Source organism: Kitasatospora sp. NPDC051164, from assembly GCF_044455625.1.
Lineage (GTDB): Bacteria > Actinomycetota > Actinomycetes > Streptomycetales > Streptomycetaceae > Kitasatospora.
In genome coordinates this window covers 1-54227 of sequence record NZ_JBITFB010000018.1, presented here as the reverse complement: position 1 = coordinate 54227, position 54227 = coordinate 1, and the positions used below count along the sequence as shown (strand labels likewise).

The following is a 54227-nucleotide window of genomic DNA, read 5'->3' as shown; positions in this document are numbered from 1 at the left end:
CCGCGCCGACGCGCTCGCCGGCCGCGGTGCCACGGTCGCCGCCACCGCCGCCGAGGCGGTCGCGGCGAACCGCCTGGTCGTCGTCTGCCTGCTCGACGACGCGTCCGTGGACGAGGCGCTGGCCGGCGTCGACCTGGCCGGCAAGGACCTGGTCAACCTGGTCACCAGCACCCCTGGGCAGGCTCGCACCCGCGCCGCCTGGGCCGCACGGCACGGTGCCCGCTACCTGGACGGCGGGATCATGGCCGTCCCGCCGATGATCGGTGTCCCGGCGGCCGGGCCGTACGTCTTCTACAGCGGCTCGTCGGAGCTGTTCGAGGAGCACCGGGCGGCCCTCGCCGCGCCCGCCGGCACCCGGTACGTGGGCGAGGACGCCGGGTACGCGGCCCTGCACGACGTGGCGCTGCTCAGTGCGATGTACGGCATGTTCGCCGGGGTCGCGCACGCCTTCGCGCTGTTCCGCGGCGAAGCCGTCGCGCCGGGCGACCTCGCGCCGCTGCTCGGCGACTACGTCACCGCGATGACCCGGACCATCGCCGGCACCGCGGTGCAGCTGGAGAGCGGCGACTACACCAAGGGCGTGGTGTCCAGTCTGGCGATGCAGGTGGCGGGCAAGGGCACGCTGCTGCGCACCGCCGAGGAGCAGGGGGTGAGTGCCGAACTGTTGGAGCCGTACTTCCGGTTGATGGAGCGGCGGTTGGAGGTCGGCAGCGGCGAGGAGGACCTGACCGGGGTCGTCGACCTGCTGCGACGGTGAAGGTCGGCCGGTAACGTACCGGCATGGCAGACCTTGAAGAACGCGCCGACGTCGTCGCGTCCGGCTCACGGCAGACCGGGGCGGGGGTGCTGGTCCGACCGCGCCGCGGTGACGACCTCGCCGACTGCGTCCGGGTGCTGGGCGACGTCCACAGCGCCGACGGCTACCCCGCCGACTGGCCCGACCGCCCCGCCGCCTGGCTCACCCCGGACGGCCTGCTCGCCGCCTGGATCGCCGAGTCGGACGGCCGGCTCGCCGGCCACGTCGGCCTCGCCCGCAGCGCCCCGGGCGACCTCGCCCCCGCCCGGTGGAGCCACCGCACCGGGGGCCGCCCGGAGCTCACCGCCGTCATCGGCCGCCTCTACGTCGCCCCCGGGGCGCGCGGTCACCACATCGGCGCCCGCCTTCTCGCCTGCGCCGTGACGCACGCGCGGGCGCTCGGCCTGCACCCGGTCCTCGACGTCCTGGCCACCGACACCGCGGCCGTCGCTCTCTACCGCCGTCTCGGCTGGGCCCACCTCGGCAGCGCCGACCAGCAGTGGCCCTCCGGCCGTACGGTCACCGTCCACTGCTTCGCCGCCCCGAGGGGATAGCGCCGGACCCCGCTCACCCGCCCGCCCGGCCGTCGCGGTCGGGCGAGCCGGAGCGGCGCGACGGGTCAGGCGGCCGGGCGGTCGGGGGTGGGGCGGCGGCGGAGGGCGGGGGTGGTGAGGGACGGGGGCTGCCAGGCGCCGTCCGCCTGGTAGAGATCGGTGCCGGGCGGGACGATGGCGTCGATGCGGTCGAGGGTGGCGTCGTGCAGGACCAGGTCGGCGGCCTTGAGCGCGGATTCGAGCTGCTCCATGGTGCGCGGGCCGATGATCACCGAGGTGACCGCCGGGTGGGCCGCGGGGAAGGCGAGGGCCAGCTCGGGCAGGGAGCGGCCGAGCTCCTCGGCGAGGGCGGTGAAGGCCTCGACGGCTTCCAGCTTGGCGGCCGTGGTGGGCAGCGCCGGGTCGAAGCGGCCCGGGTTGATGGCGGCGCGGCCCTGGGTGAGGTCCACCGGGCGGCCCTGGCGGTAGCGGCCGGTGAGGAAGCCGCCGGCGAGCGGGCCCCAGGTCAGCGCGCCCATGCCGAGCCGCTGGACCACCGGCAGCACGTCGCGCTCGACGCCCCGGGCGAGCAGCGAGTACGGCGGTTGCTCGGTGCGCAAGCGCGGCGGGGCGCGGCGCTCGGCGATGTGGTGGGCGTCCACCAACTGCTCGGCGGGGAAGGTCGAGCAGCCGAAAGCGCGGATCTTGCCGGCCCGGACGAGGTCGCCCAGGACGGACAGGGTCTCCTCGATGTCGGTGGTGTGGTCCGGCCGGTGGATCTGGTAGAGGTCGATCCAGTCGGTGCGCAGTCGGCGCAGGCTCTCCTCGACCTCGCGGACGATCCAGCGCCGTGAGTTGCCGCCCCGGTTGCGGCCCTCGCCCATCGGGAAGTGCGCCTTGGTGGCGAGCACGATCTGGTCGCGGTCGCCGCGCGCGGCCAGCGCCTTGCCGACGATCTCCTCGGACTCGCCCGCCGAGTAGATGTCGGCGGTGTCGATGAAGTTGATGCCCCGGTCGATCGCGGTGTCGATGATCCGGGCGCAGTCGTCGTGGTCGGGGTTGCCGATGTGGCCGAACATCATGGTGCCGAGGCAGTGGGCACTCACCTCGATGCCGGTGCCGCCGAGGACGCGGTAGCGCATGGTCGTGCTCCCCTGGTGGTGGGTCGGTGGTGCGTCAGTGGTGCCTCAGAGGCTAGGAGTTGGAGTGCGCTCCAAAGCAAGGGCGTCGCGCTCTCGTCCCCGCCGGGATCCCTCCGGCGGGGGAGTCGGATCCCCGTGCGGGGGGAGGCCCGGGCCCGGTGGTGCGGGCGAGCCTGTCGGCATGACGAGGAATGACGGATGGGCGGTCGCGGCCTGGGGCGTCGGCTACGCGGGCTACGGGCTGGGGTGTGCGCTGACCGGGACGGCGCTGCTCGGTGTGCGCGGACTGGGGTGGGTGGTCGCCGGGGTCGGGGTGGCGGCGCTCGCGGCGGGGGTGGCGGTGGTGCGGCTGCGGCCGTCGGCGGGGCTCAGGCGGCTGCTGTGGCTGCTGTGCGGGCTGGCCACGGTGGCGGCCTTCAGCCTGCTGATGGACGTGGTGACGCTGCTGTTCGGGCAGGGCGTGGACAGTGTCCCGGACACGGTGCACCGCGCGCTGGCGGCGTCCGGGGCGCTGCTGCTGGCCCGCACCGCCCGTACCCGGCGGCCCGACGGTGCCGCGCGGAGGACGGCACCGGCCCCGTCGGCGGCTCCCGCGACCGTCCAACTCGCGGCCTGGGCGGGGACCCTGGCCTTCCTGCCGTACGTGGTGATGAAGCTGATCTGGGCGCTCGGCGGCACTTTCGCGGGGATCAGCGGCACCGAGATGTACGCCGGGTACGTGCGCAACGGCTCCTCCGGGCTCTGGCTGGCGCTGGAGTCCTGGGGGCTGGACGGCACGGTGCTGCTGGCGGCGATCGGGGTGTTCCTGCTGTGGGGGCTGGTGCGGCCGTGGGGGCAGGTCTTCCCGCGCTGGACGCTTCCGCTGCGCGGCCGCCGCGTCCCGCGCTGGCTGCCGCTCACCCCGGCGCTGCTGGGCGCGGCGACGCTGGCGCCGTACGGGCTGGTCGGCCTCGGCTACCTGGCGCTGTGCGGTACGGGGGTGATCGGCATCCGGCAGGGCGAACTGGCCACGCCCGAGCAGGCGCTGGAGGTGGCCTGGGTGGGGATCTGCGCCTTCGCCGGGTACGGAGTGGCGCTGGCGCTGGCTGCCCGCTCGTACTGGCGGCGGACCGGCGGCTGAGCGGGGTGCTCTTCGGCGCCGGATGTTTCCGGTTTGCTGAGGTGGCAACAAAGCTTGCCGTTGTGGGGAGGGTGGTCGCAGCCTGCCGGTGGAGGTGAGCGCCATGAGGATGGCCGTGGCGGCCGCCTTCGCGCCGGACCACGACCTCGCGCAGGAGGATCCCGGACGGGCTGTCGCGACCCTGCGGGACCGACACGGCCGCGCGTCCGGCGCCGCGGTGCCCGCGTGAGCGGGGAAGCTTTCGTCAACCACGAACGGAGAGACCGGACATGACCTCGCAGCAGCACCAGCACCAGCAGCAGCACCAGCACGGGCACGGACACCAGCACGGCCACGGCCACGGGAACGTCCCCGCCGCCGACTTCGACTGGGACGCGCTCGCCGCGCACCTGGAGCACGAGGCCGACCTGCGGGCCGCCGCGGTCACCGAGGCCGGGCGGTGGCTGTCCGGCCTGCACGGCAACGGGACGGACGGGACGGCCGGGCCGGACGGCACCGTACGGAGGGTCCTCGACGTCGGCAGCGGCCCCGGGGTGATCGCCGGACTGCTGGCGGATGTCTTCCCGGCGGCCGAGGTGGTGGCCGTCGACCAGTCGGCCGCCCTGCTGGAGCGCGCCCGGACCCGCTCCGGCGGTCGGCTGGGCACCCAGCAGGCCGATCTGCCCGCCGAGTTCGACAAGCTCGGCGAGGCCGACCTGATCTGGTCCGGCAACGCGATCCACCACCTGGGCGACCAGCAGGCCGCGCTCGCCTCGCTCGCCGGGGTGCTGCGGCCGGGCGGCCTGCTGGCCGTCGCCGAACGCGGCCTGCCCGCGCGCTACCTGCCCCGGGACTTCGGCCTCGGCCGGCCCGGATTCCAGGCCCGGCTGGACGCGGTCCACGAGGACGGCTTCAGCGCCATGCGGGCCGAACTGCCGGGCAGCACCGAGGAGATCGAGGACTGGCCGGCCATGCTGAAGCGCGCGGGGCTGACCCCGAGCGGCACCCGCACCTTCCTGGTCGACCGGCCCGCCCCGCTCGACCGCCCGACCCGCCGGTACCTGCACACCCAGCTCCGCCGCCTGCACGACCAGCTCGCCGACAGCCTCCTCCCGGAGGACCGCGGCACGCTCGAGGCCCTCCTCGACGAGGAGGCCCCCACCGGCATCCTCCGCCGCCCGGACGCCTTCTACCTCTCCGCCATGACCGTCCACACGGCCCGCAAGCCCTGAGGTCCGGGGGCCGGGCGGTGCCGCCGCCCGGTCCGGGCCCCGTGCTCAGAGGGCCTGGCCGAGGGTGCGGCCGGGTCGGCGCCCCCGGGATACCGTCGGGGCATGACAGCGAGCGAGCAGCGCTTCGTCGTGGTGACCACCACCCACGAGAGCGAGGAGCGGGCCCGGGCCCTGGCGTCCGCCGTGGTGCGGGAGCGGCTGGCGGCCTGCGCCCAGGTGTACCCGGTGCGGTCGGTGTACTGGTGGGAGGGCGAGGTGCGGGACGCCGAGGAGTGGCGGATCGACCTCAAGACCCGGGCCGAACTCGCCGACCGGCTAGGCGCGTTCGTCGCCGAGCGGCACACGTACGAGACGCCGGAGGTGATCGCCGTGCCGGTGGTGGCCGGCAGCCCCGGCTACCTGGACTGGGTGGCCGGGGAGACGGCCGGATAGCGCCGGCTCAGGGCGCGACCTCCGGGAACGCGCAGGGCCCGGAGGGTCGCCTCCGGGCCCTGGCCCGCGGTACGGTCTCAGCCCTTGGGGCCGGTTCAGCCCTCGGAGCCGCCGAAGCGCGCCGTCCAGGCCGCCAGGTCCTCGTCCGTGATCTTGGCGAACAGCACCGGCGGCACCGTGAACGCCGTCCCGGCCGGCACCAGGTCCAGCGCCCGAGCCTCCTCGGGGCCCACCCAGGCGCGGGTGGCGGCGGGCGAGTCCGCGGGCAGTGCGAAGGCCCCGCGCATGGCCACCGCCGCGGTCGGGATGAACGGCTCGGACACCACCGCGTACAGGTGGATCAGGTTCATCGCCGTGCGCAGGGTGAGCGCCGCCGCGTCCGGGTCGGTCTTCACCTGCCGCCAGGGCGCCTTCTCGTCCAGGTAGGCGTTGCCCGCGCTCCACAGCGCGCGCAGGGCCTGCGCCGCCTTGCGGAAGTTGAGCGCGTCCAGCTGGGCCTCGTACTCGGCGAGCAGCCCGGCGACCTGCTCGCCGAGGCGCTGCTCGGCCTCGCCCGCCGGGTGGCCGCCCGGGACGTCGTCGCCGAAGCGCTTGCGGCTGAAGGACAGCACCCGGTTGACGAAGTTGCCGAGGGTGTCGGCGAGGTCCTTGTTGACCACCGAGGCGAAGAGGTCCCAGGTGAAGCTGGAGTCGTCCGACTCGGGCGCGTGGGCCATCATGAAGTAGCGCCAGTAGTCGGCCGGGAGCAGCTCCAGCGCGACGTCGCTGAAGATGCCGCGCTTCTGGCTGGTGGAGAACTTCCCGCCGTAGTACGTCAGCCAGTTGAAGGCCTTGACGTAGTCGACCTTCTTCCACGGGCGGCGCGAGCCGAGGATCGTCGCCGGGAACATCACCGTGTGGAACGGGACGTTGTCCTTGCCCATGAACTCGGTGTACCGGACGGTCGCGTCGGCCTCGTACCACCAGGACTTCCAGTCCCGCAGCTGCCCGGCCGGGGCCGCGTCCGCCCATTCCTTCGTGGCGCCGATGTACTCGATCGGGGCGTCGAACCAGACGTAGAACACCTTGCCCTCGGCAGCCAGTTCGGGCCACACGTCGGCCGGCACCGGGACGCCCCACTCCAGGTCGCGGGTGATCGAGCGGTCCTGCAGGCCCTCGGTCAGCCACTTGCGGGCGATCGAGGAGGCCAGCACCGGCCACGTGTCGCCGTGGGCGCCGACCCAGTCCTCGACCTCCTCGGTCAGCTTCGACTGGAGCAGGAACAGGTGCCTGGTCTCCCGGACCTCCAGGTCGGAGCTGCCGCTGATCGCCGAGCGGGGCTCCAGCAGGTCGGTCGGGTCCAGTACGCGGGTGCAGTTCTCGCACTGGTCGCCGCGCGCCTTGTCGTAGCCGCAGTGCGGGCAGGTGCCGACGATGTAGCGGTCCGGCAGGAAGCGTCCGTCGGCGTTGGAGTACACCTGGCGGATCGAGCGCTCCTCGATGAAGCCGTTGCGCTGCAGCTCGCGGGCGATCTCCTGGGTGATCTCCCGGTTCTGCGGCGAGGAGCTGCGGCCGAAGTGGTCGAAGGAGAGCCCGAAGCCGTCGTACACCGCCTTCTGCGCGTCGTGCGCCCGGGCGCAGAACTCGGCGACCGGCAGTCCGGCCTCCTGGGCGGCCAGCTCGGCGGGGGTGCCGTGCTCGTCGGTGGCGCAGATGAACAGCACCTCGTGGCCGCGCTGGCGCAGATAGCGGGAGTAGACGTCCGCCGGGAGCATGGACCCGACCATGTTGCCCAGGTGCTTGATCCCGTTGATGTACGGAAGGGCGCTGGTGATCAGGTGCCGAGCCATCCTCGGATGCTCCGATTTCTCCCGCACGCGCACCCCCACCCGGAGTGCTGTGCCAGGCGCAGGGGTCCACTGTGGGCTGCCAAGCCTACCGCCGGCGCCGGCCCGGACGGCTGCGGTCAGGGCCGGGTGAGGTCGCCGTACCGGTCGAACTCCCCGGCCTTCACCCCGCGGACGAAGGCGGCCCACTTGCGCGGTGTGGTCCGTACGACCACCTCGGGCTGGTCCGACTCACGGATCTCCACCAGTCCGCCCGCCGCCCTGACCTCGACGCAGTCGGTGCTCTCTCCGCTGGCCGAGGCCTTGCGCCACCTGCTCATGAGAAGTCTTTCAGTAAGGTCCGGATGAAGTCCCAGGACTCCTCCGGCCCGAGCGCGATCATCGCGGTCCTCTCCTTGATCCGGCGGTAGGAGTCCAATTCCTCTGCGGAGTGCACGAACTTCGGCCCGTGAGAGAGATCGATCTGGACGGTGTCGAGCTCCGGGACCGGCCCGCGGGCGAGGTACAGGCTCTCCCCGGACCCCGTGTAGGTGGGGACGCTGAACGGGATCACCCGGATCTCCACCCCGGGCCGCTCGGAATTCTCCGCCAGGCTCTGCAACTGGTCCCGCAGTACTTCCGGACCGCCGAACTGCATGCGCAGCGCGGACTCGTGCAGGAATGCGCTGTACGGCTTCGGACGGTCGACGAAGATCTGCTGGCGCCGAATCCGGAATGCCTTCCGAACCTCCGCCTCCTGCCGGTACTGCGGGGGGAGACGCTCGAACACCGCGGCGGCGTACGCCGGGGTCTGCAACAGGCCGGGGATGAACGTGCTGTTCAGGATGGACAGGGAGGCCGCGTGGTGCTCCATCTCCGCGATGTCGATGATCCCGTTCGGCAGCCGGCCCCGGTAGCTGTCCCACCAGTACTTGCGCCGGTCCTGCGTCATCGCGAGCAGCGCGTCGAGGTACGGGCCGTCCTCGCAGCCGCAGGTGTGTGCCCAGGTCCGCAGCCGGTCCGCGCTGATGCCCGATTTCCCGTTCTCCATCTGGGAGATCTTCGGCAGGTCGGTGCCGATGGTGGCGGCCAGCGTCTTGGGCGTGACGCCCACGCGTTCGCGCATCCTGCGCAACTCGATCCCGAGGCGCTGCTGGCGTACGGTCGGCGACAAGCGGGGTGGCATGTCTCTCTTCTCCGGATCGCGGCTTCGGTCGATGCTTCCGGTGAAGTGTGCCGCGCGTACCGGGCCCTAGCTACCGAAATGGGGGATACCCCACGATGGAGTGAACGTTCTCCCGCTCGGTAGCAACTCTGGCACCCTGGCCCTAGGGTCGTCCGTGTCACTCGCTGACTTGTTGCCGCCTAAACAGTCGTCAATCAGCCGTAATTACACACCAGATGCATGGTCACGGCGCCCGACATCACCGACCGGAGACAGCCATGCCCCTTCCCTCGCCTCTCCGCATTCCCCGCCATCCCCGTCCTTCCCGCCGCTTTTCCGTATCCCGGTGAATGCGCTTCTCGTCGTCGCATTGTCCGCACTCCTCCTCGCCGTCCTATTCGTCGGCTGGCTGGTCTGGCTGGTCAACATCCAGCCCCGCGAACCCCGCCCGGCGAAGCGCGGCATCGCGGCCGGCCATTCCGTCACCGGAGAACGGAAATGACAGCCGGCCCCGCCCGGCAGGCGGGACCGGCGCCGTTCCTCATCCGCGCGAAAGGCGCTCCGTCAGGCGGGACTTGGCGGTCGGCCACTCGTCGGTGAGCATCGAGAAGTAGGCGCTGTCCCGCCAGGTGCCGTCGGGGAGGTGGCGGTGGCGGCGGTGGACGCCCTCGAACCGGGCACCGAGGCGCTGGATCGCGTTGCGGGACCGCTCGTTGCGGGAGTCGGTCTTCCAGAAGACGCGGCCCATGCCCAGGTCCTCGAAGGCGTGGGTGAGCAGCAGCAGCTTGGCCTCGGTGTTGACCGCCGTGCGCCAGACCGAGCGGGCGTACCAGGTGCCGCCGATCTCCACCAGCTCGTTCGCCGCGTCGGCGTCGTGGTAGCCGGTGACGCCGACGGCCTTGCCGCTCGCGAGGTCGACGGCAGCGAAGTACACCGACTCCCCGGTGGCCGCCTCCGCGAGGCGGGTCTCGAGGAACGCGCCCAGCTCCTCCTCGGTGGCGGGCGTGTGGGTGGGGACCCAGCGCCAGACCTCGGGGTCGTAGCCGACGGCGGCCCAGAGCTCGGCGAGGTGGCGGCGTTCCAGCGGCTCCAGACGGATGTGGCGGCCGGTGAGGGTGATGGGTGCGGGCAGCTTCGCGGTCATGATCCGAACGTAGCGCCGCTCTGCACTAGATGCAATAGATATTTGAACTAGTGCAATAAGTCGGCGGATGGGCAAGCGAAAGGCCCTGCGGGACGGATGTCCCGCAGGGCCCTCGACGCGATCAGGCTCAGATGAACGAGTTGATCTCGATCGTCTCGTACCGGCCCGGGCCGACGCCGATGGCGGAGATCGGCGCGCCCGACATCTCCTCCAGCGCCTTCACGTACGCCCGGGCGTTCTTCGGCAGGTCGGCGAAGGTCTTCGCCTTGCTGATGTCCTCGGTCCAGCCCGGCAGCGTCTCGTAGATCGGCTTGGCGTGGTGGAAGTCCGACTGGTTGTAGGGGAGTTCCTCGACCCGCTTGCCGTCGATCTCGTACGCGACGCAGACCGGGATCTGCTCCCAGCCGGTCAGGACGTCGAGCTTGGTGAGGAAGAAGTCGGTGAGGCCGTTGACCCGGGTCGCGTAGCGCGCGATGACGGCGTCGAACCAGCCGCAGCGGCGGTCGCGGCCGGTGGTGACACCGCGCTCGCCGCCGATCCGGCGCAGAGCCTCGCCGTCCGCGTCGAACAGCTCGGTCGGGAACGGGCCGGAGCCGACGCGGGTGGTGTAGGCCTTGAGGATGCCGATGACCCGGTCGATCTTGGTGGGGCCGATGCCGGCGCCGGTGCAGGCGCCGCCCGCGGTCGGGTTCGACGAGGTCACGAAGGGGTACGTGCCGTGGTCGACGTCGAGCAGGGTGCCCTGGCCGCCCTCCAGCAGGACGACCTTGTTCGCCTTCAGCGCCTCGTCGAGGACGAGGGTGGTGTCGGCGAGGAAGGGCTTGATCTTCTCCGCGTAGCCCAGGTACTCCTCGACGACCAGGTCGGCGGGGATGGTGCGGCGGTTGTAGAGCTTGACCAGGATCTGGTTCTTGTCGTGCAGCGCCGCCTCGATCTTCTGGCGCAGGATCGACTCGTCGAACAGGTCCTGGACCCGGATGCCGACGCGGTTGATCTTGTCCGCGTAGGTCGGGCCGATGCCGCGGCCGGTGGTGCCGATCCGGCGCTTGCCGAGGAAGCGCTCGGTGACCTTGTCCAGGGTGCGGTGGTACGGCGTGATCAGGTGGGCGTTGCCCGAGACCAGCAGCTTGGAGGTGTCGATGCCGCGGTCGTTCAGTCCGGCCAGCTCGGAGAGCAGGACAGCCGGGTCGATCACGACGCCGTTGCCGATGACCGGGGTGACGTTCGGGCTGAGGATTCCGGAAGGGAGCAGGTGCAGGGCGTACTTCTGGTCGCCGATGACCACCGTGTGACCGGCGTTGTTGCCGCCCTGGTAGCGGACGACGTAGTCGACGGAGCCGCCGAGGAGGTCGGTGGCCTTCCCCTTGCCCTCGTCCCCCCACTGAGCGCCAACGAGCACGAGTGCCGGCACAGGCGTACACCCCTTCCGGTTGGGGCATCCTGCGTAGGCCGCAGTCTGCCCCGAGATAGACGAAGCCCCTGGCGCAATGGCGCAAGGGGCTCTTGCACCGAGAGATTACCTGAGGAAGGACCGGTCGTGTCGTCCCTGTCCACGCCTGCATCCGGCGGTCCCGAGCCGCTCCTGCTGCTCCTCGACCCGGTGGCCCGGCAGACCGACGGCGAGTCGGTGCGGATCGCGAAGGACGTGCTGTGCGGGGGCGCGGACGTCAAGGTGGTCTATCCGGAGAGCCCTTCCGAACTCGACCGGGTGCTTTCGCACCGGGGGCGGCGGCGACCGGTGGTGATCGGTTCCGATCTCGCCTTGCAGCGGGTGCTGCAGGCGCTGCATCGGCAGCGTGAGCTGGGCACGGAACCGGTGGGGATGGTTCCGGTCGGTCGTACGGGGGAGCTGTCGACGGCCCGTGCGCTCGGGGTGCCGTCGGAGCCGGTACGGGCCGCGCGGGCGGTGTTGTCGGGTGCGCCGCGTCGGCTGGATCTGCTGGTGGACGACGGCGGCGGGGTGGCGCTGGGCGGGGTGCGGATCATCGGCGGGGGCGCGCGCCGACTGGTGAGCCGTACGGGTGGCTTGCGTTCGCTATGGGCGAAACTGGCTGCGGCCGAGCAGGCGAACGCACTCACCCCGGAGAGCGCCGACCACAGCCCCCGGGTCCGGGTCGAGGCCGACGGCCGGCTGCTCGCGGACGTCCACCGGCCGGTCCGGCTGGTCCAGGTCTCCCTGCCGTCCGGCGCCTCGGACGGGACGGGCGAGATGGAGATCGTGGTCCGGGCCTCCGGCGCCCTGGTGCGCGCCCGGGCGGCGAGCGTCTCGGTGGTCGGCAGCGGCTTCGGCTACGAGGCGGACGGCCACCCGGTCGGCCCGGTCCGCGCCCGGACCTGGACGGTGTACCCGGGCGCCTGGGGCCTGCTGCTCCCGGCAGCGTGAAGCCGGCGTGAACGGCGGGTGAGCAGGCTCACGTTCGGCCGTGCCCCGACACCCGCCGCTCCGCACACGGAACTCCCCAACAGGCGCGAACCGCAAGGCCAACCGCCGCCCGCCGGAATTCCGGCGCACCGAAATCCCCACCCCGTAAGGGGTTTTGTCTACGCGCGTTACTCCTCGACCGTCCGACAATCCCGGCATCCCGGGTTCCGGAAGCGTCCGCCAACTGCCCTAGACTCGAAGGCGTGCCACGTGGTGACGGAAGACTCAACCACGATCTTCTTCCCGGTGAGAAAGGCCCCCAGGACGCTTGCGGCGTCTTCGGTGTCTGGGCTCCCGGCGAGGAGGTCGCCAAGCTCACGTTCTTCGGCCTTTACGCCCTGCAGCACCGCGGTCAGGAATCCGCGGGCATCGCAGTGAGCAATGGCTCCCAGATTCTCGTCTTCAAGGACATGGGACTCGTCTCCCAGGTCTTCGACGAGGCCTCCCTGGGGTCGTTGCACGGGCATATCGCCGTCGGACACGCCCGCTACTCGACCACCGGTTCCTCGGTCTGGGAGAACGCCCAACCGACTTTCCGGGCGACCGTGCACGGTTCGCTGGCCCTCGGGCACAACGGAAACCTGGTGAACACCGCCGAACTGGCGGCCATGGTCGCCGAACTGCCCGGCGAGGAGCACGTCTCGCGCTCCGGCCGGGCCGCCGCGACCAACGACACCGACCTGGTGACGGCGCTGCTCGCCGGCCACCCGGACCTCTCCATCGAGGAGACGGCCAAGGTCGTGCTGCCCAAGGTCAAGGGCGCGTTCTCGCTCGTCTTCATGGACGAGCACACCCTCTACGCCGCCCGCGACCCGCAGGGCATCCGCCCGCTGGTGCTCGGCCGGCTGGAGCGCGGCTGGGTGGTCGCCTCCGAGACGGCGGCGCTGGACATCTGCGGCGCCTCCTTCATCCGTGAGGTCGAGCCCGGCGAGCTCATCGCCATCGACGAGAACGGCATGCGCAGCTCCCGCTTCGCCGAGGCCAAGCCCAAGGGCTGCGTCTTCGAGTACGTCTACCTGGCCCGCCCCGACACCTCCATCGCCGGTCGCAACGTGCACCTCTCCCGCGTGGAGATGGGCCGCCGCCTGGCCAAGGAGGCCCCGGTCGAGGCCGACCTGGTGATAGCGACGCCCGAGTCCGGCACCCCCGCCGCGATCGGCTACGCGGAGGCCAGCGGAATCCCGTACGGCTCCGGCCTGGTGAAGAACGCCTACGTGGGCCGCACCTTCATCCAGCCCAGCCAGACCATCCGTCAGCTCGGCATCCGCCTCAAGCTCAACCCGCTGCGCGAGGTCATCGCGGGCAAGCGCCTGGTGGTCGTGGACGACTCGATCGTCCGCGGCAACACCCAGCGCGCGCTGGTGAAGATGCTGCGCGAGGCCGGCGCCGCCGAGGTCCACATCCGGATCTCCTCGCCGCCGGTGAAGTGGCCCTGCTTCTTCGGCATCGACTTCGCCACCCGCGCGGAGCTGATCGCCAACGGCATGACCATCGAGGAGATCGGCCGCACGCTCGGCGCCGACTCGCTCTCCTACATCTCGATCGACGGCATGATCGAGGCCACCAAGCAGCCCAAGGACAAGCTCTGCCGGGCCTGCTTCGACGGCGAGTACCCGATGGAGCTGCCGGACCCGGCGCTGCTCGGGAAGCTCCTGCTGGAGGCCGAGATCAAGGGCGGCCAGCAGCAGCCGGCCGTCCGCGGCAAGCCGACCAGCGGCAGCGACCTGGACGGCGTCCAGTCGCTGCTCGGCGGGGCGGGCGCGGCCGACGCGCTGCGCCGCCCGTAAGCGTTCCACGGTGGGGTCCCGCGAACCGGGGCCCCACCGCCGTTCCGCCCCCGATGTTCCCGAACACCCCCCAGAGTTCCCGAACGCCCCCCAGACCCGAGAGGGCCGCACCGCAGTGACCAGCAACCAGAACGGCGCCACCTACGCCGCCGCCGGTGTCGACATCGAGGCGGGCGACCGCGCCGTCGAGCTCATGAAGCAGTGGGTGAAGAAGGCCAACCGCCCCGAGGTGGTCGGTGGTCTCGGCGGCTTCGCCGGCCTCTTCGACGCGTCCGCCTTCAAGAACTACGAGCGGCCGCTGCTGGCCTCGGCCACCGACGGCGTGGGGACCAAGGTGGCCATCGCCGCCGCCATGGACAAGCACGACACCATCGGCCACGACCTGGTCGGCATGGTCGTGGACGACCTGGTGGTGTGCGGCGCCGAGCCGCTGTTCATGACCGACTACATCTGCGTCGGCAAGGTCGTCCCGGAGCGGGTCGCCGCGATCGTCAAGGGCATCGCCGAGGGCTGCGCGCTGGCCGGCTGCGCCCTGGTCGGCGGCGAGACCGCCGAGCACCCGGGCCTGCTGGGCCCGGACGAGTACGACGTGGCGGGCGCCGGCACCGGCGTCGTGGAGGCCGACGCGCTGCTCGGCGCGGACCGGGTCCGGGCCGGCGACGTGGTGATCGCGATGGCCGCCTCCGGCCTGCACTCCAACGGCTACTCGCTGGTCCGCCACGTGCTGCTGAACGAGGCCGGCTGGAAGCTGGACCGCAAGGTCGAGGAGTTCGGCCGCACGCTCGGCGAGGAGCTGCTGGAGCCGACCCGGATCTACTCGCTGGACTGCCTGGCGCTCACCCGCGCCACCGAGGTCCACGCCTTCTCGCACGTCACCGGCGGCGGCCTGGCGGCCAACCTGGACCGGGTCATCCCGGCCGGCCTGCACGCCCGCCTGGACCGCGGCACCTGGACCCCGCTGCCGGTCTTCCGGACCGTCGCCGAGGTCGGCAACGTGGCCACCCTGGAGATCGAGAAGACGCTCAACATGGGCGTCGGCATGGTCGCCGTCGTCCCGCCGCACTCGGTGGACGCGGTGCTGTCGATCCTGGAGGACCGCGGCGTCGAGGCCTGGCTGCTCGGCGACGTCGTCGAGCGCACCGACGAGCACGAGGGCGGCGCGGCCCTCTACAACGCCTACGAGGGCTTCCGGGCCTAGAGCAGCCCAAGACCGGCCTGAGCAGGCTCGGCGACGACGAGAGGGCCCCTCCGGCGCACCGGAGGGGCCCTCTCGCGTTCCACGGGCACCGCTCGACGAGCGGGCCCGTGCACCGTTCGGCGGAAAGCCCGGGCGGCTCGGGCAGCTCGGGCGGCACCCGGCGGGCGGCCGATGTGCCTGCCCGTGCGCGGGAACGCCGAAGACCGGCCCGGCGCCCTGGGCGCCTGGACCGGTCCGGTGAAGCCGGCTGGTTACGAGCGGCGGGAGGCCTGCGAGGCCCCGGCACCCGGCTCGTTGTCGTCCTCGTCGTCGAGGTCGGCGTAGCGGGCGGCGTATTCCGCGTACGGGTCGTCGTCCTCCTCCTCCTCCTCGATCGGCTCAGGGTCGATCGAAGCGGTGGACGGTGATACGCCCAGCTCGTTGGACAGACGGTTAGCGTCGAACCCGCCGCTGTTGTACTTCAGCTCGCGGGCGACCTTCGTCTGCTTGGCCTTGGCCCGGCCGCGCCCCATGGGTCGACCCCCTCAACGATGGGGCTCACGGCCCCGAGTCTGACACGTGTTCATGATCAGGACCGGTCTGCCCGAATGGGAGGACCGTCCCTTGGAGCATTAACGGTACCTGTTTCCGCCGCTGGACGGTACGTCGTCGGTGTGACGTGGCGCGCACCGACCGCACCCGAGGCCAGGTCTTCCCAGGTCAGGGGAGGTTTTGCGGCGATTTGCGCGCTGTCCAGAGGTGTCTTCGGTCCGTCGTTCCAGGACCGATTATCCCCCCTAGGGGGACCTCGGATCACCCGTTCGGGCGGAGAAGTGAGAATCCGGTTCCACATCGTGATGCGCGGGGGGCCGCGGTGGCAGCCCCCCGCGCAGCCGGGGTCCGGTGACGGCGGCCGGATCAGCCGCGGCGGGCGCCCGGAAGCAGGACGGTGCGCAGCGCGCTGATCTCGCGCATCCGCTTCTCGGCCAGGCGGTCGGCGGCGACCGCCGGCGGGACGCCGTCGGAGGCGGCCCGGGTGAAGATCTCCAGGGTGGTGTCGAAGATCTTGGTGGCCTTGTTCTTGGCCCGCTCGAAGTTGAAGCCCTCGATCTCGTCGGCGACCTGGATGACGCCGCCGGAGTTCACCAGGTAGTCCGGCGCGTAGAGGATGCCGCGGTCGGCGAGGTCCTTCTCGACGCCGGCGTGGGCCAGCTGGTTGTTGGCCGCGCCGCAGACGATGGCGGTGCCGGCCTCGCCGAGCGCCGCGACCACGGCGTCGGTCAGGGCGCCACCGAGAGCGCAGGGGGCGTAGACGTCCAGCTTGGCCTGGAGCAGGGCGGCGGTGTCGGCGACCACCTCCACGTCCGGGTGGGCGGCGCGCACGCGGTTGACGGCGGCCTCGAAGGGGTCGGTGATGACGACGGTGGCGCCGTCCGCGATCAGGTGGCCGACCAGGTAGTGGCCGACCTTGCCGACGCCGGCGACGCCGACCCGCTTGCCGCGCAGGGTCGGCTGGCCCCAGCGGGCCTGGGCGGTGGCGCGCATGCCCTGGAAGACGCCGAAGGCGGTCAGGATGGACGAGTCGCCGGCGCCGCCGTGCTCGGGCGAGCGGCCGGTCACGAACTCGGTCTCGCGCGCGATGACGTCCATGTCCTGGACGTAGGTGCCCACGTCGCAGGCGGTGATGTAGCGGCCGCGCAGGGACTCGACGAAGCGGCCGTAGGCCCGGAGCATCGCCTCGTTCTTGTCCTTGTTCGGGTCGCCGATGATGACGGCCTTGCCGCCGCCGAGGTCCAGGCCGGCCAGCGCGTTCTTGTAGGACATCCCGCGGGACAGGTTCAGCGCGTCCTCCAGCGCCGCCTCCTCGGAGGCGTACGGGAAGAAGCGGGTGCCGCCGAGGGCCGGGCCCAGGGCGGTGGAGTGGATGGCGATGATCGCCTTCAGGCCCGAGCTGCGGTCGTGGCACAGCACGACCTGCTCGTGGCCGTCGCCGGGGGCGCCGTCCTGTTCGGTACGGAAGATCCTGCTGAGCACGCCGGGTGCGGGGTGCGTTGCGGGGGTCTGTACGTCGGTCACTGTGGTGACTCCAGTATCGAAGGCCCGCTGCTGTGGTGCGGGCGCCTAGGGCGAAGCGTAGTCGGGTGGGCGCCGCCGATCCGCCCTCTTGTCCGAGCTTGTGCCGGTTGTCCGAGGGGTGAGACAGGAGGGGGTGCGCGGTGTGGGCGCGAACTGTTCGGGGTCGCGCCCTCCCGGGCCCGCGCGGCGCGTGCGACCATGCAGGACGTGACCGTCGTACGTACTTCCGTACAGCCGCCCTACGCCGCCCACCTGCGGGTCTACGAGCCGCTGGCCGCGTACCCGGAGCCCGAGCGGGCGCGCTGGCAGGCCTACGCGGCGGAGCGCGGGCCGGACGCCGGGGCGGCGGCGCAGCCGGTGGCGGCGGCGGTGCTGGAGGAGCAGCGGGAGGCCCTCGCGGAGCTGGTCGCGCGCACGCCCCGGGCGCTGCCCGAGCGGGAGAGTGGGCGGGCCTACCTGCGGGTGGTGGACGGTGTCCTGTACGTCTGCCCGTGGGCGACCAGGCTGCGCAGCTGGCAGGCGCTGGAGGAGTTGCGGACCGGGCCGGTGGCGCTGCTGGACACCGCGCTGCCGCCGGCGACCCGGGAGGCCGCGGAGGCGGACCGGGAGCGCTGGCGGGCCGAGCACCCGGACGCCCGGCCGTGGATCCTCACCAGCCGGTGGGAGGTGCCGGTGCGCTGGTTCCTGCCGTTCGGGGACGAGGACCGCTGCTTCCTGCCGGGGGAGGCGGGCGCGGCAGGGGGCGCGGGGGAGCGGGGCGCCCGGCCGGCGGCGCTGTTCTACCTGGTGCCGATGGCGCAGGCGCGCCGGAGGGTGGCGCGGGCCTACCGGGCGCTGCGCGAGGCGGTGCCGGACGGGGAGCTGGTGCGGGGGGCGGAGCGGATCGGGCGGTGGCTGGAGGAGTTCCATCCGCGCTCGCTGGTGGAACTGGACTACGGGGGCCTGGTGCATCTGCTGGGGCCGGACCGGTTGTTGGCGGACCGTTCGGCGGGGGAGCTGGAGGAGGGGCTGCGCGCGCTGCGGGCCGGGGACACCGCGGAGGCGCTGCGCGTGTACGGGGAACTGACGGCGCGGTGGCGCCGGGTGCTGGCGCTGCGGCACGCGAACTGACGTCCGACCGCCCGTGTATGACTGTAAGAGTCCTCCGGGGCGCCCCACCCATGACCAAGGTCCCGGTTCGGGTCAATAGCTGTCGAACGTGACACTACTCACCGTTGACGCGAACTTACCCCTATGTGCAAAAATGGGACAACCAGCCCAACTTCACGTGAGCGTGCCCACTTTTGGGTGGTTCTGGAGTCGATGCGTGCTTTGTGGGGAAACGGAGGGTCTGGCCCCTCCGTAACCGGACGTCATCGTCGCGTGACTGTCCGTTATGGGGTGGTCCATTGCCATCCGTCGGCCTTGAACCCGTGAGGGGTCAATTTTGGCGGTTTGGTCGATAGGGCTGGACGGATGGTGTAGTTGTAGACACCAGGACAAGCCGTTCGTCCTATAACCGACTCGGCCCGTCTATGCCATTTCGGGCATCGCGGGCCAAGGTGCAGAATTTGAAGGATAGAACCGCCCTGGTTCGGTTCTCCCGAGGAGGCCGCTCATGACCGCTCGTACCCCTGATGCTGAGCCGCTGCTGACGCCGGCAGAGGTTGCCACCATGTTCCGCGTGGACCCGAAGACGGTCACCCGCTGGGCCAAGGCGGGCAAGCTGACGTCGATTCGCACGCTCGGCGGTCACCGCCGTTACCGTGAGGCGGAGGTGCGCGCCCTGCTTGCCGGGATTCCGGCTCAGCGCACTGAGGCCTGATAGGCCAAAGGCTCTTTAAAGGGGCCGCTTACCGGACTCCGCCGGGTCCGGTAAGCGGCCCCTTTGTCGTGTTCGGCTCCGGGCGGCCGGTACCGGTCGGCCGGTCGGAATGTTGAACTCCGGATAACGATTTGATGCGCATGATGCGGGGGGGAAATACAGTGAATAGCTGTACAATTTTACATATTAAATTAGTGGTGTTCGGATAGGCCCGCCCCGGGGCCGGCCTTCGGGGAACATGAGTGACGACCGTCACGCGGGCTGTCGCTTGAGGTCCGGACCCGGCCGGGGTAGGGAACCGGACGGTCAAACGCAAGAGGCCCGGAACCTGACGGTTCCGGGCCTCTCGGTACGGCGATCCTGACGGGACTTGAACCCGCGACCTCCACCTTGACAGGGTGGCGAGCTAACCAACTGCTCCACAGGACCAGAGTGTTCTGATCTCGTTCACTCGCTTGCGCTGCGAACAAGACAGATCGTAGCCCATGGTGGGCCTCCAGGTCGAACTGGCTCCTGAAGGCCCACCCGCAGCTCAGAGCGTCGCCCTGGCCGCCTCCATCGCCTTCATGATCCGCTTCTCCGAGACCGGGCTCGGCGTGCCCAACGACTGGGCGAAGAAACTGACCCGCAGCTCCTCGATCATCCAGCGGATCGCCCGCACCTCCTCGGACGGCTGCCGCCCGGCCGGCACCGCCGCCAGCAGCTCCCCGTACGCCTGCTGCACCTGCTGCACCTTCAGCAGCTGCTGGGCGTCCCGCTGCGGATGGTTGGGCAGCGCCTCCAGGCGGCGGTCCACCGCCAGCAGGTAGCGCTTCAGGTTCGGCAGCCGCTGCCAGCCGGTGGCGGTCACGAAGCCCGGGTGCACCAGCGAGGCCAGGTGCAGTCGGACGTCGTTCACCGCGTTCAGCAGCACCGGGCTGCTCACCGACTTCAGTCGGGTCGAGGCCTTGTGGAAGGCGATCAGCGCGGTGGCCGTCTTCAGCGTGGTGTCCGCGGACAGCTCGTACAGGTCCGTGCGCACCTTCTCGTGCAGCTTGCCGAAGGCCGCCTCGTCCCAGGCCGGGCCGCCGGCCTGGGCCATCAGCCGGTCCGTCGCGGCGGACACGACGTCCTCGAAGAGCGCGGCGATCGAGCCGTGCGGGCTGTGCGAGAGCGCCAGCTTCGCCTGGTTGCCCAGTCGGCCCTGGATCGACTTGGCCGGGGAGTTGGTGGTCAGCATCAGCAGCCGCCGGGTGCCCTCCCACATCGCCTGCGCCTGGGCCTCCGGGGTGTCGAACAGCTTGATGCCGACCGCGGTGCCCTCGTCCACCAGGGCCGGGTAGGCGCGCAGCGCGTGGCCGCGTGAGCGCTGCTCGAAGGTGCGCTGCAGGACCGGCAGCGACTCCGGCCACGCGGTCAGCCCGCTCTGCTCGATGCCCTGACCGGACGCGGCCGAGGACAGCGTCTCCTTGAGCTTCGGCTTGAGCCTCAGCCGCAGCTCCTCCAGGTCCTTGGACTCGGCGAGCTTGCGGCGGCCGTCCACCACCCGGAAGGTCACCTTGAGGTGGTCCGGCACCCGTTCGTCGTCCCAGGCCTCCGGCGGCACGGTGACCGCCGTCAGCCGCTTCAGGGCGTGCTCCAGCGCCGGGAGCAGCGGTTCCTGGCGGTCCTTCACCCCGCGCAGCGCCGCCTTGGCGAAGTCCGGCGCGGGCACGAAGTTGCGCCGGATCGCCTTCGGCAGCGACTTGATGTACGCGGTGATCAACTCCTCCCGCAGACCGGGGATCTGCCAGTCGAAGCCCTCCGCGGTGACCTGGTTGAGCACCGGCAGCGGGATGTGCACCGTCACGCCGTCCGCGTCGCTGCCCGGCTCGAACTGGTAGGTCAGCTGGAAGCGCAGCTTGCCCTGCTGCCAGTGGTCCGGGTAGTCGGCCTCGGTGACGCCGTCGGCGGCGTCGTTGATCAGCATCGACTTCTCGAAGTTCAGCAGGTCCGGCTGCTCGTGCCGGGCCTTCTTCCACCAGGAGTCGAAGTGCCGGGTGGAGACGATCTCGTCGGGCAGCCGGGAGTCGTAGAACTCGAACAGTGTCTGGTCGTCCACCAGGATGTCCCGGCGGCGCGCCCGGTTCTCCAGCTCCTCGACCTCGCCGAGCAGCTTGCGGTTCTCCGCGAAGAACTTGTGGTGGGTCTCCCAGTCGCCCTCGACCAGCGCGTTGCGGATGAACAGCTCGCGGCACAGCTCCGGGTCGATCTTCCCGTAGTTGACCTTGCGCTGGGCGACGACCGGCATCCCGTAGAGGGTGACCTTCTCGTACGCCAGCACCGCGCCGGCCTTCTTCTCCCAGTGCGGCTCGCTGTAGCTGCGCTTGATCAGGTGGCCGGCCAGCGGCTCGACCCACTCCGGTTCGATCTTGGCGTTGATCCGGGCCCAGAGCCGGGAGGTCTCCACCAGCTCGGCCGACATCACCCAGCGCGGCGGCTTCTTGAACAGGCCGGAGCCCGGGAAGACCGCGAAGCGGGCGCCGCGCGCTCCGCCGTACTCGCGCTTCTCCACGTCGAACAGGCCGATGTGGGAGAGCAGGCCGGCCAGCAGGGACTGGTGGATCCGGTCGGCGTCCGGCTCGGCGTCCGGATGCGGCTCCTCCATCGTCACGCCCAACTGCTTGGCGACCGTGCGCAGCTGGGTGTAGATGTCCTGCCACTCCCGTATCCGCAGGTAGTTGAGGAACTCCGCCTTGCACATCCGGCGGAACGCCGAGGAGGAGAGCTCCTTCTGCTGCTCCCGGACGTACCGCCACATCGCCAGGTAGGAGAGGAAGTCCGAGGTCTCCGAGGTGAACCGGCGGTGCCGGTCGTCGGCGGCCTGGCGCTTCTCGGCGGGGCGCTCGCGCGGATCCTGGATGGAGAGCGCGGCGGCGATCACCATGACGTCGCGGACGCAGCCGTTGCGGTCCGCCTCCAGCACCATGCGGGCCATCCGCGGGTCCACCGGGAGCTGGGCGAGTTTGCGGCCGAGCTGGGTGAGGCGCTTGCGCGGGTCCTTCTCGTCCGGGTCCAGCGCGCCCAGCTCGTGCAGCAGGTGGACGCCGTCCTTGATGTTGCGCGAGTCCGGCGGGTCCAGGAACGGGAAGGCGGCGATGTCGCCGAGACCGGCCGCGGTCATCTGCAGGATCACCGAGGCCAGGTTGGTGCGCAGGATCTCGGCGTCGGTGAACTCGGGGCGGGAGAGGAAGTCCTCCTCCGAGTACAGCCGGATGCAGATGCCGTCCGACGTCCGGCCGCAGCGGCCCTTGCGCTGGTTGGCGCTGGCCTGGCTGATCGCCTCGATCGGGAGCCGCTGCACCTTGGTGCGGTGGCTGTAGCGGGAGATCCGGGCGGTGCCCGGGTCGATCACGTACTTGATGCCGGGGACGGTGAGCGAGGTCTCGGCCACGTTGGTGGCCAGCACGATCCGGCGGCTGCCGGAGCGCTGGAAGACCCGGTGCTGCTCGGCCGAACTGAGCCGGGCGTACAGCGGCAGGACCTCGGTGTTCCGCAGCTTCAGCCGGTTGAGGGCGTCGGCGGTGTCGCGGATCTCGCGCTCGCCGGAGAGGAAGACCAGGATGTCGCCCGGGCCCTCGGCCTGCAGCTCCTGGGCGGCGTCGCAGATCGCCTGGACCTGGTCCCGGTCGCGGTCGGCCTCGTCCGGCTCCTCGGCGTCGTCGTCGAGGACGGGCTGGTAGCGGACCTCCACCGGGTACGTCCGGCCCGAGACCTCGACGATCGGGGCGTCGCCGAAGTGCCGGGCGAAGCGCTCCGGGTCGATGGTCGCGGAGGTGATCACGACCTTGAGGTCGGGGCGCCGGGGGAGCAACTGCTTGAGGTAGCCGAGGATGAAGTCGATGTTGAGGCTGCGCTCGTGCGCCTCGTCGATGATCAGGGTGTCGTACTGGCGCAGATCGCGGTCGGTCTGGATCTCCGCGAGCAGGATGCCGTCCGTCATCAGCTTGACCAGGGTGTCCTGGCCGACCTGGTCGGTGAACCGGACCTTCCAGCCGACCGCCTCGCCCAGCGGGCTGTTCAGCTCCTCCGCGACCCGCTCGGCCACCGTACGGGCGGCGATCCGGCGCGGCTGGGTGTGGCCGACCAGACCGCGCACGCCGCGGCCGAGCTCCAGACAGATCTTCGGGATCTGGGTGGTCTTGCCGGAGCCGGTCTCGCCCGCGACGATCACCACCTGGTGGTCCCGGATCGCCGCCAGGATCTCGTCCTTCTTCTGGCTGACCGGCAGCTCCGCGGGATACGTGATCGGCGGAACGGCGCGCCGGCGCTGCTCGACCAGCAACTCGGCACGGTCGATGTCGGCGGCGATCTCGGCCGCGACCTTCTGCCGGGCCTCGGCCTTGCGGACCCGGCGGGCCCCCTCCAGGCGGCGCCCGATCCGCACCTCGTCGCGCAAGGTCAGCTCGGGCAGGCGGGCGGCCAGCTCACCTATTCCGGGACCCTCGGCGGGGACGGGGGCGGACTGGACTGCGGGAGAACTCACTGCGGGCATCCCTCTAGGTTCGCAAGGAGGCACGGCGGAGCGCACCTCGGTTTTCGAGCCCCTCCAGTGTCACAGCCGCCGACGGCGAATCGCGAACGGCGGGCAACGGTCCGCGGCCGTTGCGGGCTCTGGGGGTTTGAGGAGGTGCTCATGGGAGCCCAGAAGACCGCACGGGACGAGGAGTTCCGGGCGTTCGCCGGCAGCGCGTGGTCGCGGCTGTTCAGGACGGCCTACCTGCTCGCGGGGGACCGGCACGGCGCCGAGGACCTGGTCCAGCAGGCCCTGGAGCGGGCGTACGTCGCCTGGGGCCGAGTGCGCGCGGCCGACGACCCGCCCGCGTACGTCCGCCGGATCCTGGTCAACGAACACGCCCGGCGGTTCCGGCGCAGACCGGTCGAACAGCTCGTGCACGCCGTCCCGGACCGGGCCGCACCGGCCGGGGCCGACCCGGACGACCGGGCCGCGCTGCTCGCCGCGCTCGGCGCACTGCCGCCGCGCCAGCGCCAGGCCGTCGTCCTGCGCTACTGGGAGGACCTCACCGAGACCCAGACCGCGGCGGCCATGGGCTGCTCGGTCGGGACGGTCAAGAGCCAGGCGGCCCGAGGGCTCGCCAAGCTCCGGCAGGCCTCCTCACTCAGCGGACTGACCACGATCGGAGGCGGAAGATGAACAAGGAATCGATGACCGGGGGCCCCGCGGGCGCCGGGGACGACGCGGCGGAGGCCGCGCGGGCCCTCGGCGAACTGGCCGGGAGCGTCGACATCGGGACGGTGCCGTACGACCGGCTGCTCAGCGGAGGGCGGCGCCGGCTGCGCCGTCGGCGGCTGCTGACCGCCGGAGCGGCCGCGGTGCTGGTCGCGGCGGTCGTCGGCGGCGGGGCGGTGCTCGGCGAGCGCGGCCGGCAGGCGGTCTCCTCCGTGGCGGTGGCGGCCTCGGCGTCCGGCTCGGCCCCGGCTTCCGCGGCGGCCACCCCCACCGAGCCCGCGCGGGACCCGTTCACCCCGATCCGGGTCAAGGTCGGCGAAGGCACCGCCAACGGCCACACCTGGCAGGCCTGGGCCGCCCTGTGGCCGGCCGCCCCCACCAAGGAGGACGCCTACCGGCAGGAGGAGCTGCGCTGGGAGGACCGGCACACCGCCATCCCACAGCTGCCGAAGATGACGAACGGCGAGGTCGACCGCCACTGGCGGGCCGACCTGGACGAGGTGAACCTCTACCTCACCCTCGACGGCCGGCGGCAGGTGGACGACACCGTGCACCAGACCGTCGTGCCGGCGAAGCCGGGCGCCGGGGCCGCCGCCGGGTCCGTCCCCGCCTCCGCCTTCTCCGGCGGGGGGGCGATGCTCGGCGCCAAGGGCGGGGAGCTGGGCGCCTCGCCGGTGGTGGTCGCCGGAGTCACGCCCGAGGTCGCGAAGGTCGTGGTCACCTGGCAGACCGGCGGCTCCACCGAGGCGGTGCCGGTCGCCGTCGGCGACTCCACGACCCGCTGGGTCGCCATCCCGAAGAAGCCGGGCTCGGACGCCAAGACCTTCACCCTCTATGCCGCCGACGGCACGGTCCTCGGCACCGACGACAACTGGTTCCGCACGTCCTGAGCCGCCCTCCGCCGTCCCGGACCGCCCGCCTCGTCCGAATAGTCGGTGCCGTGCGGCACAGTGGCCCCGATCGACCTGATGTGCCGTCAAGGGTCGGAGCGGTGCCGACCGATGGGCAACACCACCGGGTTCCACCCGAAGCGGCTGAGCCGGATCCCCGAGGTCCTCGCCGGGCACGTCGAGCGGGGCGGGGTGCCCGGCCTGGTGGCCGCCGTGGCTCGTGACGACTAGCTGCACGTCACCGTGCTCGGCAGCCACGACACTGCCGGCACTGCCCCGATGCGCCGGGACACCCTGTTCCGGATCGCCTCGATGTCCAAGCCGGTCACCGCCGTGGCCGCGCTCACCTTGGTCGAGGAGTGCGCGCTGCGCCTGGACGACCTGGTCGACGCCCGCCACGACGACCTGGACCCCGCCCGGGCCGCTGTGATCGGTCTCAGCCTGGGCGGCTACTACGCCGCCGAGTCCGCCGCCCGTGAGCCGGGGCTGCGCGCCGCGGCGGTGGTCAGCTGCCCGTACCGGCTGGACCGGGACGGCCTGGTCCCGTTCGTCACCGCGACCCTCGCCCAGCGCTGCGGCGGCTACGAGGCGGCCCGCGCCTTCGTCGACCGGGTCGACCTGACCTCGCGCCGCGGATCGCCTTGCCGCTGCTGGTCGTCGAGGGCGGCGAGGACCGGATCCCGGGCGTCACCACCGCCACCCTGGCCGAGCACGCCCCCGACGCCGAGCTGCTCCTCGTCCCGGACGGCAACCACCTGCTCGGCACCGCCCTGCCGGACTGGCTCGCCACCACCGCCGACTGGCTCACCGCGCGGCTGACCGCACGGCTGACCGGCGGGACGCCCGGCGGCCGAGCGAGGTGAGGGCGAAGAGGAGGCCGCCGGCCAGGAAGAACGGCTCGTAGCCGAAGGTCGCGAACCGGGCCATCGCGTCCAGCTCGGCGCCCGACCGGCTGCCGACGGCCAGGGCGATCCAGTCGGGCACGGACGGCGCGGCGTGCAGCACCAGCAGCGCGGTGGTGCCCCACAGCGCACCGGTCAGCAGCCGCGCCGGCACCCGCCCGCCCCACCGCCGCACCGGCGCCAGCGCCACCGCCGCAGCCACCGCGCACAGCGGGATCGCGATCACGTCGATCACCAGCAGCGGCGTGCTGCTCCACACCGAGCGGCCCTCCGGCAGCCCGAGCCGCCCGTCGGCCAGCCAGTACACGTGCACCAGCGCGAAGGCCACCGCCCAGCCCGCCGCCACGTACCCGGCCCCCGCCGCCACCCGGTTCCAGCCCGTGTCCCTCGTCGTCTCCATGCCCCCACGGTCCCGCCCCGCCCCACCCCGACGGATCGTCCCGCCGGTGGTTCCCCCTCCCCCTGCGGGGGGATCTCGGGCGGCGCGGGGCCGGTACGGCAGCAGGCCGTCGGTGGCCGGCTCGAAGCCGAAGGGGTCCGGGACGCGCAGCGTCTCCCCGAAGCCGATGTCCTCGCGCCGGTGGTGGCGGGTGGCGTCCGGCCTGCTGAAGAAGGGCCGACGTCGGGCGGGATCAGATCGGTGTTCTCGCCGGGCAGCAGCCCGTGGCCGGGCCTGCGGAACGACGAAGCCCCCGTAGCGAATTCGCTACGGGGGCTTCCCGGTTGTGGCCAGGGCCGGGGTCGAACCGGCGACCTTCCGCTTTTCAGGCGGACGCTCGTACCAACTGAGCTACCTGGCCGTACTGCACCGTCTCTTGCGAGACGAGCGATCCCGACGGGACTTGAACCCGCGACCTCCACCTTGACAGGGTGGCGAGCTAACCAACTGCTCCACGGGACCTGGTAGTGGCGAACCACTAAGGTCTTGCGGCACTGACTTTACTACGGTACTGCGTGCCCCCAACGGGATTCGAACCCGTGCTACCGCCTTGAAAGGGCGGCGTCCTGGGCCACTAGACGATGAGGGCTTGCGGCCTGTCCCGCTGTTTCCAGCGTTCGGGGACGTCGAGAAGCATATGGGATGTCGGGCGGAACGCCAAAACGGGTTTCGGCCGGCCGGTGGAGCGGGGGCGGGGCGGGGCTGCGGAGGGGGTCAGGACCAGCCGAGCTCGTCGAGTTCGTGGTCGTCGAAACCGAAGTGGTGGGCGACCTCGTGGATCACGGTGGTGCGGACCTCCTCGACCACCTGCTCGCGGGTCTCGCAGTGGCGGAGGGTGGGGCCGCGGTAGATCAGGATGCGGTCGGGCAGGACGCCGGCGTACCACTCGCCGCGTTCGGTGAGCGGGGTGCCTTCGTAGAGGCCCAGGAGTTCGGGGTCGCTCGGGTCGGGTTCGTCCTCGACGAAGATCGCGACGTTGTCCATCATGGCCGCGAGCTGCGGGGGGATCTGGTCGAGCGCGTCGCTGACCAGCGTCTCGAACTCTTCCCGGGTCATCTCCACCGGATCATTGTCGGGTCTGGGGTGACGGTGTGCCAGGTGGCGGAGGTCGGTGTTTGATGGGGCTATGACGACCTCGGAGGGCGCGTTGGACGGCACGGTGGACGGTCCGCCCCGGACGCCGCCGCCGGTCGCGGCCCGGGTGCGGAACCGGCCGCCGGTGTTGCGCGGGCAGGGGCCCGCCGTGGCGGCGGTCGCGGCCGGCGGGGCGATCGGGGCGGTGGCCCGGTACGCGGCGGGGCTCGGCTGGCAGACCGGGCCGACGGCCTTCCCGTGGACGACGCTGCTGGTCAACGTGGTCGGCTGCGCGGTGATCGGGGTGTTCCTGGTGGTGATCACCGAGGGGCGCCAGGCGCATCCGCTGGTGCGGCCGTTCTTCGGCACCGGCGTGCTGGGCGGGTTCACCACCTTCTCGACGTACGCGGTGGACGTCCGGCGGCTGTTGGAGGTGGGCCGGCTCGGGCCGGGGCTGGCGTACCTGGGGCTGACGCTGCTGGGCGCGCTGGTCGCGGTGTGGGCGGCGGCCGGGCTGACCCGGCGTCTGATCCACCGCGCGGTGCGCCGCGGAGCCGTGCGGGGCGGCGCCGCGACCGGCGGGGGCGCGCGGTGACCCGGCTGGGCGGGCCGGCGCTGCGGCTGACGGTGCTGGTCGGCGAGAGCGACCGGTGGCACCACCGCCCGCTGTACAGCGAGATCGTGCACCGGGCGCGGGCGGCCGGGCTGGCCGGGGCGAGCGTGTTCCGGGGGATCGAGGGGTTCGGGGCGTCGTCGCTGGTACACACCACGCGGCTGCTGTCGCTGAGCGAGGACCTGCCGGTGGCGGTGGTGATCGTGGACGAGGAGGAGCGGGTGCGGGCGTTCCTGCCGCAGCTGGACGGGCTGGTGGCGGAGGGCCTGGTGCTGCTGGACCGGTGCGAGGTCGTGACCTACACCGGGCGCGGACCGGACGGGCGTTCGGGTGACGGCGCGGGTGGCGGCTCGGGCGAGGGTTCGGGTCGGGGGTCGGGCGAGGGTTCGGGTCGGGAGGAGTCGGCGGGGTGAACTGGCTGCTGGTGGTGGCGGGCGCGGTGGTCGGCGCGCCGATGCGGTATCTGACCGACCGGGCGGTGCAGTCCCGGCACGACTCGGTGTTTCCGTGGGGGACCTTCACGGTGAACGTGGTCGGCTGCCTGATCCTCGGGACGGTGACCGGCGCGGTGGCGGCGGGCGCGGCGTCCTCGCAGGTCCAGCTGCTGCTGGGGACGGGCCTGTGCGGTGCGCTGACCACGTATTCGACCTTCTCGTACGAGACGCTGCGGCTGGCCGAGACCGGTGCCGGGCGGTTCGCGCTGGCGAACGTGGCCGGCAGCGTGGTGGCCGGGCTGGCCGCGGTGTACGCCGGGGCGGAGCTGGCCTCGGCGCTGTGGGGCTGAGGCTTCGGGGCGGATGCTTCGGGGCCGAAACTCCTGGGCTGAGGCGGCGCCCTCGGTGGGAGACCGGGGGCGAACTGCCGCCCTGCCCGTGTCCCGCCGGGCCGGGCGCGCGTTGGGCACCGAAAGCGGCCGCGCGTGAGTGGGCGGCCCGGGTGGGGCGGTAGAGAGGGACCTCGGTGGCTTCGGTGCGGGCGGTTCGGGCAGGACGAGCGGTTCGGGCAGTGCGAGCGGTTCGGGCAGTGCGAGCGGCGCGGGCGGTGCGGGTGCGGAACACGGCGGTGCTGCGCTCACGGGCGGTGCGGGCGGCGGCGGTGCTGACGGTGGCCGGAATGGGGCTGACCGGGTGCATGTCGGTGGGCCCGGCGGCGGAGGAGAAGCACGGCGGGGTGGCGCCGGTCGGGCAGGCCGGTGCTGCGGCCCGGCCGGCGGCGACGGGCGGGCCGTCGGCCTCGCCGGGGGCCGGGCACCCGGGCGGTGTGTCGGGGCGCCCGGAGCGGCCGGGGGGCCCGCAGGCCGAGAACGCCCCGGGCGGGGCCACGGCTTCGACGCCGGGCGAGGTGGCGCCCGGGGCGAGTGGCACGGTGACCGGAGTGGTCCCGGTGCCGGGGGCTCCAGCGGGTGCGCCCGGTGGTGGTTCGGCGGGCGCGGTGGACACCAGCCCGGCGCCGCACCCCGGCGGTGGCGCGTCGACCGGCTCCGGCGGCACGACGGGCTCCGGCGGGACGGGCGGGACCGGCGAGGGCCGCTCCGGCGGTTCGGCGGGCTCCCCCTCGGCCACCCCGAGCAGCCGCCCGTCGAGCACCCCCGAGCCCGAGCACACCTCGCCCGCCGCGACCGTCCCGCCGGGCCCGGAACCCTCGTCGGGCAGCTCCGGTTCCCCGGCGCCGAGCCCGCGCGCCGCCGGGCACTAGCGGTGGGCGCCGGGGGTGGGCACTGGGGGATCAACCAGGGCATTTGCCTCCGCCCCCCCGGGTCCTCTATGGTGGTAGATCGTTCGTTTGATTCATTTGACTGGCGCCCTAATTCATCTGGCGCCCTTGGCGCGTTCCGGCGATCCGTGGCTGACCGCATAGAGGCGGTTGTGAAACAGAACCCCGGACTTTGGCGCGTGCCACTTCCGGAAGGTTTTGCATGTCTCTCGTTGACGACGCCCGCTTCGCCATGCCCGCGAACGAGGCCGCCGCCGATGTCACCGACACCATCGACACCATCGACACCGCCGCGGACGAGGTGATCGCCGAGGCCGTGGAGGCCACCGAGGAGGCGGCCGCCGAGCCGACCCTCACCTTCGGCGACCTGGGCCTGCACGACGACGTCGTGCGCGCCCTCGCCAAGCGCGGCGTCACCACCCCGTTCCCGATCCAGGCCGCGACCATCCCGGACGCCCTGGCCGGCAAGGACGTGCTGGGCCGTGGTCGTACCGGCTCCGGCAAGACCCTCAGCTTCGGCCTGCCGCTGCTGACCCGCCTCGCCGACGGCGAGCGCACCAAGCCCAAGCACCCGCGCGGCCTGATCCTGGTCCCGACCCGCGAGCTCGCCATGCAGGTGGCCGACGCCCTGGAGCCGTTCGGCTCGGTGCTCGGCCTCAAGCTCAAGGTCGTCTGCGGCGGTACCTCGATGTCGAACCAGATCTACGCGCTGGAGCGCGGCGTCGACGTCCTGGTCGCCACCCCGGGCCGCCTGCGGGACCTGCTGAACCGCGGCAGTGCCAAGCTCGCCGACGTCCAGACCGTCGTGCTCGACGAGGCCGACCAGATGGCGGACATGGGCTTCCTGCCCGAGGTCACCGAGATCCTCGACCAGGTTCCGGCCGGCGGCCAGCGCCTGCTGTTCTCCGCCACCCTGGAGAACGAGATCGACACCCTGGTCAAGCGCTACCTGAAGAACCCGGTCACCCACGAGGTCGACCCCTCGGCCGGCGCCGTCACGACCATGACCCACCACATCCTCGTGGTGAAGCCCAAGGACAAGGCGCCGATCACCAACGCGATCGCCGCCCGCAAGGGCCGCACGATCATCTTCGTCCGCACCCAGATGGGCGCCGACCGGGTCGCCGAGCAGCTGATCGAGGCCGGTGTGAAGGCCGACGCGCTGCACGGCGGCATGACCCAGGGCGCCCGTACCCGTGTCCTCGGCGACTTCAAGGACGGCTACGTCAACGTCGTCGTCGCCACCGACGTCGCCGCCCGCGGCATCCACGTCGACGGCATCGACCTGGTCCTGAACGTGGACCCGGCCGGCGACCACAAGGACTACCTGCACCGCTCCGGCCGCACTGCGCGGGCCGGCCGCTCCGGCGCCGTCGTCACCCTGGTGCTGCCGCACCAGCGTCGCGGCATCTTCCGTCTGATGGAGGACGCGGGCGTCGACGCCAGCCGCCACATCCTGGACCACGCCTTCGACGCGGAGGTCGCCCGGATCACCGGCGCCCGTTCGCTGACCGAGGTCCAGGCGGAGAGCGCCGCCAACATCGCCGGTGCCGCCGAGCGTGAGATCGCCGACATGACCCGCCAGCTGGAGCGCGCGCAGCGTCGCGCCACCGAGCTGCGCGAGGAGGCCGACCGCCTGGCCGCCCGTGCGGCGCGCGAGCGGGCCGACCTGGGCATCGAGGACGAGGAGCCGGCCGCCGACGAGACCGGCGAGCCGACCGAGGCCGCTGCCGCTCCGGCCGCTGCCGAGGCCCCCGCTTCCGCGCCGAAGGCCGAGGACCGCGCCTCCGCGCCGAAGACCGAGGACCGCGCCCCGGCGTACCGCGAGGCGCGCAGCGAGCGTCCGGCCTTCGGCCGCGACCGGGACCGTGACCGTGACCGTGGCGACGACCGTCGCTCCGGTGGTTTCAACCGTGACCGTGGTGGCGAGCGTGGCGGCTTCGGCGGCCGCGACCGTGACGACCGTCGCTCCGGTGGCTTCGGCGACCGTGACCGTGGCGGCGACCGCGGCGGCTTCAACCGCGACCGTGGCGACGACCGTCGCTCCGGCGGCTTCGGTGGCCGTGACGACCGTCGCTCCGGTGGCTTCGGCGACCGTGACCGTGGCGGCGACCGCGGTGGCTTCAACCGTGACCGTGGTGGCGAGCGTGGCGGCTTCGGCGGCCGCGACCGTGACGACCGTCGCTCCGGTGGCTTCGGCGACCGTGACCGCGGTGGCGACCGCGGCGGCTTCAACCGCGACCGTGGCGACGACCGCGGCGGCCGTTCCTTCGGTGACCGTCCGGCCCGTTCCTTCGGTGACCGTCCGGCCTTCGGCCGTGACGAGCGTGGCGGCAGCAGCAGCAGCCGTCCGTTCGCCCGCCGCGACGACCACCGCTCCGGCGGCCGTCCGCAGGCCGACCGCGGTGGGTTCAACCGTGACCGTGGTGGCTTCGGCGACCGCGACCGTGGCGCCGACCGCGGTGGCTTCAACCGCGACGACCGCAAGCCGCGCTGGAAGAACTGACGTCGTACGGGCGGTAGTCGACCGCCCGCCCGGCTGAACGTACGAAGGGCCCGCTCCGTCCCCCGGAGCGGGCCCTTCGCGTTCCCCCGATACCCCCCGACACCTCGTCATGCTCCCCCCGAGGTGTTGTTCTGGAAGTGAGAATAACCTGTGGCGCGCGGACGCGGTAGTCCCGTAGCGTCCGGAGCATGAGCAGCAGACTGCAGGACGTGGCACGGGTGAACGAGGAGATCGCCGAGCGGGGGGACTACCGGACGGCCGGCGGCGAACCCGTGCGGGTGGGGAAGCAGTTGACGGCGGCGCAGGCCGGCACGGTGTCGTACACGCCGCAGGCGCTGGACGCGCTGGTGGCGGCGGGCGAGCCGGGCCCGGGGCCGCGCGGCAGCGTCGAGGTGACGGCCGAGGGGAGCATCGAGGCCGCCCGGCGGCTGGTCGAGGCCTTGGCCGGCCCGGTCGGGGTGCTGAACTTCGCCTCCGCGCGCAACCCCGGCGGCGGGTACCTGCGCGGGGCCCGCGCCCAGGAGGAGGACGTGTGCCGCAGCGCGCTGCTGTACAGCTGCCTGCTGGAGGCGCCGGACTACTACGAGGCGCACCGGGCCTCCACCGACCTCCGGTACAGCCACCGGGTGATCGTCTCGCCCGACGTGCCGGTGATCCGGGACCGGCGCGGAGACCTGCTGGCGCAGCCGTACCCGGTCACCTTCCTGACCTCGCCCGCGCCCAACGCCGGGCAGCTGGAACGGCGTTCGCCCGGTACGGACGTGCGGGGCGTGCTCGCCGAGCGGGCCGTCCGGGTGCTCGCGGCGGCGGCCCGGCACGAGGTGCGCGCGCTGGTGCTCGGCGCCTGGGGCTGCGGGGTGTTCGGCAACGACCCGGCCCGGGTCGCCGAGGCCTTCGAGGCCGCGCTGGCCCGGTACGGGGCGGCCTTCGAGCGGGTGGTGTTCGCGGTCTGGGACCGCTCGCCGGTCTCGGCGAACCGGGCCGCCTTCGAGGCCCGGTTCGGCAAGGGGAAGCAGTAGCGGGAGCGGCGGGCCGTCCCGTTCGGCGGGCCGCCGGTTACCGCGGGCCGACTACCGCGGGCCGGCTACCGCTTGCGGGCGGACAGCGCCGTCGCGGCCGTGGAGGCCGCCACGACCACACCGGTGACGGCGAAGACGGACGGCCAGGCGCCGATCTTCTTCGCCAGCGGGTGCGAGCCGCCGAAGGCCGCCACGTACAGGCCGGTCAGCGCCGCCGCGGCGCCCGGGCCCGAGCTGCGGCGCCACTGCGCGGCCGCCCCGGCGCCGGCCACCGCCAGCACCGCGCCGCCCAGTTCGCGCCGGCCGGTCCAGCGGGCGACGCCGTAACCACCGACCAGACCGCTCGCCGCGGTCAGCGCGGCGGGCGCGGCGGCCGCGAGCACGTTCGGGACCTTCGCCATCGTCGACTCCACTCCTCGGGGCTGTGTCGGATTCCGACCCTAACCCGACCGGGCCGGCGAACCTCCGGGGCCTGCGGCTCGTCGGTACGCCCGCTACCGGAAGGCCTCCGCGGGGGACTGCCCCGGGGCCGTACGGGCCAGCTTGTACGCCGCCTCCGCCGGGTCGAGCACCCGCTCCAGCCGCAGGTCGCCCGGGACCTCCTGGATGAACCGCCCGGCCGACCAGCTGCGCTCGTACGGCAGCGGCTCCAGCACCAGGGTGCGCAGGCCGTCCAGCACCGGGATGTCGCTCGGGGTGCCCTCGTTCCAGAGCCAGGAGCCGTCCGGGGCGACCAGGTTGAAGGCGCCGGTCGCGGTCACCCGGCGGCCGTCCAGGAAGGCCGTCCGGGCCAGCGCCGCCACCTCCGGGTCCTGCGGGGCGCCGGGCAGGTGGCCGCCGCCGATCAGCACGTCGGCGAGCAGGGTGTGCAGCTGGAAGGTGTCGCTCAGGCCGCTCATCCGCAGCAGGTAGCCGGTGCCGGTCGGACGGTCGAGCACCAGCAGCGGCTCGTCGTCCAGTATCAGCGCCAGGTGGGCCAGGCCCCTGAGGTCGTGCTGCTCGCCCCCGTACCGGCCGAACAGTTCCACGAGCGCCTCGGTCACCCCCGAGGCGTGGGCCTCGGCCCGGACCGGGGCGTGCGAGTAGACCGCCCAGGACGCCTGCTGCCACAGGTGCAGCGTCCACCAGCCGACCACGGCCAGGTGCGCGTGCCACTCGTCCAGCAGCGCCGGGTCGGCGATCCGCTCGTGGGCAGCGGCCGGATCGTCCTCCTCCGGGTCCGGCAGCGGGCCGCCGCCGGTCTCGGCCCAGCGCCGCACCAGCAGCTCCACCCCGGTCAGCGCCCCGCGCAGGCCGGCCAGCACCGGGCCGGCACAGGCGACCGGGTCGGCCCCGTACTCGACGCAGGCACCCACCACCATCGCCAGGTGGGAACGGGGGAACGGCGGGGCGTCCGGCAGCAGCGCGGCCAGCCGGGGGCCGGCCGCCGCCCGCTCCTCCGGGTCGGCCGAGCCGAACAGGCCGCCGACCAGGCCGAGGGCGGAGCCGAAACGCTCGTCGTCCCCGGCGGCGACCACCGCCTCCAGTTCGGCCACGGCGTCGAGGAACGCGGGCTGCTGACGGTGCGACGGTATCTGCTCGGTGGACATTCGCCGCAGCATAGGCGGCGGAGCCGGTCCGGTCGAAACGCCTGCCGCGCGGCCACTACGGCCACGAGTCCTGTCGGTGCCCGGTGGCAGACTTCGACCGTGACTGACAGCGCGACCGACTCCGCGATCACCGACGGCAGCTACCTCGTCCGCAACGTCGGCAGCGGCCTGCTGCTGCAGGTCGCCGACGCCTCCCGGCGCAGCGGCGCCCGGATCGTCCTGGGCGCGGACGACGGCACCGACGCCCAGCTCTGGCACCTCACCGCCGTCCACCCGGGCGGCGCGCTCTTCCACGTCGAGAACGCCGCCAGCGGCAAGCGCCTCGACGTCACCGGCGCCTCCCCGGACAACGGCGTCCCCGTCCAGCAGTGGGGCGCCAACGCCTTCGGAGCCCAGGAATGGCTGCTGGAAGCCCACGTGGACGCCCCCGGGACGTACACCGTCACCAGCTTCATCAGTGGCAAGCCGCTGACCGCGCCGGAGAGCCCGGACGGTGTCGTCCACCAGTGGGAGGACCTCGACGAGCCGACCCAGTGGTGGCGCTTCGAGCGCCGGGGGTAGCGGTGGGCCCGGCCGCCGCTCAGGCCGAGAGGTTGGCGCGGACGGCGTCCAGTTCGGCCTCGGTGGCGCCGTGGTGGCGCAGGTAGGCGGGGATCGTGCCGTGGTGGGTGCGGATCCAGGCGAGGGAGGAGGCGAGGAGCTCGGCGCCGACCGGCCGGGAGAGGCGTTCGGCGCCGGTCTCGTCGACGTACGGGACGGGGCCCTTGTCCAGGCCGAGGCCGAGGTTGGAGAGCACGAAGTCGGCGGTGATGTCGGCCTCGGAGGCGCCCAGCAGGGACTGCAGGACGGCGATGGTGAGGCCGGTGCGATCCTTGCCGACGGCGCAGTGGACCACGACGGCCGGCGAATCCGGTGCGGCGAGGCGGCGCATGACGGCGGCGAGCGAGGGCCCGGCCGTCTCGGCCATGAAGGGGTAGAGGGCGGCCTGGTCCTCCGGCCAGGGCCGGTCGACGCCGCCGCGGTCGGCGGGCAGGGTCGGCAGGTTGAACGCCTCGTGGTCGAGGCCGTGCCGCTGGTCCGGCCAGATCTCCAGCTCGAACGCGCTGCGCAGGTCGATCACCGTCCGCAGGCCGAGGGCCTTGAGCCGCCGGGCGCCCTCCTCGGTGAGCGCGTGGAAGGAGCCGGAGCGGTAGAGCACGCCCCGGCGGAGGGCGCCGATGCCGCCCGCGTCACGGAAGTTGCGCACACCGGGGATGTCGATGAAGGCGTCGGTCATGGCCTCCACCGTACGGGCGGGGGCAGACGTGCGGAAGGAAACCGGAGGGGCCCTTCGGTAGCGGGTCGACGCTGTCCGAAATCGGCCCCCGACCCGCCCGGGAACGGCCCTCGGGGATCGTCAGCCGCCCGGGAACGGCGGTCAGCGGCCGCCCGAGACCTCCAGGAACGCCCCCGTGGTGTACGAGGCGGCCGGGGAGAGCAGGAAGAGGATCGCCTCGGCGACCTCCTCCGGCTGCCCGCCGCGCCGCATCGGCAGGTTCGGGGCGACCCGGTCGACCCGCCCGGGCTCGCCGCCGAGCGCGTGGATGTCGGTGTGGATCAGCCCGGGCCGCACCGCGTTGACCCGGATCCCCTCGGCGGCGACCTCCAGCGCGAGGCCGCGGGTCATCGAGTCCACCGCGCCCTTGGCGGCCGCGTAGTCGACGTACTCGTTCGGCGAGCCGATCCGGGAGGCGGCCGAGGAGACGTTGACGATGGCGCCGCCGCGCCCGCCGTACCGGGTGGACATCCGGCGGACGGCCTGGGCCGCGCACAGGAACGGGCCGGTGATGTTGGAGGCCCAGATCCGGTTCAGCCGGTCCTCGTCGATCTCCTCCAGCCGGCACTGCTTCTCCAGCGTGCCCGCGTTGTTCACCAGGCCGGTGAGCGGCCCGAGTTCGGCGTCCACGGTGGCGAACAGCCGCTCCACCTCGGCGGTCCGGCTGACGTCGGCGCGGACGGCGAGGGCGGTGCCGCCCTCGGCCCGGACAGCGTCCACCACGGCGGCCGCCGAGGCCTCGTCCGTACGGTAGTTGACGCAGACCCGGTAGCCGCGGCGGGCGGCCAGCAGGGCGGTGGCGGCGCCGATGCCGCGGCCGGCGCCGGTGACGAGCAGGACGCCGTCGGTGGTGGTGGTCGACATGATCCGTACGCTACCCGGCCGTTGGGCGGGCCACGCCCGCCGCGCCCGCCGCCGCCCGCAGCGCCGCGATCTTCGGCGCCCGGCTCTTCGGCGAGTCGAGGCTGAAACCCCGGGCGTCGCCGAGCTCCTCGCGGACGAACGCCTCGGTGCGCGCCACCGCCTCGCGCAGGGCGTCGTCGAGCGGGACGAAGGGCAGCAGGACGATCTCGGCCCGCTCGGTGTCGTACTCCCAGAGCCCGACGATCCGGCCGCGGTCGAGCACGACGTGGGTCTGGGGGTCGGCCTCGTTGCCGAAGGCGCGGCCGGACCGGCCGGCGGGCAGCGGGCGGGCGGCGTCGGCGGGGTCGAGCAGCCGGGACAGCTCGCGGTGCAGCAGGTGGATGCCGTCGATGCCGGCCAGCAGGGTGTAGTGCGGTCTGCGCGGTACCCTGAACTCGGCGAACTCCTCGGCGAGTTCGGGCGGCAACAGGAGCTCCGAGCCGGGTGCGAGCGGCACCACGCCCGCCTCGGCGACGGCCCGGCGGGCGGTGGCGGCGGTGAAGCCGGAGAACCAGCGGAAGTGCTTGAGGGTGGCCGGGCCGGCCCAGGCGAAGTAGCGGCGGGCGAGGTCGACGGCGTCCCCCGCGACCGGCTGGTCCCAGCCGACGTAGCCGTAACGCTGCTGGTCCAGACGGCCGTTGACGGGCACCCGGCGGAGCCGGCCGCGCGACTGCATCAGCCCGAGGGCGAGCGGCAGGGTGGTGGCGACGCCGCGCTTCCGGCCCGCGTCGCCGAGCGGGCGGACCGCTTCGCCGACCGACTCCCGGATCGTGGTCGGGTCCAGCGGCTCGTCCGGGGACACGACGCGCTCGATGGCCAGGCAGAGCTTCTCCACCTCGTCCCGGCCGACCCCCAGGTGCTTCTCCGCCGCGACCAGTTCACCCGCCGGCGCGGCCGCGCCGGCGGCCAGGCCGAGCGCGAAGTCGGCGGCCGGCAGCACGTACGTACAGCCCCGCGCGGCCGGTAGCTCGTGCACCTCGAGCCGGGCCACCGCCGCGTCCACCGCCGCCCGGCGGATCCCGGCCCGGGCGAACAGGCCCAGGTACGGCGCCGCGCCGCCCACCGAGCGGGCCCAGCCGGTGGCAGCCAGCACCTCGGCGGCGGACGCGCCGCTGTGCGGGCGGTCCAGCCACTGCCGGTGCGACCACCAGGCCCGCAGCTTCTCGACGCCGACGGCTGCCACCGCTTCCATGTGGGGATCGTGCTCCATGCGGCCAGTATCGGCGGCCGGGCGGGCCCCGGACCGGAATTCGCTCGCCCGGCGCGGCCTGTTCCGGAGAGGATGCCCCGTACCTGTCCGCAGCCCGTCCGCAGCCCGCCCGTACGCCTCCCGGGAGGAGACCGCCCGTGCCCGCAGCCCTGTCCCCAGCGGAGACTCCGGGCACCGTCCTGCTCTCCGGCATCGTCGGCTCCACCGCGTACGGCTTCGCCCACGCCGGCTCCGACCTCGACCGGCTGGGCCTGTTCGCCACCCCCACCGAGGAGTTGCACGGCCTGCACCGCCCGGCCGAGTCGCACGTCAGCACCCGGCCCGACCTCACCCTGCACGAGGCCGCCAAGTGGTGCCGGCTCGCGCTGACCTGCAACCCGACCGCATCCGAACTCGTCTGGCTGCCGGACCATCTGTACGAGACCCGCACTCCGCTCGGCGAGGAGCTGATCGGCATCCGGGCGGCCTTCCTCAGCGCCCCCGCCGTGCGGAAGGCCTACCTCGGGTACGCCGACCAGCAGTTCCGCAAGCTGCTGACCCGCGACACCACCGACCCGGCCACCCGCCGCCGGGCCGCCAAACACGCCCGGCACCTGGTCCGGCTGGTCGAGCAGGCCGTCCGCCTGCACGAAACCGGCCGCAACCTGATCCGGCTGCCCGACCCGGAACGGATCCGCGACCTCGGCGAACGCATCGCCGACCGCCCCGCCGTCGCCGAATCCCTGCTGGCCGACGCCGCCGACCGGCTGGCCGGTCCCGGCGTCCTCCCGGCCGCTCCCGACCCCCGCCCCGCCGAAGCCTGGCTTCGCCGCGTCCGCGCCGCCCACTACACCCCGCCTCAAGGGCCGCTGCACACCCCCGGCGCGCCCGCGCAATCCACTGGCGGAGCCCGGGGCCCCACCGGGTAGGATCGCCCTGGCCCTCCCACCAGGCACCACCGGGACCAAGGGCCGCGGGGTACTAGCTCAATTGGCAGAGCTGCGGACTTTTAATCCGTAGGTTCAGGGTTCGAGCCCCTGGTGCCCCACCCGATCGAATGCTGTCCGACCTGGGCGTTCTCCCCTGAGGGGAGGATGCCCTTCGTCGTCTTCGGGGCCGGGGAGGGGCCCGGCCGGGGCGGGCGGGTCGGGCCCGGGTGGAGGCTCAACTGCAGTGAGGCCAGGGGCCCGTTGGCGCCGGAGGTCGCTCAGCTCGCCCGAGCGGGTGCCGGGACGGCGGTGCGGGCGGGAGAGGCTTCGGCGGTGGCGGGGGCGGTGGTGGGGGCGGTGGTGGCGCGGGAGAGGCGGAGGGTGAGGGCGATCATGGCGAGGACGGCGGCGAGGGCGAGCCAGGTGGCGGCTGCCGCGGCGGTGGCGTGGGTGTGGTGGTCGAGGACGGCGAAGTAGGTGCCGCCCAGGACGGCGACGCCGGTGACGGCGGCGAACTGCTGGGTGGTGGAGAGGGTGCCGGCGGCGGTGCCGGCGCGCTCGGGGGTGATGCCGGCCATCGGGGCGCCGATCAGGGAGGGCAGGACGAGGCCGTTGCCGATGCCCATCAGGCCCATGGTGGTCAGCAGCCAGGGGAGGGCGTGCTGTTCGCCGTCGGTCTGCAGGGCGAGGGCGGTGAGCAGCAGGCTCAGGGCGGTGATCAGTCCGCCGACGACGGGGACGCGGAGCCCGTACCGGGGGATCAGGCGCTTGCCGGTCAGCGAGGAGACCATGGCGAGGACGGCCATGGGGGTGAAGACCAGGCCGGAGCGGAGCGGGCTGTAGCCGAAGCCGGTCTGCACGGTGAGGCTGATGACGAAGACGAAGCCGGCGAAGAAGGCCATGAAGGCGGCGTTGACGGCCAGTCCGGTCCGGAAGACCCGGCCGCGGAACAGCGCCGGGTCGAGCAGCGGCTGTCCGCCGCGGGCGGCGAGGCGGCTCTCCCAGCGCAGGGCGGCCAGGAAGGCGGGGACGGCGGCGGCGAGCATCGCCCAGGCCCACAGCGGCCAGCCGGCCTCCCGGCCTAGGACGAGCGGGACGAGGGCCAGGGCCAGCGAGCCGGAGACGGCGAGCACGCCGATGCCGTCGAGGGCCGGGCGGCGGCCGGTGGTGGTGCGGGGCAGGACGGCGGCGGCGACGGCGAGGACGATCAGGCCGACCGGCAGGTTGACGAGGAAGACGGCGCGCCAGCCGAGGCCGAAGAGGTCGCCGTCGAGCAGGACGCCGCCCAGCAACTGGCCGCAGACGCCGCTGAGTCCGCCGGTGACGCCGAACCAGGCCAGGGCGCGGGGCCGGCCCTCGGCGGGGAGGGCGGTGGTGATCAGGGCGAGCACCTGGGGCACCATGGCTGCGGCGGTGAGGCCCTGGAGCAGGCGGGCGAGCACCAGCTGGGTGGGGGACTGGGCCAGTCCGCACAGCACGGAGGCCAGGGTGAAGGCGGCCATCCCGGTAAGGAACATCCGCCGGTGGCCGAGGATGTCGCCGAGCCGTCCGCCGAGGACGAGTCCGGTGGCGTAGCTGAACACGTAGCCGGCGACGACGAGTTCCAGCATGGCCTGGCCGGCGCCGAGGTCGGCGCGGATGGCGGGCAGGGCAACGTTCACGACGTTGCCGTCGAAGCCGTACATGAAGAAGGCCGCCAGGATGACGGGCAGGAGGGGTGGGCGGAGCCGCTGGAGTGGGCTGCACGGACGGGGCGGGCGAGACTGATGGGTCGGGCGGGGCTGGACGGACATCGGGTCAGGCCTCCGGTGAGGGCTGTTATTGTCTGAAGTGCCAAAAACTTGGGCAGGAAAAGCGCCGGGGGTGGCCCGGCGGAGAAGCTCAGGCGCGCAGGTCGTCGACGACGGCGTCGATGGTCGCGTGCAGCGATTCGGGCTCGAAGCCGGCCTTGGCCTGCAGCAGCAGGCCGTGGAAGGCGGCCATCACCTGCCGGGCGAGCTGCTGCGGGGTGCGGTCCGCGCGGATCTCGCCGCGGACCCGGCCCGCCTCGACCGCCGTCGCCAGCGCGGACTCCAGCGGGATGAAGGCCTGTCGGGCCAGGTGTGCCAACTCCGGCTCGGGGCCAGCCAGTTCGGTCACGGTGTTGACGGCCAGGCAGCCGCGGTGGTCGGCCGTCGTGCGGTCCACCCCGGCGCGCAGCAGCCGCCGGATGCGCTCCAGTGGCGGCTGGTCGTCGGCCATGGCGTTCGCGCCGGCGGCGCCCTGCTCCCGGTAGCGGCGCAGCGCCAGTTCGAACAGCTGCCGCTTGCCGCCGAAGGCGTTGTACAGGCTGCCGCGCAGCATGCCGGTGCTCTCGGCCAGGTCGTCGGTCGAGGTCGCGGTGTACCCCTTGGTCCAGAAGGTGTTCATGGCCGCGTCGATCGCGGCCTCGGTGTCGAACTTCCTCGGGCGTGCCATGGGAGGATGATGGCAGTTCTTGGCTGCTCTGTCAAAAACTCCGTCAGACGGGCCGCCGGCCCCGCTGCGCATGCGTATGCGGGCGGCCGGGACGTGCGTAAACGGGGATTTCAGTATGTACCGGGCGTCCGCACGCATGGTCGAATGACCGGGTAGTCGCTGGTGCCGGGGGCGGGCGGCCGGCCCTGGGCGGGGTGCGGGAAATCCCCTCGCGAACGGGTCGGAATTACCTCCTCCTGGGCAGACCGAGGAAAAAGAGGTAACCGTGGCCGAGTATTTCCTTTCCGCCTATCTCACGCCGCCGGGGCCGGGTGCGGTCTTCTCGGTGCGGCACGACCAGAATGTCGCGCTGTGGCGCCGGGACGGCGCCGACGTCGAACTGGTGCGGGTGTGGGAACTGGAGCGGGTCAGCGGGCAGAAGCACCACTTCTGGCCGCTGTACACCGAGGGCCGGGCCGAGGCCTTCCTGTCGGCCCTGCTGGCCGAGGAGGGGCTGACCCTCGACGACGTGACGGCGACCTGGGGCACGCCGGGGCTGCCGAAGGCGCAGCCGGTGCCCAAGCCGGCCGGGTCGGAGGAGTTCCCGCTGCACAGCCTGGCGCACCTGTTCAGCGGGGTGCTGCGGGACGTCCCGCTGTTCCGTGACGGGCAGATCATCGGTCTGGCGATCGACGCACTGCCCGACTACGCGCAGGAGAGCCGCCCGAACACCTACTGGTACGCCGGCTGCGTGGTGAAGCAGGGGCGGATCACCTTCGAGCCGGTGGAGTCGCCCGGCCCGCTGTACACCGCCGCCGAGACGGTGTTCGGTCTGGAGCCCGGCTCGCTGATGGCGCTGGCCTCGGCCTCGACCGCGGCGATCGAGTACGACGCCGAGGCGGCCATCGCGGACGTCACCTTCTTCGGCGGCGCCGCGACCCAGCCCTGGAAGGCCGCGCACGACCTCGTGCGCGCCGTGGTGGCCGCCGCCGACGAGCAGCTGGCCGGCGTCGAGCTCGACGACACGCTCAGCCGCGAGGACCACCTGCGCAGCGCGGTGATGAAGGTCATCCAGCGCTGCTGCGAGGGCGTCGCGATCCGCAACGTGGAACGGCTGCTGGAGGTCGGCGGCATCCGCGCCGAGGACACCCACCTGTCGACCAGCGGCGGCTACGCGCTCAACTGTCCCACCAACACGCTGCTGATGGACCGGTTCGGCTTCAAGGGCCTGGTCACCCCGCCGTGCGCCAACGACTCCGGCCAGGGCATCGGCCTCGGCCTGCTCGGCCTGTACGGGGCCGGTGCGCTGGCGGAGGCCGGACTGCGGATCGTCTCGCCGTACTACGGCCGGGACGTGTTGGACGTCGAGGAGGCGCTGGCCGAGTTCGCGCCGTGGATCGCCTCGGTGACGGACTTCGAGGCCGAGCGGTTCGTCGCCGACGTCTCGGACGGCGTGATCGCCTGGGTGGACGGCCGGGCCGAGCTCGGGCCGCGCGCGCTGGGCCACCGCAGCCTGATCGGGGACCCGCGCTCGCACAAGGTCAAGGACCTGCTGAACACGTACAAGCGGCGCCAGTGGTGGCGCCCGGTCGCGCCGATGGTGATGGCCGAGTACGCGGGCGAGTGGTTCGCCTCGGACCGCGAGTCGCCGTACATGCTCGAGGCCGTCCAGGTCCGGCCGGAGGTGCGGGACCTGGTGCCCGCGATCGTCCACCTGGACGGCTCGGCCCGGCACCAGACCGTCACCGCCGAGTCCAACCCGCGGCTGCACCGGGCGCTGGACGCGTTCCGGGCCGCGACCGGGGTGCCGATCCTGTGCAACACCTCGCTCAACGACAAGGCCGAGGCCGTCGTCGACCAGGCCGGGGAGGCGCTCAACTTCTGCGTCCGCAAGGGCGTCGCGGTGCTGTACCTGTGCGGGCGGCGGGTCGAGCTGCGGGCCGAGCCGGTGCCGGCCGCGGCCGCGCCGACCGAGCCGCGGCAGCGCGCCCTGGCGTACTTCGCCGGGCAGGAGGCGGACCGCGACGCGCTGTGGCAGGGCTGGCTGGACGCCGGGTACACCGTCGAGGGCATGTACCACCTGTCGCGCAGCCACCAGCTGCGTGCCGAGCAGGAGCTGTCCACGCCGGAGCGGGTCAACCTGCTGGCCGCGTACCGCGCGAAGGTCGACCCGTCGTTCCGCGGGCTGGTCGACAACTTCCGCCGCACGCACGGGCCGGGCGGCTCCTTCGTCGACCCGTCCACGCTGACCGGGGCGTTCGGGGTGATCAACCCGCTGCGCCGGTCGCGTTAGGCGGACGCGTAGTAGGCCGTACCGGAAACGGGTCGGGGGGTAAGGCTTTTGAAGCCTTACCCCCCGACCCGTTGTTGCTGCTAAGCGACCGGGCGTCGACACCACCGTCAGTAGCGCGGCTTCCGGGTCAGCGCCAGACCGCCCAGCAGGAAGGCGACGCCGAGCACGCCGGCGACGACCGCGTCGGTGGTCTGGGCGGGCTTGTGGCTGGCGTCCATCACGGCGGTGATCAGGCCGGCCACGGCGCTGATGTAGCAGAAGATGGTGATGAAGATCTTGACCTTGGGGTGCACGGGTTTCCTTTCAGTGCTGCTCTGTCAGTGCTGCTCTCGGACGGTTTCCTGCGGTCCGCGGCCCGCGGGTGCGGTCGCGGCGGCGGTGAGGCCGAGCAGCATCACCCAGGCGTCGGGGTCCGACCGGAAGCGGTTCCAGCGGTCGGCGGCGAGGGCGAGTTCGGCCAGGGAGAGGACGCCCCGGGCCACCAGCGGTTCCAGCCGCTGCGGGCCGAGCTGGGGGGCGAAGGCGTCGGTGGGGTGGTCGTCGTTGGTGGTGGCGAAGGGGCGCAGCACGACCTCGTCGAAGCCGGCCGCGTGCAGCAGCCGGGGCAGCCGTCGGCCGATCGACCGGTCGCCGCCGTCGGCGCGCTGGGCGGCGGCCATCTTGGCGTGCACGCCCGCGAGTTCGGGGTACGAGGGCTCGGCGGCGCCCCACAGCGCGGAGTCGACCTCGGTGCAGGCGACCCGCCCGCCGGGCTTCAGCACCCGGCGGACCTCGGCCAGGACGGCGGCCGGGTCGGGAACGTGCTGGAGGACGTAGCGGAGCAGGACGAAGTCCACGCTGGCATCCGGCAGCGGCAGGTCGGCGCCGTCGGCGACCAGCAGGGTGACGCCGGGGCCGGCCGCGTGGGTGAGCAGCCCGCCGTCGATGTCGGCGGCGATCAGGGCGGTGCCGGCGGGCAGCGCGGCGCGCAGCCGTCGGGTCACCGCGCCCGGGCCGGCGCCGAGTTCGAGGACGGTGCCGCCGCCCAGGCCGAGTTCGCGCAGGATGCGCAGCTCCTCGGGGAAGGAGAGCGCGGCCTGCGCCTCCAGCCGGTCGAGTTCGGCGGTCAGGCCGCCGCCGGTGGTGCGGGCCGGGTCGTAGGAGCCGCCGACGGGACGGTCCTCGGCCGGGCGGTCAAGGGCAGGGGCGGTGGTCATCGGGGCCTCGCGATCATCGTCATGCCGTGCTTGGGGCGGAGGGTGACCAGGGCCTCGGGTTCCACTGGGAAGCCCTCGACCAGTTCCAGCCGGACCGACTGCAGCAGCGTGGCGAGCACCAGGACCGCCTCCAGCATCGCGAAGTGCTGTCCGACGCAGATCCGGTCGCCGCCGCCGAACGGCAGGTAGAGGTGGCTGGGGAGGGTGGCGCCGTCGAAGCGGTCGGGGCGGTACGCGTCCGGCGCGTCCCAGTAGTCCGGGTGGCGGTGCAGCACCCACTGGCTGACGCACACCAGGGTGCCGGGCTCGACGCGGTACCCGCCGACGGTGTCCTCCTCCACCGCCCGCCGGGAGATCAGCCAGACCGGCGGGTAGAGCCGCATCGCCTCCTGGATCGCCCGGCGGCAGGCCGGGAGGTCCTGGAGGTCGGCGGCGGTCGGCGGGCGGCCGCCGAGGACCCGGTCGACCTCCTCGCGGACCTTGGCCAGCTCCTCGGGGTGACGGTCGAGCAGGTAGAGCGTCCAGGTCAGGGACTTGGCGGTGGTCTCGTGGCCGGCCATCACGATGGTCAGCACCTGGTCGCGCAGGTCCTCGTCGGAGACCAGGTGGTCGCTGGACATCATGGTGTCCAGCAGGTTGCCGCCCCCGCCGCCGCCGTTGCCGCCCGCGCGGCGGGAGGCGATCAGGGTGCGGGTGACGGTGTTGAGGAAGACCCGGGCCCGGCCGAAGTCGGCGAACCGGCGCGCGGTGTCGGCCGGGTCGGGGTCGGGGTTCGGTACGTAGTGGCCGATGCAGCGGTTGACGGCGTCGACCGCTCGGCCGAAGCCCTCGCCGATGCCGTCGATGTCGGCGCCGAGGATGGCGTGGGTGAGGATGCCCAGGGTGAGCGCGGTGAACTGCTCGTCCACCTCCACCGGGGCGCCGGACTCCAGCGCCGGGCGCCAGCGCTCCAGCATGCCGCTGGTGGCGTCGGTGACGATCGTGTCGAAGGTGCGCACGGCGCTGGGGCGGAAGGCCGGGGCGGTCAGGTGCCGCTGCCGGGCCCAGTCGGCGCCGTTGCTGGTGAGCAGCCCGTTGCCGAGCAGCGGGCGCAGCATGGCGTCGTCCGGGGTGCCTTCCTTGGTGTAGTTGGCGCCGTTGTCCTTGAGCACGTGCTTGGCGTACTCGGGCCGGTTGAGCAGGTAGACGGTGTCGCCGTCCGCACGGTGGCGGGTGATGTCGCCGTAGCGGCGGGCCAGGTCGGTGATGAAGTCGAGCGGCGACTCCCTCATCAGTGCCATGTCGATGTCGTCGGCAGGGCCTGGCGGGACGGTGTGCGTAGGCACGGTGCGGACCACCCCCGTGATTTCCTCTCGATGCTTACCCGGGACTCCGGAATACGTACGTGACTCCGGAATGCGTACGCGGAAATCCCACGTACGTATTCGGATACGCATTCCGATGCGTATTCTGATACGTATTCATGGGTGCGTGACGGCTGAAATCTACCGCACCTGCCGCACGTGCTCAATACTTAGTCCGGGCACCGGAAATGAGGTCTTGGCGGCCGATTGCGGCCGTGTCATTCTTCATTTGCAGGCAGCGCCGGGAAGCGCCGCCGGCACCACCGGAAACCGAGAAAAGGAAAAGTCACATGGCTTTGGACCAGAGGAAGCGGGCCGAGTTCGTCAACGGCTACACCCGTGCCCTGATCAGCGCCTGGTCGAGCGAGGAGTACGCGGCCCGCCTGCGTACCGACGCCCGCGCCGCCCTCGCCGAGGCCGGCCTGGAGCTCCCGGCCGACGCCGAGATCGTCATCGTCCAGACTGCCGCCGAGGGCGAGCAGGAGGGCAACCTCGAGGTGCAGGTGGAGCTCTTCGAGATCGGTCTGGCGACCGGTCGCTACGAGTTCCACATCCCCGAGACCCCGCAGATCGACACCGCCGAGCTGAGCGAGGGCGACCTGTCGGACATCGCGGCCGGCGGCAACTCCTGCTGCTGCCCGTGCTGCTGCTGCACCTGATCCAGCCGGGAAACCCGCCCGCCGGGCAGAGCGCCCGGCCGGTCGACCCGAGGACCGGGTCGGCCTGAACACCCCACAGAGGAGCGATCCACAGTGGCGACTGCCGTCGGGGAACACCCCGTCTCAGTCCGCGGCCTGCGCAAGAGTTACGGCGACTGGCATGCGGTCCAGGGTCTGGATCTGGACATCCACCAGGGTGAGGTCTTCGCCCTGCTCGGGCCGAACGGCGCGGGCAAGACGACGACCGTCGAAATCCTGGAGGGCGTCCGCCAGCGAACCGGCGGTGACGTGCGGGTCCTCGGCTGCGACCCAGCCGAGGACCGGCGCGAGTGGCGCGCCAGGATCGGGGTGGTCCCGCAGACCACCGGCGCCTACTCGGACCTGACCGTGCGCGAGGTGGTCGAACACTTCGCCGCGTTCTACCCGAACCCGCTGCCGGTCGGCCAGGTCATCGACATGGTCGGGCTCGGCAAGCACGAGAAGAAGCAGAGCACGGACCTCTCCGGAGGCCAGGCCCGCCGGCTCGATGTCGCGGTGGGCATCGTCGGCGACCCGGACCTGATCTTCCTCGACGAACCCACCACCGGGTTGGACCCGGTGGCTCGCCGAGAGGCCTGGGACCTGGTCCGCTACTTCTCCGAGCGCGGTCGCACCACCGTGCTCACCACGCACTACCTGGACGAGGCCGAGGCGCTGGCCCAGCGCGCCGCGGTGATCGTCGCCGGCCGAGTGGTCCAGTACGGGCCGCTGGCCGAGTTCGGCGGCCGTACGCAGACTCCGACCACGGTCTCCTTCCGGATTCCGCCGGAGCTGGCCGGCCGCACGCTGCCGCCGCTGCCACCCGGGGCCGAACCGGCCCCGGTGGGCGTGGACAACGTGCTCAGGATCGCCACGCACGCCCCGACCGCGCTGCTCGCGGCGCTGGTCCCCTGGGCGCACCAGGCGGGCGTCGGCGAGCTGCCCGAGCTGCGGGTGCACCGGCCCACCCTGGAGGACGTCTACCTGGACCTGATCCGGGAGCACGCCGACGGCACCGACCGCGGTGCCGACACCAGCCAGAGCATCACCCACGGCACGAGCCACGGCACCCCCGAGGCGGGCAAGCGATGACCCTCACCCAACCCACCGCGACCGCCCGGGCCCGCAAGGCCGACGAGGCGCCCCGGAGCGCCGCCCGGCCGCCCGGCATCTGGCGGGCCGGCGCGGCCCGCTCCAAGGTGGAACTGCGGGCGTTCTTCCGCAACAAGCAGTCGCTGGTCTTCACGCTGATGTTCCCGGTGATCCTGCTGGTCGTCTTCGGCTCGATCTTCTCGGGCAAGGTGGCCGGCACCGACACCGACGTCAAGCTGGTGTTCATGGCCGGCATCATCGCCGCCGGCGTGATGAGCACCGCCTTCTCCGGCCTCGCGATCAACATCGCGATCGAGCGCGACACCGGCACGGTCCGGCGGCTCGCGATGACCCCGATGCCCAAGTCCGCCTACTTCGTCGGCAAGCTGGTCCGGGTCATCGTCACCACCGCGCTGGAGACGGTGCTGCTGATCGGCATCGCGCTGGCCCTGTTCGGGCTGCCGCTGCCCAGCACCCCGGAACGCTGGTTCACCCTCGGCTGGGACCTCGCGCTCGGCACCGTCGCCTGCGCGATGGCCGGCGCCGCGTACTCGGCGCTGATCCCCAACAGCCGGTCGGCCGCGGCGATCGTCACCCCCGTCTTCATGGTGCTGCAGTTCATCTCCGGCGTGTTCTTCCCGTTCGGCCAACTGCCCGCCTGGATGCAGACCGTGGCCGCGTTCTTCCCGGTCAAGTGGATGGCCCAGGGCTTCCGCTCGGTCTTCCTGCCGGACTCCTTCACCGTCGTGGAACCCGCCGGGAACTGGGAACTGGGGCACATCGCGATGGTCCTGGTGGCCTGGTCGCTGGCCGGCCTGGTACTGACCGCCTTCTCCTTCCGCTGGCGCGGACCCCGGGTCCGCTGAGACCTCCTGGGAGCCGGACCATGACGACCGCTCGGAGCCGGACATGACGACGGCGCCGGTGCGCCTGCCGGAGCACCTGATCCACCCGTTCGCCCCGGCCGGGCGGGCGAACCCGCACCCGGCGTACCGGTGGCTCAGGGCCAACGACCCGGTGCACTACGACGCCGCGTCCCGGCTCTGGCTCGTCACCGCGCACGCCGACTGCGCGACCGTACTGCGCGACCCGCGCTTCTCGGCCGCGCAGGGCCAGCGCGAACGCGCCCGCGACGACGCCCTGCCGCCGTCCATGCTCACCACCGACCCGCCCGACCACCACCGGCTCCGGGCCCCGGGGGCGCTGCTCCTGGGGCCGGCCGCCGTCCGCCCGCTCGGCGTCCACCTCGCCGCCGACGTGGACGCGCTGCTCGACACCCTTCCCGTCGACCGGCCGGTGGACGCCGTCGCCGACCTCGGACGGCCGCTCGCCACCGCCGTCTACGCCCGCCTCTTCGGCCTGCCCGCCACCGAGCTGAAGCGCTTCGAGGCGCTCGCCCGGGCCGCCTCGGTCAACCTCGACCCGATGGTGGCGCCCGCCCGCGCCGCCCTCGGCCGCAGCGCCGCCGGCGCGCTCACCCACTACCTCGACAAGCACACCGCCCGGATCACCGCCTCCGGGGCCGGGGTGCCGCTCGCCGCGCTCGCCGCCGACGACCGGCTCAGCCGCGCCGAGATGCTCGGCATCCTCAACCTGGCCGTCATCGGCGGCTGGCAGCCGCTCGCCGAGTCCATCGGCAACGCCCTGCACCTGCTGCTGCCCGACCGCTCGGCGGTCGCCCGGCTCGCGGAAGCCGGCGAGGACGCCGGCCAGGACGCCGGCCGCCTCGCCGTCGACGAACTGCTGCGGCTGGAGGCGCCGATCCCGTTCACCGCCCGGGTCACCACCGACCGGGTCGAACTCGACGGCGGCGTGCTCCCGCCCGGCGCCCGGGTGCTCGCGGTGCTCACCGCCGCCAACCGCGACCCGGACGTCTTCGCCGGCCCCGACGAACTGCGCCTGGACCGCAACCCCAACCCCCACCTCGGCTTCGGCGGCGGCCCGCACTTCTGCCTCGCCGCCCCGCTGGTCCGCCAGACCATGGCCCTGCTGCTGCCCCGCCTGGTCCGCCGTTACCCGGCCCTGCGCGGCCCGGCCGGCGCCCCGGACTGGGACCAGTGCCTGGTGCCGCGCCGCCTGCGGGCGCTGCCGATCGACCTCGGAGGCGAGCTGTGAGCACGTACGACGTCATCGTGGTGGGCGCCGGCGCCTCCGGCCTGAACTGCGCCCGCCTGCTGCGCCAGGAGGGCCTGGGCGTCGTGGTGTTCGAGGCCCGGGAGCGGCTCGGCGGCCGGATCCACACCCACCACCCCGCCGACGGCGGCCCGCCGCTGGAACTCGGCGCCCAGGTGGTGCACGGGGACCACAACCCGGTGCACGAACTGGTCGGCCCGGGCGCCACCACCGCCGTACCACGCCGGGTCACCGCCCGGATCGTCGAGGACGGCGCCAACCGGGAGATGGGCACACTGAGCTTCGGCCGGCGCGCGCCCTGGCAGCTGGAAGCCATGCTGCAGCGCGCGCCCGGCATCACCGGCCTGTCCGTCGGCACCTGGCTGCGCGCGCAGGGCAGCACCGGCCCGGAGGCGGCGGCCGCCACCGAGTGGTTCCGGCAGAACTGGGCCGCCGACCCCGACGAGCTGAGCGCCGCCGCCGTCGCCGAGGCGCACCGCCGGGACGGCGTCGGCGAGGGCGAGTTCGCCGTCGAGGGCGGCTTCGCCCGGCTGCCCGAGCGGCTGGCCGAGGGCCTGGACGTCCGGCTCGGCGAACCCGTCCGGGAGCTGATGTACGGACCAGGGCGGGTCACCGTCCGGACCGACACGGGCACGGCCGCCGCCCGCGCCGTCGTGCTCACCGCCCCGCCCGCCGTCCTCGCCGCCGGCGCGATCGCCGGACTGCCCGCGCGCAAGCTGGCGGACGCCGCCCGACTGCCCGCCGGGGACGGCTGCTGCGCCGTGGTGACACTGGACCGGCCCGCACCCGACACGATGATCGTCTTCGACGTGGACGGCCGTACCGGCTTCGTCCGCTGCACCGCCGGCCGCCCCGAGGCACTGGTGGTCGCCAAGGCCGGAGCCGCCGCCGACCTGCGCGCGGCCGCCGCCGACCGTACGGCGCTCGCCGCCCTGCTCGCCACCGCACTGCCCTGGACCTCCGACGCCGCCGTCCTCGGCCTCACCGTCGCCGACTGGGGCCGGGACCCGTACGCCGGCGGCGCGTTCACCGCGCCCCGCGCCGGACTGGAAGGAGCCGCCCGGGAGTGGGCGGAGCCGGTGGACGGCACGCTGTTCTTCGCCGGCGAGGCGACCGTCGCGGGCGAACGGCTGCCCTGGGTGCACGGCGCCCTGGCGAGCGGGGAGCGGGCCGCCGAACAAGTCCTCAAGGCAATTCGACGAACGTGAGTCCGATGACCGTGCACCACGGCTGGTACCTGCTGGCCTTCCGATCCGAACTGGCCGACGAGATCACCCCGTTGGCGATCGGCCCGCGCCGCCTGATCGCCGTCCGCGAGGGCGGGCGGCGGATCCGCGTCCTGGACGCCAACTGCCCGCACCGCGGTGCCCACCTGGGCTACGGCGGACGGCGCGAGGGCGACTGCCTGGTCTGCCCGTTCCACGGCAAGCGGATCGCCCTCGGCGACCCGTCCAAGCACTGGTCCGTCGCCGAGCACCGGGTGCTGGAGTGGGGCGACGCGCTGTTCGTCCGGCTCTCCGACGACCCGGCCGGCGACCGCGGCTTCGAGCAGGCGCTGAAGGGCTGGGAGGACGACTACCCGCTGGTCGCGGCCGTCAGCCTGCCGGTCGCGGTGCCCTCCGAGTACGTGGTCGAGAACGCCTTCGATCCCGACCACTTCAAGGCCGTCCACGGCGTCCCCGGCACCCGCGGCATGACCGCCCGCGCCGGCGACAACGGCGGACTGGTCATCGAGGGCGAGTTCCTGATGCAGGCCTCGCCCTGGCAGGACGCCCGCAAGCTGGAGGAGATCCGTTGGGAGGCGGTCCGCACCGGCCGCGTCCGCTGGGACTTCAAACCGCGCTTCCACGCCCAGGCGTTCAGCCCGAACATCGTGGTCACCGAGTTCGGCCCGCTCGAGGAACGGCAGGTGATCGTCACCGGCTCGGTGCCCACCGAGGACGGCGGCTGCGTCGCCCGGGTCGCCATCGGCGTGCGCGAGAACCAGCGGGCCGCGCTGCCGGCCCTGCTCGGCGGCAGCGAGAAGGCGCTCGCCGAGGACAAGGTGGTCTGGGAGCACCTGGACCACACGATGACCCCGCGCTACGACGCCCGGGACGAGCCGGTGCTCGCCTTCCGGGCCTTCTGCGCCGACTTCTCCGGAGGCACCGGTGCCTGAGGCCCCGTACCTGCACCTGCGCCGTCAGGGCGAGGGCCCGGCCGTGCTGTGGATCCACGGCTACACCATGGACTCCACCACCTGGCAGCCACTGTGGGACCGCCTCCCCGGCTGGACCCACATCGGCGTCGACCTGCCCGGCCACGGCGGCTCCGCCCCGCTTCCCCCGGGGCTGACGCTCACCGCCCTGGCCGGGCAGCTGGCCGAGGTCGCGAAGGAGACCGGTGCCCGCAGGCTCGTCGGCCTCTCCTTCGGCTCCATGTCGGCCATCCAACTCGCCTTCCAGGAGGCCGGGTTGCTCGACCGCCTGGTCCTCGCCGCCCCCACCCTGGCCGGCACCCCCAACGAGGACTCGGCTCGGGTCCGCTACCGGCAGCTCGCCATGCTCTACCGCTTCGCCGGCCCCGGCGAACAGCTGGCCGACCTCTGGATGCAGTCCCCGCCCGACATCTTCACCGGCACCCGGCGCCACCCCGAACTCCGCGCCGCCCTGCGTGAGGTCATCGCCCGCCACAGCTGGGCCGAACTGGGCAACCGGGCGATGGACGCCCTCACCGGCCACCGGCACACGGCGGACGACCTGCGCCGGATCACCGCACGGACCCTGGTCGTCCTCGGCGACGAGGACATGCCCGCGTTCGTCCGCAACGCCGAGCTGCTGCGCGACACCGTGCCGGACTGCCGGCTGTCGTCGCTGAAGGAGACCGGCCACCTCCCGCTCCTGGAGCGCCCCGACGTCTGCGCCCCGCTGATCGCCGCGCACCTCGCCTGAACGTCGTACGAGTGCGGCCCGCTCCCTGCGCGCAGGGAACGGGCCGCTTCGACGTCGGTGCGGCTACTGGTGCAGGTACGTCTCGGTGAAGCTGGTGCCGCTGGAACCGAGCCCACCGGTGCGGGCCTCGTAGGTGCCGTTCGAGCTGGGGTCGAGCGCGACCGGGCCCGAGGAACCGAGGGACTTGCCGTTGACGGTCGCCGAGGTGAAGCTCAGGGTGCCGAAGTTGGGGTAGGAGCCGGTCGGCGACTCGATGATGACCTCAGCGCTGGTCCGCTGCGCGGTGAGGGACTTGGTGGTGCTGTAGGTCCAGCCCCGCGAGGAGTCGGTCAGCTTGAGGGTGTACCTGTTGCTCCCGGCGTACGTCACCGAGGCGGTGATGGAGTCACCGGCCGACACCGGGTACGAGCTGAGGCTCAGGTAGACCGGGTTCGCCGGGTACATCTCGTACCAGGCCTGGTTGACGGGGCTGCCGCTGGAGCAGTCGGTCGCCACCCCGGTCTGCTCGACGGTGGAGGAGCCGTACCCGTCGATGCCGACCCAGGGGGCGTAGAGGTCGTTGGTGGAGTTGCACGTCGCGTGCGGCTCGGTCCAGGTCGCCGAGACCGAGGTGAAGCCGCTGCCGGTGGCGGCGTAGCCGCCCCAGTTGTAGCCGTTGGTGTTGTAGCTCAGCGGGCGGAACGACACCGCCTGCGCGGCCGCCGCCGTGGCCGGCACGGCGGGGGCGGCGAGGACGGCGGCCGCCGCGAGGGTGGCGACGCGTATCAGGGACGTGCGCATGCTGGCTCCTTCGTGGGGGAACAGGCAGGAGGCTTACACGCCGGCACGAGCCGTGGGGGTGGCCGTGACGCGGCGGCAGTCCAGAGTTGCCGACCTGTCATGAGCCCAGCAAGAGGTGCGGCGCGAAGATTGATGAAGGAATTGCCATGCCGAATACAGCACTTGGCGTTGCACGGCGGTATCTCATGTTCCGGATGCCCGCACCCGTACGGCCGATCGGTCCTTCATGCGGAGCTGCCGGCCGCGGGGCCAGTGCGGCGCGAACGTCGCCGAGCAGCACACGTCAGCGTGGTGGTGCTGCGGGAGATGTGCGGTCGGGGCGCCGCGCGGGGGGGGGGGGGGCCCCGGGGGGGGGCCCGCCCCCCCCGGGGGGGGGGCCGGGGGGCCGGCGCACGGCGGGCGGGCCACCCACAGGAAAAATGGGGGCCCCGCGGCCGCGCCCT

53 protein-coding genes and 5 tRNA genes (1 of these 58 running past the window's edge) are annotated in these 54227 nt (G+C 72.9%); 32 read left to right on the top strand and 26 right to left on the bottom strand.

All coding sequences use genetic code 11. The features are described from left to right. Together ACIBEC_RS26130 and ACIBEC_RS26125 are read left to right on the top strand one after the other, a co-directional pair. On the top strand, positions 1–757 hold the 3' portion of the coding sequence (locus ACIBEC_RS26130) for an NAD(P)-dependent oxidoreductase (protein WP_396288961.1). It extends 182 nt beyond the left edge of the window; 757 of the gene's 939 nt are visible here — the last part of the coding sequence; the start codon falls outside the window, past its left edge; the stop codon is at positions 755–757. Positions 758–780: 23 nt separating this feature from the next. Next, positions 781–1350 carry a GNAT family N-acetyltransferase gene (locus ACIBEC_RS26125; RefSeq protein WP_360497921.1) on the top strand — a complete coding sequence of 190 codons (570 nt, stop codon included), beginning with the start codon at positions 781–783 and terminating at the stop codon, positions 1348–1350. Between the two features lie 65 nt (positions 1351–1415). Here ACIBEC_RS26125 and ACIBEC_RS26120 read toward each other — a convergent pair whose 3' ends face one another. Further along, entirely contained in the window at positions 1416–2471 is a 1056-nt protein-coding gene (locus tag ACIBEC_RS26120) for an aldo/keto reductase (RefSeq protein WP_360497919.1), read from the bottom strand. 181 nt (positions 2472–2652) lie between these two features. Between ACIBEC_RS26120 and ACIBEC_RS26115 the strand changes: the two genes are divergently transcribed. From ACIBEC_RS26115 to cutA, 4 genes are all read left to right on the top strand, one after another. Then, positions 2653–3591 carry a hypothetical protein gene (locus ACIBEC_RS26115; RefSeq protein WP_360497917.1) on the top strand — a complete coding sequence of 313 codons (939 nt, stop codon included), beginning with the start codon at positions 2653–2655 and terminating at the stop codon, positions 3589–3591. A gap of 103 nt (positions 3592–3694) precedes the next feature. Continuing rightward, a complete protein-coding gene (locus ACIBEC_RS26110) occupies positions 3695–3820 on the top strand; it encodes a hypothetical protein (RefSeq protein WP_360497915.1) in 126 nt (41 codons plus the stop codon). Between the two features lie 40 nt (positions 3821–3860). Further along, entirely contained in the window at positions 3861–4802 is a 942-nt protein-coding gene (locus ACIBEC_RS26105; protein WP_360497913.1) for a class I SAM-dependent methyltransferase, read from the top strand. Positions 4803–4904: 102 nt separating this feature from the next. Continuing rightward, entirely contained in the window at positions 4905–5234 is a 330-nt protein-coding gene (gene cutA / locus ACIBEC_RS26100) for a divalent-cation tolerance protein CutA (RefSeq protein ID WP_360497911.1), read from the top strand. 95 nt (positions 5235–5329) lie between these two features. On the opposite strand, the gene metG is transcribed toward cutA, so the two are convergent. The 3 genes from metG to ACIBEC_RS26085 all read right to left on the bottom strand — a co-directional run bounded on the left by metG (position 5330) and on the right by ACIBEC_RS26085 (position 8225). Continuing rightward, positions 5330–7063 carry a methionine--tRNA ligase gene (gene metG / locus ACIBEC_RS26095; RefSeq protein ID WP_360497909.1) on the bottom strand — a complete coding sequence of 578 codons (1734 nt, stop codon included), beginning with the start codon at positions 7061–7063 and terminating at the stop codon, positions 5330–5332. A 116-nt stretch (positions 7064–7179) separates the two neighbouring features. Continuing rightward, the gene (locus ACIBEC_RS26090; protein ID WP_360497907.1) at positions 7180–7380 is read right to left on the bottom strand and encodes a DUF397 domain-containing protein; all 201 of its coding nucleotides are present in this window, start codon (positions 7378–7380) and stop codon (positions 7180–7182) included. After that, a complete protein-coding gene (locus tag ACIBEC_RS26085; protein ID WP_360497905.1) occupies positions 7377–8225 on the bottom strand; it encodes a helix-turn-helix transcriptional regulator in 849 nt (282 codons plus the stop codon). Before ACIBEC_RS26085 ends, ACIBEC_RS26090 begins: the two co-directional genes overlap by 4 nt. 325 nt (positions 8226–8550) lie before the next feature. Between ACIBEC_RS26085 and ACIBEC_RS26080 the strand changes: the two genes are divergently transcribed. After that, positions 8551–8706 (top strand): hypothetical protein, encoded by a 156-nt coding sequence (locus ACIBEC_RS26080; protein WP_360497903.1) that lies wholly within the window; start codon positions 8551–8553, stop codon positions 8704–8706. 39 nt (positions 8707–8745) lie between these two features. Here the strand turns inward: ACIBEC_RS26080 and ACIBEC_RS26075 are convergent, their stop codons facing one another. Together ACIBEC_RS26075 and ACIBEC_RS26070 are read right to left on the bottom strand one after the other, a co-directional pair. Next, complete coding sequence (locus ACIBEC_RS26075; RefSeq protein ID WP_360497901.1) at positions 8746–9348, bottom strand: GNAT family protein; 603 nt, start codon at positions 9346–9348, stop codon at positions 8746–8748. A 127-nt stretch (positions 9349–9475) separates the two neighbouring features. Further along, positions 9476–10759, bottom strand: coding sequence for an adenylosuccinate synthase (locus tag ACIBEC_RS26070; protein WP_360497899.1), 1284 nt, complete (start codon positions 10757–10759; stop codon positions 9476–9478). A gap of 126 nt (positions 10760–10885) precedes the next feature. On the opposite strand from ACIBEC_RS26070, the gene ACIBEC_RS26065 reads away from it, so the two are divergent. From ACIBEC_RS26065 to purM, 3 genes are all read left to right on the top strand, one after another. Beyond that, a complete protein-coding gene (locus tag ACIBEC_RS26065) occupies positions 10886–11731 on the top strand; it encodes a diacylglycerol kinase (protein ID WP_360497897.1) in 846 nt (281 codons plus the stop codon). Between the two features lie 242 nt (positions 11732–11973). Next, a complete protein-coding gene (gene purF / locus ACIBEC_RS26060) occupies positions 11974–13557 on the top strand; it encodes an amidophosphoribosyltransferase (protein ID WP_360497895.1) in 1584 nt (527 codons plus the stop codon). A 115-nt stretch (positions 13558–13672) separates the two neighbouring features. After that, on the top strand, positions 13673–14755 hold the full coding sequence (gene purM / locus ACIBEC_RS26055; protein WP_360497893.1) for a phosphoribosylformylglycinamidine cyclo-ligase: 1083 nt from the start codon (positions 13673–13675) through the stop codon (positions 14753–14755). 251 nt (positions 14756–15006) lie between these two features. On the opposite strand, the gene ACIBEC_RS26050 is transcribed toward purM, so the two are convergent. Together ACIBEC_RS26050 and ACIBEC_RS26045 are read right to left on the bottom strand one after the other, a co-directional pair. Continuing rightward, positions 15007–15267, bottom strand: a complete 261-nt coding sequence (locus ACIBEC_RS26050) for a DUF3073 domain-containing protein (RefSeq protein WP_360497891.1) — start codon at positions 15265–15267, stop codon at positions 15007–15009. A 385-nt stretch (positions 15268–15652) separates the two neighbouring features. After that, a complete protein-coding gene (locus ACIBEC_RS26045) occupies positions 15653–16810 on the bottom strand; it encodes a Glu/Leu/Phe/Val dehydrogenase dimerization domain-containing protein (RefSeq protein WP_360497889.1) in 1158 nt (385 codons plus the stop codon). A 207-nt stretch (positions 16811–17017) separates the two neighbouring features. Between ACIBEC_RS26045 and ACIBEC_RS26040 the strand changes: the two genes are divergently transcribed. After that, complete coding sequence (locus tag ACIBEC_RS26040; RefSeq protein ID WP_360497887.1) at positions 17018–17920, top strand: hypothetical protein; 903 nt, start codon at positions 17018–17020, stop codon at positions 17918–17920. Positions 17921–18407: 487 nt separating this feature from the next. Then, positions 18408–18614 (top strand): developmental transcriptional regulator BldC, encoded by a 207-nt coding sequence (bldC, locus tag ACIBEC_RS26035; protein WP_014137253.1) that lies wholly within the window; start codon positions 18408–18410, stop codon positions 18612–18614. A gap of 355 nt (positions 18615–18969) precedes the next feature. Here bldC and ACIBEC_RS26030 read toward each other — a convergent pair. Together ACIBEC_RS26030 and hrpA are read right to left on the bottom strand one after the other, a co-directional pair. Further along, positions 18970–19043: transfer RNA gene (locus ACIBEC_RS26030), tRNA-Asp, on the bottom strand. Between the two features lie 103 nt (positions 19044–19146). After that, a complete protein-coding gene (gene hrpA, locus ACIBEC_RS26025; RefSeq protein ID WP_396288953.1) occupies positions 19147–23127 on the bottom strand; it encodes an ATP-dependent RNA helicase HrpA in 3981 nt (1326 codons plus the stop codon). A 141-nt stretch (positions 23128–23268) separates the two neighbouring features. On the opposite strand from hrpA, the gene ACIBEC_RS26020 reads away from it, so the two are divergent. The 3 genes from ACIBEC_RS26020 (at position 23269) to ACIBEC_RS26010 (ending at position 25532) form a co-directional block, all read left to right on the top strand. Further along, positions 23269–23787: a SigE family RNA polymerase sigma factor gene (locus ACIBEC_RS26020; protein ID WP_360497885.1), complete on the top strand. Its 519-nt coding sequence runs from the start codon at positions 23269–23271 to the stop codon at positions 23785–23787. Positions 23788–23798: 11 nt separating this feature from the next. Beyond that, complete coding sequence (locus tag ACIBEC_RS26015) at positions 23799–24713, top strand: hypothetical protein (RefSeq protein ID WP_360497883.1); 915 nt, start codon at positions 23799–23801, stop codon at positions 24711–24713. Positions 24714–24956: 243 nt separating this feature from the next. After that, positions 24957–25532, top strand: a complete 576-nt coding sequence (locus ACIBEC_RS26010) for an alpha/beta fold hydrolase (protein ID WP_396288950.1) — start codon at positions 24957–24959, stop codon at positions 25530–25532. Here the strand turns inward: ACIBEC_RS26010 and ACIBEC_RS26005 are convergent. The 5 genes from ACIBEC_RS26005 to ACIBEC_RS25985 form a co-directional block, all read right to left on the bottom strand. After that, positions 25518–26015: a DUF3995 domain-containing protein gene (locus tag ACIBEC_RS26005; protein WP_360497880.1), complete on the bottom strand. Its 498-nt coding sequence runs from the start codon at positions 26013–26015 to the stop codon at positions 25518–25520. The two genes, ACIBEC_RS26010 and ACIBEC_RS26005, sit on opposite strands and share 15 nt — an antisense overlap. Positions 26016–26341: 326 nt before the next feature. Then, positions 26342–26415 (bottom strand) — tRNA-Phe (locus ACIBEC_RS26000). Between the two features lie 27 nt (positions 26416–26442). Further along, positions 26443–26516, bottom strand: a tRNA-Asp gene (locus ACIBEC_RS25995). Between the two features lie 54 nt (positions 26517–26570). After that, a tRNA-Glu gene (locus tag ACIBEC_RS25990) sits at positions 26571–26643 on the bottom strand. Between the two features lie 125 nt (positions 26644–26768). Next, on the bottom strand, positions 26769–27110 hold the full coding sequence (locus ACIBEC_RS25985) for a metallopeptidase family protein (protein WP_316523923.1): 342 nt from the start codon (positions 27108–27110) through the stop codon (positions 26769–26771). A gap of 70 nt (positions 27111–27180) precedes the next feature. Here ACIBEC_RS25985 and crcB (ACIBEC_RS25980) point away from each other — a divergent pair, with 70 nt between their 5' ends. The 6 genes from crcB (ACIBEC_RS25980) to ACIBEC_RS25955 all read left to right on the top strand — a co-directional run bounded on the left by crcB (ACIBEC_RS25980) (position 27181) and on the right by ACIBEC_RS25955 (position 32979). After that, positions 27181–27723, top strand: a complete 543-nt coding sequence (gene crcB / locus ACIBEC_RS25980; protein ID WP_360497878.1) for a fluoride efflux transporter CrcB — start codon at positions 27181–27183, stop codon at positions 27721–27723. Then, entirely contained in the window at positions 27720–28154 is a 435-nt protein-coding gene (locus ACIBEC_RS25975) for a DUF190 domain-containing protein (RefSeq protein WP_360497876.1), read from the top strand. The genes crcB (ACIBEC_RS25980) and ACIBEC_RS25975 overlap by 4 nt, the downstream gene beginning before the upstream one ends. Beyond that, positions 28151–28525 carry a fluoride efflux transporter CrcB gene (gene crcB, locus ACIBEC_RS25970; RefSeq protein WP_360497874.1) on the top strand — a complete coding sequence of 125 codons (375 nt, stop codon included), beginning with the start codon at positions 28151–28153 and terminating at the stop codon, positions 28523–28525. Before ACIBEC_RS25975 ends, crcB (ACIBEC_RS25970) begins: the two co-directional genes overlap by 4 nt. A gap of 278 nt (positions 28526–28803) precedes the next feature. After that, positions 28804–29436, top strand: coding sequence for a hypothetical protein (locus ACIBEC_RS25965; RefSeq protein WP_360497872.1), 633 nt, complete (start codon positions 28804–28806; stop codon positions 29434–29436). Between the two features lie 220 nt (positions 29437–29656). After that, entirely contained in the window at positions 29657–31960 is a 2304-nt protein-coding gene (locus ACIBEC_RS25960; RefSeq protein WP_360497870.1) for a DEAD/DEAH box helicase, read from the top strand. A 188-nt stretch (positions 31961–32148) separates the two neighbouring features. After that, complete coding sequence (locus ACIBEC_RS25955) at positions 32149–32979, top strand: TIGR02452 family protein (RefSeq protein WP_360497868.1); 831 nt, start codon at positions 32149–32151, stop codon at positions 32977–32979. Positions 32980–33044: 65 nt separating this feature from the next. Here ACIBEC_RS25955 and ACIBEC_RS25950 read toward each other — a convergent pair whose 3' ends face one another. Then, positions 33045–33380, bottom strand: a complete 336-nt coding sequence (locus ACIBEC_RS25950; RefSeq protein ID WP_360497866.1) for a hypothetical protein — start codon at positions 33378–33380, stop codon at positions 33045–33047. A 93-nt stretch (positions 33381–33473) separates the two neighbouring features. Next, positions 33474–34568, bottom strand: a complete 1095-nt coding sequence (locus ACIBEC_RS25945; protein WP_360497864.1) for a hypothetical protein — start codon at positions 34566–34568, stop codon at positions 33474–33476. A 99-nt stretch (positions 34569–34667) separates the two neighbouring features. On the opposite strand from ACIBEC_RS25945, the gene ACIBEC_RS25940 reads away from it, so the two are divergent. Then, a complete protein-coding gene (locus tag ACIBEC_RS25940) occupies positions 34668–35129 on the top strand; it encodes an RICIN domain-containing protein (RefSeq protein WP_360497862.1) in 462 nt (153 codons plus the stop codon). Between the two features lie 19 nt (positions 35130–35148). On the opposite strand, the gene ACIBEC_RS25935 is transcribed toward ACIBEC_RS25940, so the two are convergent. The 3 genes from ACIBEC_RS25935 to ACIBEC_RS25925 form a co-directional block, all read right to left on the bottom strand. Next, entirely contained in the window at positions 35149–35844 is a 696-nt protein-coding gene (locus ACIBEC_RS25935; protein ID WP_360497860.1) for a tyrosine-protein phosphatase, read from the bottom strand. Between the two features lie 141 nt (positions 35845–35985). Next, entirely contained in the window at positions 35986–36747 is a 762-nt protein-coding gene (locus ACIBEC_RS25930; RefSeq protein WP_360497858.1) for an SDR family oxidoreductase, read from the bottom strand. A gap of 10 nt (positions 36748–36757) precedes the next feature. Continuing rightward, positions 36758–37996: a DNA glycosylase AlkZ-like family protein gene (locus tag ACIBEC_RS25925; RefSeq protein ID WP_360497856.1), complete on the bottom strand. Its 1239-nt coding sequence runs from the start codon at positions 37994–37996 to the stop codon at positions 36758–36760. Between the two features lie 137 nt (positions 37997–38133). On the opposite strand from ACIBEC_RS25925, the gene ACIBEC_RS25920 reads away from it, so the two are divergent. Continuing rightward, positions 38134–38904: a DNA polymerase beta superfamily protein gene (locus tag ACIBEC_RS25920; RefSeq protein WP_360497854.1), complete on the top strand. Its 771-nt coding sequence runs from the start codon at positions 38134–38136 to the stop codon at positions 38902–38904. Positions 38905–38950: 46 nt separating this feature from the next. Continuing rightward, positions 38951–39023, top strand: a tRNA-Lys gene (locus ACIBEC_RS25915). Positions 39024–39182: 159 nt separating this feature from the next. On the opposite strand, the gene ACIBEC_RS25910 is transcribed toward ACIBEC_RS25915, so the two are convergent. Together ACIBEC_RS25910 and ACIBEC_RS25905 are read right to left on the bottom strand one after the other, a co-directional pair. Beyond that, on the bottom strand, positions 39183–40697 hold the full coding sequence (locus ACIBEC_RS25910) for an MFS transporter (RefSeq protein WP_360497852.1): 1515 nt from the start codon (positions 40695–40697) through the stop codon (positions 39183–39185). Between the two features lie 88 nt (positions 40698–40785). Next, on the bottom strand, positions 40786–41361 hold the full coding sequence (locus ACIBEC_RS25905) for a TetR family transcriptional regulator (RefSeq protein WP_360497850.1): 576 nt from the start codon (positions 41359–41361) through the stop codon (positions 40786–40788). Between the two features lie 265 nt (positions 41362–41626). Between ACIBEC_RS25905 and ACIBEC_RS25900 the strand changes: the two genes are divergently transcribed. Further along, the gene (locus tag ACIBEC_RS25900) at positions 41627–43633 is read left to right on the top strand and encodes a carbamoyltransferase C-terminal domain-containing protein (RefSeq protein WP_360497848.1); all 2007 of its coding nucleotides are present in this window, start codon (positions 41627–41629) and stop codon (positions 43631–43633) included. Positions 43634–43740: 107 nt separating this feature from the next. Here ACIBEC_RS25900 and ACIBEC_RS25895 read toward each other — a convergent pair whose 3' ends face one another. The 3 genes from ACIBEC_RS25895 to ACIBEC_RS25885 are packed head-to-tail and all read right to left on the bottom strand — an operon-like array spanning position 43741 to position 46109. Beyond that, positions 43741–43926, bottom strand: a complete 186-nt coding sequence (locus tag ACIBEC_RS25895) for a hypothetical protein (RefSeq protein ID WP_030245889.1) — start codon at positions 43924–43926, stop codon at positions 43741–43743. A 24-nt stretch (positions 43927–43950) separates the two neighbouring features. Next, positions 43951–44829, bottom strand: coding sequence for a methyltransferase domain-containing protein (locus ACIBEC_RS25890; protein ID WP_360497846.1), 879 nt, complete (start codon positions 44827–44829; stop codon positions 43951–43953). Then, positions 44826–46109 (bottom strand): cytochrome P450, encoded by a 1284-nt coding sequence (locus tag ACIBEC_RS25885; RefSeq protein ID WP_360497844.1) that lies wholly within the window; start codon positions 46107–46109, stop codon positions 44826–44828. Before ACIBEC_RS25885 ends, ACIBEC_RS25890 begins: the two co-directional genes overlap by 4 nt. Positions 46110–46462: 353 nt before the next feature. Between ACIBEC_RS25885 and ACIBEC_RS25880 the strand changes: the two genes are divergently transcribed. From ACIBEC_RS25880 to ACIBEC_RS25850, 7 genes are all read left to right on the top strand, one after another. Continuing rightward, positions 46463–46831 carry a hypothetical protein gene (locus ACIBEC_RS25880; protein WP_360497842.1) on the top strand — a complete coding sequence of 123 codons (369 nt, stop codon included), beginning with the start codon at positions 46463–46465 and terminating at the stop codon, positions 46829–46831. Between the two features lie 93 nt (positions 46832–46924). Next, positions 46925–47941: an ABC transporter ATP-binding protein gene (locus ACIBEC_RS25875; protein ID WP_360497840.1), complete on the top strand. Its 1017-nt coding sequence runs from the start codon at positions 46925–46927 to the stop codon at positions 47939–47941. After that, positions 47938–48807 (top strand): ABC transporter permease, encoded by an 870-nt coding sequence (locus ACIBEC_RS25870; RefSeq protein WP_360497838.1) that lies wholly within the window; start codon positions 47938–47940, stop codon positions 48805–48807. Before ACIBEC_RS25875 ends, ACIBEC_RS25870 begins: the two co-directional genes overlap by 4 nt. A gap of 43 nt (positions 48808–48850) precedes the next feature. Further along, positions 48851–50056 carry a cytochrome P450 gene (locus ACIBEC_RS25865; RefSeq protein WP_360497836.1) on the top strand — a complete coding sequence of 402 codons (1206 nt, stop codon included), beginning with the start codon at positions 48851–48853 and terminating at the stop codon, positions 50054–50056. Then, on the top strand, positions 50053–51282 hold the full coding sequence (locus ACIBEC_RS25860; protein WP_360497834.1) for an NAD(P)/FAD-dependent oxidoreductase: 1230 nt from the start codon (positions 50053–50055) through the stop codon (positions 51280–51282). The genes ACIBEC_RS25865 and ACIBEC_RS25860 overlap by 4 nt, the downstream gene beginning before the upstream one ends. Before the next feature lie 5 nt (positions 51283–51287). Beyond that, the gene (locus tag ACIBEC_RS25855; protein ID WP_360497832.1) at positions 51288–52232 is read left to right on the top strand and encodes a Rieske 2Fe-2S domain-containing protein; all 945 of its coding nucleotides are present in this window, start codon (positions 51288–51290) and stop codon (positions 52230–52232) included. After that, positions 52225–53004, top strand: a complete 780-nt coding sequence (locus ACIBEC_RS25850) for an alpha/beta hydrolase (protein ID WP_360497830.1) — start codon at positions 52225–52227, stop codon at positions 53002–53004. The genes ACIBEC_RS25855 and ACIBEC_RS25850 overlap by 8 nt, the downstream gene beginning before the upstream one ends. A gap of 63 nt (positions 53005–53067) precedes the next feature. On the opposite strand, the gene ACIBEC_RS25845 is transcribed toward ACIBEC_RS25850, so the two are convergent. Further along, a complete protein-coding gene (locus ACIBEC_RS25845) occupies positions 53068–53784 on the bottom strand; it encodes a G1 family glutamic endopeptidase (RefSeq protein WP_360497828.1) in 717 nt (238 codons plus the stop codon). Between the last annotated feature and the right edge of the window lie 443 nt (positions 53785–54227).

What these genes read in the sequence shown, in the direction of transcription:
- ACIBEC_RS26125 (WP_360497921.1), top strand. Translation starts at nt 781, where the DNA reads ATGGCAGACCTTGAAGAACGCGCCGACGTCGTCGCGTCCGGCTCACGG.
- ACIBEC_RS26120 (WP_360497919.1), bottom strand. Translation starts at nt 2,471, where the DNA reads ATGCGCTACCGCGTCCTCGGCGGCACCGGCATCGAGGTGAGTGCCCAC.
- ACIBEC_RS26115 (WP_360497917.1), top strand. Translation starts at nt 2,653, where the DNA reads ATGACGAGGAATGACGGATGGGCGGTCGCGGCCTGGGGCGTCGGCTAC.
- ACIBEC_RS26110 (WP_360497915.1), top strand. Translation starts at nt 3,695, where the DNA reads ATGAGGATGGCCGTGGCGGCCGCCTTCGCGCCGGACCACGACCTCGCG.
- ACIBEC_RS26105 (WP_360497913.1), top strand. Translation starts at nt 3,861, where the DNA reads ATGACCTCGCAGCAGCACCAGCACCAGCAGCAGCACCAGCACGGGCAC.
- cutA (WP_360497911.1), top strand. Translation starts at nt 4,905, where the DNA reads ATGACAGCGAGCGAGCAGCGCTTCGTCGTGGTGACCACCACCCACGAG.
- metG (WP_360497909.1), bottom strand. Translation starts at nt 7,063, where the DNA reads ATGGCTCGGCACCTGATCACCAGCGCCCTTCCGTACATCAACGGGATC.
- ACIBEC_RS26090 (WP_360497907.1), bottom strand. Translation starts at nt 7,380, where the DNA reads ATGAGCAGGTGGCGCAAGGCCTCGGCCAGCGGAGAGAGCACCGACTGC.
- ACIBEC_RS26085 (WP_360497905.1), bottom strand. Translation starts at nt 8,225, where the DNA reads ATGCCACCCCGCTTGTCGCCGACCGTACGCCAGCAGCGCCTCGGGATC.
- ACIBEC_RS26075 (WP_360497901.1), bottom strand. Translation starts at nt 9,348, where the DNA reads ATGACCGCGAAGCTGCCCGCACCCATCACCCTCACCGGCCGCCACATC.
- ACIBEC_RS26050 (WP_360497891.1), bottom strand. Translation starts at nt 15,267, where the DNA reads ATGGGGCGCGGCCGGGCCAAGGCCAAGCAGACGAAGGTCGCCCGCGAG.
- bldC (WP_014137253.1), top strand. Translation starts at nt 18,408, where the DNA reads ATGACCGCTCGTACCCCTGATGCTGAGCCGCTGCTGACGCCGGCAGAG.
- hrpA (WP_396288953.1), bottom strand. Translation starts at nt 23,127, where the DNA reads ATGCCCGCAGTGAGTTCTCCCGCAGTCCAGTCCGCCCCCGTCCCCGCC.
- ACIBEC_RS26020 (WP_360497885.1), top strand. Translation starts at nt 23,269, where the DNA reads ATGGGAGCCCAGAAGACCGCACGGGACGAGGAGTTCCGGGCGTTCGCC.
- ACIBEC_RS26015 (WP_360497883.1), top strand. Translation starts at nt 23,799, where the DNA reads ATGACCGGGGGCCCCGCGGGCGCCGGGGACGACGCGGCGGAGGCCGCG.
- ACIBEC_RS26005 (WP_360497880.1), bottom strand. Translation starts at nt 26,015, where the DNA reads ATGGAGACGACGAGGGACACGGGCTGGAACCGGGTGGCGGCGGGGGCC.
- ACIBEC_RS25985 (WP_316523923.1), bottom strand. Translation starts at nt 27,110, where the DNA reads ATGACCCGGGAAGAGTTCGAGACGCTGGTCAGCGACGCGCTCGACCAG.
- crcB (WP_360497878.1), top strand. Translation starts at nt 27,181, where the DNA reads ATGACGACCTCGGAGGGCGCGTTGGACGGCACGGTGGACGGTCCGCCC.
- ACIBEC_RS25960 (WP_360497870.1), top strand. Translation starts at nt 29,657, where the DNA reads ATGTCTCTCGTTGACGACGCCCGCTTCGCCATGCCCGCGAACGAGGCC.
- ACIBEC_RS25955 (WP_360497868.1), top strand. Translation starts at nt 32,149, where the DNA reads ATGAGCAGCAGACTGCAGGACGTGGCACGGGTGAACGAGGAGATCGCC.
- ACIBEC_RS25950 (WP_360497866.1), bottom strand. Translation starts at nt 33,380, where the DNA reads ATGGCGAAGGTCCCGAACGTGCTCGCGGCCGCCGCGCCCGCCGCGCTG.
- ACIBEC_RS25945 (WP_360497864.1), bottom strand. Translation starts at nt 34,568, where the DNA reads ATGTCCACCGAGCAGATACCGTCGCACCGTCAGCAGCCCGCGTTCCTC.
- ACIBEC_RS25935 (WP_360497860.1), bottom strand. Translation starts at nt 35,844, where the DNA reads ATGACCGACGCCTTCATCGACATCCCCGGTGTGCGCAACTTCCGTGAC.
- ACIBEC_RS25930 (WP_360497858.1), bottom strand. Translation starts at nt 36,747, where the DNA reads ATGTCGACCACCACCACCGACGGCGTCCTGCTCGTCACCGGCGCCGGC.
- ACIBEC_RS25925 (WP_360497856.1), bottom strand. Translation starts at nt 37,996, where the DNA reads ATGGAGCACGATCCCCACATGGAAGCGGTGGCAGCCGTCGGCGTCGAG.
- ACIBEC_RS25910 (WP_360497852.1), bottom strand. Translation starts at nt 40,697, where the DNA reads ATGTCCGTCCAGCCCCGCCCGACCCATCAGTCTCGCCCGCCCCGTCCG.
- ACIBEC_RS25905 (WP_360497850.1), bottom strand. Translation starts at nt 41,361, where the DNA reads ATGGCACGCCCGAGGAAGTTCGACACCGAGGCCGCGATCGACGCGGCC.
- ACIBEC_RS25890 (WP_360497846.1), bottom strand. Translation starts at nt 44,829, where the DNA reads ATGACCACCGCCCCTGCCCTTGACCGCCCGGCCGAGGACCGTCCCGTC.
- ACIBEC_RS25885 (WP_360497844.1), bottom strand. Translation starts at nt 46,109, where the DNA reads ATGGCACTGATGAGGGAGTCGCCGCTCGACTTCATCACCGACCTGGCC.
- ACIBEC_RS25880 (WP_360497842.1), top strand. Translation starts at nt 46,463, where the DNA reads ATGGCTTTGGACCAGAGGAAGCGGGCCGAGTTCGTCAACGGCTACACC.
- ACIBEC_RS25870 (WP_360497838.1), top strand. Translation starts at nt 47,938, where the DNA reads ATGACCCTCACCCAACCCACCGCGACCGCCCGGGCCCGCAAGGCCGAC.
- ACIBEC_RS25865 (WP_360497836.1), top strand. Translation starts at nt 48,851, where the DNA reads ATGACGACGGCGCCGGTGCGCCTGCCGGAGCACCTGATCCACCCGTTC.
- ACIBEC_RS25855 (WP_360497832.1), top strand. Translation starts at nt 51,288, where the DNA reads ATGACCGTGCACCACGGCTGGTACCTGCTGGCCTTCCGATCCGAACTG.
- ACIBEC_RS25845 (WP_360497828.1), bottom strand. Translation starts at nt 53,784, where the DNA reads ATGCGCACGTCCCTGATACGCGTCGCCACCCTCGCGGCGGCCGCCGTC.